At 71.3% G+C, this 47,374-nt stretch carries 38 protein-coding genes and 1 tRNA gene (1 of these 39 running past the window's edge); 13 read left to right on the plus strand and 26 right to left on the minus strand.

Annotated elements, in window-relative coordinates:
• The 4 genes in view from ADK67_RS08670 to ADK67_RS08685 are tightly spaced (at most 32 nt apart) and all read right to left on the minus strand, a layout consistent with a single transcriptional unit that may run on beyond the window.
• On the minus strand, positions 1-284 hold the 5' portion of the coding sequence (locus ADK67_RS08670; RefSeq protein ID WP_053715874.1) for a PPOX class F420-dependent oxidoreductase. The gene continues 112 nt to the left of window position 1, outside the view; the window shows 284 of its 396 coding nt (coding positions 1-284); the start codon lies at positions 282-284; its stop codon lies off the left edge, out of view.
• A gap of 5 nt (positions 285-289) precedes the next feature.
• The gene (gene ispF, locus ADK67_RS08675) at positions 290-763 is read right to left on the minus strand and encodes a 2-C-methyl-D-erythritol 2,4-cyclodiphosphate synthase (RefSeq protein ID WP_231648077.1); all 474 of its coding nucleotides are present in this window, start codon (positions 761-763) and stop codon (positions 290-292) included.
• Complete coding sequence (gene ispD, locus ADK67_RS08680) at positions 760-1,470, minus strand: 2-C-methyl-D-erythritol 4-phosphate cytidylyltransferase (protein ID WP_053715875.1); 711 nt, start codon at positions 1,468-1,470, stop codon at positions 760-762. The genes ispF and ispD overlap by 4 nt, the downstream gene beginning before the upstream one ends.
• Before the next feature lie 32 nt (positions 1,471-1,502).
• A complete protein-coding gene (locus ADK67_RS08685) occupies positions 1,503-1,991 on the minus strand; it encodes a CarD family transcriptional regulator (protein WP_012782996.1) in 489 nt (162 codons plus the stop codon).
• Positions 1,992-2,294: 303 nt separating this feature from the next.
• Between ADK67_RS08685 and ADK67_RS08690 the strand changes: the two genes are divergently transcribed.
• A complete protein-coding gene (locus ADK67_RS08690; RefSeq protein ID WP_157620015.1) occupies positions 2,295-3,068 on the plus strand; it encodes a hypothetical protein in 774 nt (257 codons plus the stop codon).
• Between the two features lie 121 nt (positions 3,069-3,189).
• Positions 3,190-4,554 carry a DNA repair protein RadA gene (gene radA, locus ADK67_RS08695; protein ID WP_082403314.1) on the plus strand — a complete coding sequence of 455 codons (1,365 nt, stop codon included), beginning with the start codon at positions 3,190-3,192 and terminating at the stop codon, positions 4,552-4,554.
• Between the two features lie 43 nt (positions 4,555-4,597).
• Here the strand turns inward: radA and otsB are convergent, their stop codons facing one another.
• The 3 genes from otsB to ADK67_RS08710 form a co-directional block, all read right to left on the minus strand.
• Positions 4,598-7,132: a trehalose-phosphatase gene (otsB, locus tag ADK67_RS08700; protein ID WP_053715878.1), complete on the minus strand. Its 2,535-nt coding sequence runs from the start codon at positions 7,130-7,132 to the stop codon at positions 4,598-4,600.
• Between the two features lie 71 nt (positions 7,133-7,203).
• Positions 7,204-8,640: an alpha,alpha-trehalose-phosphate synthase (UDP-forming) gene (locus ADK67_RS08705; RefSeq protein ID WP_053715879.1), complete on the minus strand. Its 1,437-nt coding sequence runs from the start codon at positions 8,638-8,640 to the stop codon at positions 7,204-7,206.
• 155 nt (positions 8,641-8,795) lie between these two features.
• Positions 8,796-10,133, minus strand: coding sequence for a threonine/serine ThrE exporter family protein (locus ADK67_RS08710; protein WP_053715916.1), 1,338 nt, complete (start codon positions 10,131-10,133; stop codon positions 8,796-8,798).
• A gap of 280 nt (positions 10,134-10,413) precedes the next feature.
• Here ADK67_RS08710 and ADK67_RS08715 point away from each other — a divergent pair.
• Positions 10,414-10,486 (plus strand) — tRNA-Thr (locus tag ADK67_RS08715).
• A 445-nt stretch (positions 10,487-10,931) separates the two neighbouring features.
• On the plus strand, positions 10,932-11,219 hold the full coding sequence (locus tag ADK67_RS08720; protein WP_053715880.1) for a hypothetical protein: 288 nt from the start codon (positions 10,932-10,934) through the stop codon (positions 11,217-11,219).
• Between the two features lie 100 nt (positions 11,220-11,319).
• Here the strand turns inward: ADK67_RS08720 and ADK67_RS08725 are convergent, their stop codons facing one another.
• Positions 11,320-12,912: a vWA domain-containing protein gene (locus ADK67_RS08725; RefSeq protein ID WP_053715881.1), complete on the minus strand. Its 1,593-nt coding sequence runs from the start codon at positions 12,910-12,912 to the stop codon at positions 11,320-11,322.
• A 169-nt stretch (positions 12,913-13,081) separates the two neighbouring features.
• Here ADK67_RS08725 and mgrA point away from each other — a divergent pair, with 169 nt between their 5' ends.
• Positions 13,082-14,110, plus strand: coding sequence for an L-glyceraldehyde 3-phosphate reductase (mgrA, locus tag ADK67_RS08730; RefSeq protein ID WP_053715882.1), 1,029 nt, complete (start codon positions 13,082-13,084; stop codon positions 14,108-14,110).
• Here the strand turns inward: mgrA and ADK67_RS08735 are convergent.
• From ADK67_RS08735 to ADK67_RS08745, 3 genes are all read right to left on the minus strand, one after another.
• A complete protein-coding gene (locus ADK67_RS08735; RefSeq protein ID WP_053715883.1) occupies positions 14,107-15,504 on the minus strand; it encodes a sensor histidine kinase in 1,398 nt (465 codons plus the stop codon). The two genes, mgrA and ADK67_RS08735, sit on opposite strands and share 4 nt — an antisense overlap.
• Positions 15,501-16,199: a response regulator transcription factor gene (locus ADK67_RS08740; protein WP_053715884.1), complete on the minus strand. Its 699-nt coding sequence runs from the start codon at positions 16,197-16,199 to the stop codon at positions 15,501-15,503. The genes ADK67_RS08735 and ADK67_RS08740 overlap by 4 nt, the downstream gene beginning before the upstream one ends.
• A gap of 329 nt (positions 16,200-16,528) precedes the next feature.
• A complete protein-coding gene (locus tag ADK67_RS08745) occupies positions 16,529-17,572 on the minus strand; it encodes an ADP-ribosylglycohydrolase family protein (RefSeq protein WP_053715885.1) in 1,044 nt (347 codons plus the stop codon).
• A gap of 188 nt (positions 17,573-17,760) precedes the next feature.
• On the opposite strand from ADK67_RS08745, the gene ADK67_RS08750 reads away from it, so the two are divergent.
• A complete protein-coding gene (locus ADK67_RS08750; protein WP_053715886.1) occupies positions 17,761-20,553 on the plus strand; it encodes an AfsR/SARP family transcriptional regulator in 2,793 nt (930 codons plus the stop codon).
• A gap of 439 nt (positions 20,554-20,992) precedes the next feature.
• On the opposite strand, the gene ADK67_RS08755 is transcribed toward ADK67_RS08750, so the two are convergent.
• From ADK67_RS08755 to ADK67_RS08785, 7 genes are all read right to left on the minus strand, one after another.
• Entirely contained in the window at positions 20,993-21,757 is a 765-nt protein-coding gene (locus ADK67_RS08755; RefSeq protein ID WP_053715887.1) for an SGNH/GDSL hydrolase family protein, read from the minus strand.
• A 189-nt stretch (positions 21,758-21,946) separates the two neighbouring features.
• Entirely contained in the window at positions 21,947-22,960 is a 1,014-nt protein-coding gene (locus ADK67_RS08760; protein ID WP_157620017.1) for an N-acetylglucosamine kinase, read from the minus strand.
• Positions 22,957-24,225 (minus strand): 6-phospho-beta-glucosidase, encoded by a 1,269-nt coding sequence (locus tag ADK67_RS08765; protein WP_053715889.1) that lies wholly within the window; start codon positions 24,223-24,225, stop codon positions 22,957-22,959. Before ADK67_RS08765 ends, ADK67_RS08760 begins: the two co-directional genes overlap by 4 nt.
• A complete protein-coding gene (locus ADK67_RS08770) occupies positions 24,222-25,079 on the minus strand; it encodes a carbohydrate ABC transporter permease (RefSeq protein ID WP_053715890.1) in 858 nt (285 codons plus the stop codon). The genes ADK67_RS08765 and ADK67_RS08770 overlap by 4 nt, the downstream gene beginning before the upstream one ends.
• On the minus strand, positions 25,076-26,056 hold the full coding sequence (locus tag ADK67_RS08775; RefSeq protein WP_053715891.1) for a carbohydrate ABC transporter permease: 981 nt from the start codon (positions 26,054-26,056) through the stop codon (positions 25,076-25,078). Before ADK67_RS08775 ends, ADK67_RS08770 begins: the two co-directional genes overlap by 4 nt.
• A gap of 2 nt (positions 26,057-26,058) precedes the next feature.
• Entirely contained in the window at positions 26,059-27,387 is a 1,329-nt protein-coding gene (locus ADK67_RS08780) for an ABC transporter substrate-binding protein (protein ID WP_053715892.1), read from the minus strand.
• Positions 27,388-27,397: 10 nt separating this feature from the next.
• Positions 27,398-28,621, minus strand: a complete 1,224-nt coding sequence (locus ADK67_RS08785; protein WP_053715893.1) for an ROK family transcriptional regulator — start codon at positions 28,619-28,621, stop codon at positions 27,398-27,400.
• Between the two features lie 134 nt (positions 28,622-28,755).
• Between ADK67_RS08785 and ADK67_RS08790 the strand changes: the two genes are divergently transcribed.
• Entirely contained in the window at positions 28,756-29,391 is a 636-nt protein-coding gene (locus tag ADK67_RS08790; RefSeq protein WP_053715894.1) for a DUF3159 domain-containing protein, read from the plus strand.
• Between the two features lie 242 nt (positions 29,392-29,633).
• On the opposite strand, the gene ADK67_RS08795 is transcribed toward ADK67_RS08790, so the two are convergent.
• The gene (locus ADK67_RS08795; protein ID WP_053715895.1) at positions 29,634-30,566 is read right to left on the minus strand and encodes an N-acetylglucosamine kinase; all 933 of its coding nucleotides are present in this window, start codon (positions 30,564-30,566) and stop codon (positions 29,634-29,636) included.
• A gap of 89 nt (positions 30,567-30,655) precedes the next feature.
• Positions 30,656-33,859 carry a S8 family peptidase gene (locus ADK67_RS08800; RefSeq protein ID WP_053715896.1) on the minus strand — a complete coding sequence of 1,068 codons (3,204 nt, stop codon included), beginning with the start codon at positions 33,857-33,859 and terminating at the stop codon, positions 30,656-30,658.
• Between the two features lie 114 nt (positions 33,860-33,973).
• Here ADK67_RS08800 and ADK67_RS08805 point away from each other — a divergent pair, with 114 nt between their 5' ends.
• From ADK67_RS08805 to ADK67_RS08820, 4 genes are all read left to right on the plus strand, one after another.
• On the plus strand, positions 33,974-34,828 hold the full coding sequence (locus tag ADK67_RS08805; RefSeq protein WP_053715897.1) for a fumarylacetoacetate hydrolase family protein: 855 nt from the start codon (positions 33,974-33,976) through the stop codon (positions 34,826-34,828).
• The gene (locus tag ADK67_RS08810) at positions 34,828-36,147 is read left to right on the plus strand and encodes an enolase C-terminal domain-like protein (protein WP_442974114.1); all 1,320 of its coding nucleotides are present in this window, start codon (positions 34,828-34,830) and stop codon (positions 36,145-36,147) included. Before ADK67_RS08805 ends, ADK67_RS08810 begins: the two co-directional genes overlap by 1 nt.
• The gene (locus ADK67_RS08815; RefSeq protein ID WP_053715898.1) at positions 36,144-36,890 is read left to right on the plus strand and encodes an SDR family NAD(P)-dependent oxidoreductase; all 747 of its coding nucleotides are present in this window, start codon (positions 36,144-36,146) and stop codon (positions 36,888-36,890) included. The genes ADK67_RS08810 and ADK67_RS08815 overlap by 4 nt, the downstream gene beginning before the upstream one ends.
• A 61-nt stretch (positions 36,891-36,951) precedes the next feature.
• Positions 36,952-37,866, plus strand: coding sequence for an aldo/keto reductase (locus tag ADK67_RS08820; RefSeq protein ID WP_231648078.1), 915 nt, complete (start codon positions 36,952-36,954; stop codon positions 37,864-37,866).
• A gap of 172 nt (positions 37,867-38,038) precedes the next feature.
• Here the strand turns inward: ADK67_RS08820 and ADK67_RS08825 are convergent, their stop codons facing one another.
• Positions 38,039-38,713, minus strand: a complete 675-nt coding sequence (locus tag ADK67_RS08825; protein ID WP_053715900.1) for a FadR/GntR family transcriptional regulator — start codon at positions 38,711-38,713, stop codon at positions 38,039-38,041.
• 192 nt (positions 38,714-38,905) lie between these two features.
• Here ADK67_RS08825 and nagA point away from each other — a divergent pair, with 192 nt between their 5' ends.
• Positions 38,906-40,105, plus strand: a complete 1,200-nt coding sequence (gene nagA, locus ADK67_RS08830) for an N-acetylglucosamine-6-phosphate deacetylase (RefSeq protein WP_053715901.1) — start codon at positions 38,906-38,908, stop codon at positions 40,103-40,105.
• Positions 40,106-40,319: 214 nt separating this feature from the next.
• On the opposite strand, the gene ADK67_RS08835 is transcribed toward nagA, so the two are convergent.
• The 5 genes from ADK67_RS08835 to ADK67_RS08855 are packed head-to-tail and all read right to left on the minus strand — an operon-like array spanning position 40,320 to position 45,937.
• On the minus strand, positions 40,320-41,363 hold the full coding sequence (locus ADK67_RS08835; protein WP_053715902.1) for an SIS domain-containing protein: 1,044 nt from the start codon (positions 41,361-41,363) through the stop codon (positions 40,320-40,322).
• The gene (locus ADK67_RS08840) at positions 41,360-42,814 is read right to left on the minus strand and encodes a glycoside hydrolase family 3 protein (RefSeq protein WP_053715903.1); all 1,455 of its coding nucleotides are present in this window, start codon (positions 42,812-42,814) and stop codon (positions 41,360-41,362) included. Before ADK67_RS08840 ends, ADK67_RS08835 begins: the two co-directional genes overlap by 4 nt.
• A gap of 6 nt (positions 42,815-42,820) precedes the next feature.
• Positions 42,821-43,651 carry a carbohydrate ABC transporter permease gene (locus ADK67_RS08845; protein ID WP_053715918.1) on the minus strand — a complete coding sequence of 277 codons (831 nt, stop codon included), beginning with the start codon at positions 43,649-43,651 and terminating at the stop codon, positions 42,821-42,823.
• A 5-nt stretch (positions 43,652-43,656) separates the two neighbouring features.
• Positions 43,657-44,646, minus strand: coding sequence for a carbohydrate ABC transporter permease (locus tag ADK67_RS08850; RefSeq protein ID WP_082403315.1), 990 nt, complete (start codon positions 44,644-44,646; stop codon positions 43,657-43,659).
• A 7-nt stretch (positions 44,647-44,653) separates the two neighbouring features.
• The gene (locus ADK67_RS08855) at positions 44,654-45,937 is read right to left on the minus strand and encodes a sugar ABC transporter substrate-binding protein (protein ID WP_053715904.1); all 1,284 of its coding nucleotides are present in this window, start codon (positions 45,935-45,937) and stop codon (positions 44,654-44,656) included.
• 241 nt (positions 45,938-46,178) lie between these two features.
• On the opposite strand from ADK67_RS08855, the gene ADK67_RS08860 reads away from it, so the two are divergent.
• Complete coding sequence (locus ADK67_RS08860) at positions 46,179-46,937, plus strand: GntR family transcriptional regulator (RefSeq protein ID WP_053715905.1); 759 nt, start codon at positions 46,179-46,181, stop codon at positions 46,935-46,937.
• The last annotated feature ends 437 nt before the right edge of the window (positions 46,938-47,374 follow it).

The following is a 47,374-nucleotide window of genomic DNA, read 5'->3' on the forward strand; positions in this document are numbered from 1 at the left end:
ATCACCGCGAGGCCCTCGTCCTCCACGACGGTCACGGTGCCGCGGATCTCCGCGTAACGCTCCGGGTCCTCGTCGCTCCACACGCTCACGCTGGCCCGCGGGTCGCGCACCAGGTTGCGGGCCTTGGCGCGCTGGCGCAGCGTCGAGAACAACAGGTCGTCGCCGTCGCGGGTGACCCACACCACCGATGTCTGGGGGCTGCCGTCCGGGTTCAGCGTCGCCATCACGGCGAAGTTCTTCCCGTCGACCAGGGCGCGCGTCGCCGCGCTGAGGGTGACCGCCATGCGGCTCAGGCTAGCGGGACGATCAACGCGGTGGCCACGGCGGCGATGCCCTCGCCGCGTCCGGTCAACCCCAGGCCGTCGGTGGTCGTGCCGCTGACCGACACCGGGCCGCCGACCGCTTCCGACAGCACCCGCTGCGCCTCGTCACGGCGCTTGCCGATCTTCGGCGCGTTGCCGATGACCTGCACGGCGGCGTTGCCGACCCGGTAGCCGGCCTCCTCGACCAGGCGACGTGCCTCGGCGAGGAACTCCACGCCGTGCCGCCCGGACCAGCGCGGATCGCTCGTGCCGAACACCGCGCCCAGGTCGCCGAGCCCGGCGGCGGACAGCAACGCGTCGCACAGCGCGTGCGCGGCCACGTCACCGTCCGAGTGGCCGGCGCAGCCGTCGGCGTCGTCCCAGCGCAAGCCCGCCAGCCAGCACTCCCGGCCGCGTTCCACCTGGTGGACGTCGGTGCCGATGCCCACCCTGGGGATCACGGTGCTCCTCCGGTGCCGACCAGCAGCGCCTCGGCCACGGCCAGGTCGAACTTCGTGGTGATCTTCATGGCGTCGGGGTGCCCGGGCACGGTGACGACCGGCACGCCGAGCCGTTCGACCAGGCCCGCGTCGTCCGTGGCGCCCAGGCCGGCTTCGTGCGCGACCTCGTGCGCGCGCAGCAGCACGGCCGCGTCGAAGCCCTGGGGTGTCTGCACGACGCGCAACGCCGCGCGGTCCGGTGTGGCGACCACCACGCCGTCGGCGTCGACCTGCTTGACCGTGTCCGCGACCGGCAGCACCGGGATGACAGCCGGGTGACCTGCGGCGACGGCGTCCACGACGGCACTGACGACGGCGGGCGGCGTGAACGCGCGGGCCGCGTCGTGAACGAGCACGATCGAAGTGTCGGGGATCTCACGCAAGGCGTACGTTAGGGCCAGGCGCACCGAGTCCGACCTCTCGGCGCCCCCGGCCACGACGTGCACCGCCCCGTCGGCTGGGGCCAACGGGGCGGTGACGGTACTCACAACGTCCACATCGGACGGCGGCGCGGCGATCACCACGTGCCGCACGCGACCGGAGTCGAACAGGCCGCGCACCGCACGCACGAGCAGCGGAACGCCGTCGACCGGTACGAGCGCTTTGGGCATGCCATAGCCCAACCGCTCACCCCGGCCCGCCGCGGGCACGAGCGCGACCACACCCATGTTCGCGGTTTCCGAGATGGTGGGTGGAACGATCAGGACGCGGTAGCCAGGACCTCGTCGAGGAGGACCTCAGCCTTGTCCTCGTCGGTGCCCTCGGCCAGCGCCAGTTCGCTAACCAGTATCTGTCGAGCCTTCGCCAGCATCCGCTTCTCACCAGCGGACAGTCCGCGATCCTTCTCGCGCCGCCAGAGGTCGCGCACCACTTCGGCCACCTTGTTCACGTCACCGGACGCGAGCTTCTCGAGGTTGGCCTTGTACCGCCGGGACCAGTTGGTCGGCTCCTCCGTGTGGGGAGCACGCAAGACCTCGAAGACCTTGTCAAGACCCTCCTGGCCGACGACGTCACGAACGCCCACGATCTCGGCGTTGTCGGCGGGGACGCGAACCGTGAGGTCGCCTTGGGCAACCTTGAGGACGAGGTACTTCTTCTCCTCGCCCTTGATCACACGGGTCTCGATTGCTTCGATGAGAGCGGCACCGTGGTGCGGGTAGACGACGGTCTCTCCGACCTTGAAAACCATGTGTCCTCTGCCCCTTTCGCTAACCCCATCCTAACACGCCGAGCAATCCCCTCATCGGCCTGTTGAGATCAGTTAGCGCTGGTCAGGGCCGCGTGGGGGGTTGACAAATCACCCGGTCGCATGCAACGCCCGAGGTCGATCTTGCTCCACTGTGGACGTGCGGACGTGGGGTGTGAGGCGCTGTGGGGCACCACATGCCGCAGGTCCGAGGGCACCCGGTTAGGCTCCTGGACTGGTGGTCGGACCCGCTACTACCGGGTACGACCCGCCTCGTCAGCACACCGGGAAGGGATCCGAGCAGCCGTGGGTCGCGCACTCCAGAAGTCACCAGCGCCGCGCCGCCTGGCCGTCGTGGCCGCCCTGGCGACCGGCCTCGGCTTGGCCGCCGCAGGTTGCAGCGCAGGTCAGGTCACGCAGACGGACACCCAGGTGGCCGTCGTCAACGGGGCCAACGGGCAGGTGGGAGACATCGCCGTCCGTGACGCGCAGTTCCTGTTCCCGGTCGCGCACGGCTCCTACGAAGAGGGCGACGACGCGCCGATCGTGGTCGTGATCGCCAACAACGGCACCGGTGTGGACAAGCTGCTGGGTGTGACCAGCGAGTTCTCCGCGCCGGCCGAGATCACCGGTGACACGCGGTTGGAGCCGTCGTCGGCGGTTGTCGGCGAAGCGGAGCAGGGCGACACGGGGAGCCACGCGACGACGACGACCAAGTCGGCGGCGTCGTCCTCGCCGTCGGACTCGCACGGGTCCTCGGACTCGCACGCGTCGACCACGACCGCGACGACCACCACGCCATCTGGTTCGGTGACGACGACTACTACGACGGGTACGGCGACGTCGGGTAGCGGCACGTCGGTGTCGGGCCCGCCGACGACGGGGACGAAGTTGCCGTCGTCCGCGGATCCGACGGAGCCCGGTGTGGTGAAGATCGTGTTGAAGGGGTTGAAGAAGCCGCTCCGGCCGGGTGAGACGATCCGGGTCACGTTCCTGTTCGAGCAGGCCGGTGAAGTGACGCTGGAGCTGCCGATCGGCGCCACTCCGGAGCCGAGGCAGGACGCTCCTTCGGAGCACTGAGAGCATCCGGCACCGCAAGCTGCGCAGAGGTCCCCGCCCAGGTTTGGGTGGGGACCTTTGTCGTGGAGGCGTGTCGTCGGGGGTCGGCGGTGTTGTCGGAGGTGGCGGATAGCCTCCGGGTGTGGCGAAGACAGCACGGGTGGCCAGGGCGACGTACCGGTGCGCGGAGTGCGGGCACGAGGTGGCCAAGTGGGTCGGGCGGTGCCCGGAGTGCCAGGCCTGGGGGACGGTGGAGGAGCGGGGGGTGTCGGCGGCTCCGCGGTTCCTCGCGGGGGCGCCCAGCAGTGAGGCGCGGCCCATCGGGCAGGTCGACATCGAGTCCGCCCGGGCGGTGTCGACCGGTGTGCTGGAGCTCGACCGGGTGCTCGGTGGTGGGCTCGTGCCGGGTGCGGTGGTGTTGTTGGCGGGGGAGCCGGGGGTCGGGAAGTCGACGCTGTTGCTCGAGGTGGCGCACCAGTGGGCGTTGTCGGTCGGTCGTTGCCTTTACGTCACCGGTGAGGAGTCGGCGGGGCAGGTGCGGTTGCGGGCGGATCGGACCGGGAACCTCCACGACGAGATCTACCTGGCGGCCGAGAGCGACATCTCGGCGGTTCTCGGGCAGGTGGACGTGGTCAAGCCGAGCATGTTGATCGTGGACTCCGTGCAGACCATGTCCTCGCCGGCGGTGGACGGTGCGCCTGGTGGGGTCAGCCAAGTCCGGGCCGTGACCGGTGGGTTGATCGCGGTCGCCAAGGAACGTGGGCTGCCGGTGGTGCTGGTCGGGCACGTGACGAAGGACGGCTCGGTGGCCGGGCCGCGCGTGTTGGAGCACTTGGTGGACGTGGTGCTGCAGTTCGAGGGGGACAGGCACTCGTCGTTGCGGCTGCTGCGGGGGGTGAAGAACCGGTTCGGGCCGGCGGACGAGGTCGGTTGCTTCGAGTTGCGCGACGACGGCATCGCGGGGGTGCCCGATCCGTCCGGTCTGTTCCTGCACCGTCGGGACCAGGCGGTGTCGGGTACCGCGGTCACGGTGGTGGTGGAGGGCAAGCGGCCCATGTTGGGTGAGGTGCAGGCGCTGGTGACGCCGACCGCGCTGCCCGCGCCGCGGCGTGCGGTGAGCGGGCTCGACTCGGCACGGCTCGCCATGGTCCTCGCGGTGCTGGAGAAGCGCGGTCGGGTCGGGTTGGGGAACAAGGACGTCTTCACCGCCACCGTCGGCGGCATGAGGCTCGTCGAGCCCGCGGTGGATTTGGCGGTGGCGTTGGCGGTCGCGTCGGCGGCCACCGACCTGCCCCTGCCGCACGACCTGGTGGTGGTCGGTGAGGTGGGGCTGTCGGGGGAGTTGCGCCGCGTCAACGGGGTCGGCCGCCGGCTCACCGAGGCTGCCCGGCTCGGCTTCACCAAGGCGCTCGTGCCGCCGGACGCCGGTCCGCTGCCCCAGGGCACGCGGGCGCTCGTGGCGAACGACCTGCACGAGGCGCTGAACCTGCTCAACCTGCGGAAATAGCGAACGGCGCCCCCGAGGTGGGGGCGCCGTCCGGTGAGCACGCCTACTTGCCGGCGGCCAGCAGCTGGGCGCAGCGGATCAGGCCCAGGTGGCTGTACGCCTGCGGGTGGTTGCCCAGGGAACGCTCCGCGATCGGGTCGTACTCCTCGGGCAGCAGACCGGTCGGCCCGGCCGCGTCCACCATCTGCGCGAACAGCTCCTCGGCCTCGGTGCGCCGTCCGGTGAGCAGGTAGGCCTCGATCATCCACGCCGCGCACAGGTGGAAGCCGCCCTCGTCGCCCGGCAGGCCGTCGTCACGCCGGTACCGGTACACCGTGGAACCCGACCGAAGCTCGGCCTCGATCGCGGTCACGGTGGCCTGGAACCGGTCGTCGGTCGGGTCGATCAACCCCGACAGCCCGACGTGCAGCGACGCCGCGTCCAGGTCGTCGCCGTCGTACGCGGTGGTGAAGGACTGCGCTTCCTCGCTCCACCCGTGCTTGAGCACGTCGTTGGAGATGGTGTCGCGCAGCACCGGCCACGACGGGTCGATCTCGCGCCCGTACGCCTCGGCCAGCTTCACCGCCCGGTCCAACGTCACCCAGCACATGACCTTGGAGTACACGTGGTGGCGCGGCGCGTGCCGCTCCTCCCAGATGCCGTGGTCGGGCTCGTGCCAGCGGCGGGCGACCGCCTCGGCCATCGCCTGGACCATCGTCCAGTCCTTGTCGGTCAGCGAGCCGCGCGCGGCGGCCAGCTGCACGACCAGGTCCACCACGGGACCGAACACGTCCAGCTGCACCTGCTGGTTGGCGAGGTTGCCCACGCGCACCGGCCGCGACCCGGCGTACCCGGGCAGCGTGTCGATGACCGCCTCCGCGCCGAGCATGGTGCCCTGCAACGTGTACAGCGGGTGCAGCCGCTCCGGGCCGGGCAGGGTCGACAGCACCCCGTGCACCCACCCCAGGAACGCCTCCGCCTCGCCGAGCGACCCGACCGACACCAGCGCCTGTGCGGTCAGCGCCGCGTCACGCAGCCAGCAGTACCGGTAGTCCCAGTTCCGGATGCCGCCGAGTTCCTCGGGCAGCGAGGTGGTGGCGGCGGCCATGATCGCGCCGGTGTCGTGGTGCACCAGGCCCTTCAAGGTCAACGCCGAGCGCAGCACCAGGTCCGACTCGACCTGCGGCAGCCTCAGCGTCGCCGCCCAGTCCGACCAGAACGCGCCCGCCCGCGCCCGCCGCTCCGGCTCGCCGAGCGTGGCCTCGGACAGGTCGTCCGTGCCGCAGCGCAGTTCGAGCAGGATCGGCGCGCCCTCGCGGGGACGCACGACGGCCGTCGCGGTCTCCTGGATGCCGTCGGACGTGATCTGCCAGTCGACGCCCGGCGAGCGCAGCACCATCGGGTCCGAGGTGCCGACGACCCGCAGGCCGTCGCGCTCGCGCAGCAGCCGCACCGGCACCTGGCCGAACTCCGGCCGCGGCGCGAACGTGATCACCGCGTTGGTCGAGCCGGAGACGCGCCGCACCAGGTCGGTGCGGTGCGAGGCCAGGTCGTGGTCCAGGTAGTCGGTGACGAGGAGCCGGGACCACCGCGTCTCCACGATCATGGTGCCCGGCACGTACCGCTGGCCCAGGGGCAGCGAGCCGTGCTCCGGCTTGATCGAGAAGTGGCCCGCGGCGGGCCCGCCGAGCAGGTCGGCGAACACCGCCGCCGAGTCCGGCTCCGGGTGGCACAGCCAGTTCAGCCGCGCGTCGGGGGTCAGCAGCGCGACCGACCGCTCGTTGGCGAGCATGGTCAGCCGCTCGATCGGCACGGCCTGGTCGCCGTGCAGCCACGCCCGCCGTTCTTCCAGCAGGAACGCCAGCACGGTGGCCACGTCGACGCTGTCGCCGACGTAGTACTCGGCCAGCGACTCGCCCTCGCCGACCTTGATGCCGACGTCGGGCCCGCTCAGCCGGGCAAACGCTTTCTCGTCGGTCACGTCGTCACCGACGAACACGGCCGCGGTCGCCGACGCGCGGTGCCGCAGGACGTCCAGGGCGTGGCCCTTGTCCGTCTGCACCACGGCCAGCTCGATCACGGCCTTGCCCTCGGTGACCTGCACGCCGTCCCAGGTGGCCGGGCCGGTGCGCACGGCGTGGAGAACCCGCTCCCCCACGGCGGGATCGGCACGGCGGACGTGCACCGCGATGCTCGCGGGTTTCACTTCGAGGCCGACGCCTTCGTGGCCGGCGACGACCCCTTCCAGTTCTGTTTCCAGGCGACGGTGCAGTTGCTTCGCGTCAGCGTCCAGCGCGTGCACGAAACCGACGTCGAACTCGGATCCGTGCGAACCCACCAGGTGCACCTCGGACGGCAGGCGCGACAGCGTCGCCAGGTCGCGCAGTGCGCGCCCGGAGATCACCGCGGCCGTCGTCTCGTGCAGACCGGCCAGGGAGCGCAACGCGCCCACCGACTCGGGCAGCGGGCGGGCGTCCTCTGGGTTGGCCACGATCGGAGCCAATGTCCCGTCGTAGTCGCAGGCGACCAGCAGGCGCGGTGTGCGTGCCAACTGCACGATCGCACGACGAAGTTCGGCGGGGAGGGCCTCGGCGGTCAACGCCCCTCCTCAATGCTCGGTGGGACAAGGTCGGTAACTGTGATCTGATTACAGCGGCGGTCTGAACTGATTCAGATCGTGGACTGCGTGCCCAAGGCATCAAGAAACGATCGAGCCCAGCGGTCGACGTCGTGCGTGAGGACTTGGCGGCGCAGCGCGCGCATCCTACGGCGGCCTTCGGCCGGATCCAGCGTGAGGGCGGCTTCCAACGCGTTCTTCACGCCGTCCAGGTCGTGCGGGTTGACGAGGAACGCGCTCGTGAGTTCGGCCGCCGCGCCGGCGAATTCGGAGAGCACCAGCGCGCCGCCGAGGTCGTAGCGCGTGGCGACGTACTCCTTGCAGACCAGGTTCATCCCGTCGCGCACCGGGGTCACCACCATGACGTCGGCGGCGGTCATGAACGCGGTCAGCTCACGCCGGTTGACCGATTGGTGCAGGTAGTGGACCACGGGGTGGCCCACGGTGGAGAACTCGCCGTTGATCCGGCCGACGGCCTGCTCGATCTCGCCGCGCATCTGCTTGTAGTGCTCGACGCGTTCGCGGCTGGGCGTGGCGAGCTGCACCATGGTCACCTCGCCGGGGTTCACGCGGCCGTCGGCGAGGAGTTCGTGCAGGGCGCGCAGGCGCACGTCGATGCCCTTGGTGTAGTCGAGGCGGTCCACACCGAGCAGGATCTTCTTCGGGTTCCCGAGGTCTTCGCGAATTTGTTTCGCGTGTTTTTGGACTTCTTTGTCCCGCGCGAGCGCGTCGAGACCCGCCGAGTCGATAGAGATCGGGAATGCGCCGACCCGAACCGTGCGGTCCCCGACCTGGACGACACCGGGCCTCGTGCGCACGCCGACCGCGCCGCGGCTCGGCTCCAGGCCGACCAGGCGGCGGGCCAGCCAGAGGAAGTTCTGCGCGCCGCCGGGCCGGTGGAAGCCGACCAGGTCCGCGCCGAGCAGCCCGCGGATGATCTCCGTGCGCCACGGCAGCTGCATGAACAGCTCCACCGGCGGGAACGGGATGTGCAGGAAGAAGCCGATGCGCAGGTCCGGGCGCAGCTCGCGCAGCATGGCCGGCACGAGTTGGAGCTGGTAGTCCTGCACCCAGACCGTGGCGCCCTGGGCGGCGACCTTCGCGGTCACGTCCGCGAACCGCTGGTTGACCCGCACGTAGGCGTTCCACCAGCGCCGGTGGAACGCGGGCGGCGCGACGACGTCGTGGTAGAGCGGCCACAGCGTGCCGTTGGAGAAGCCCTCGTAGTAGTCGGCGACCTCGCTGGCGCTCAACGCGACGGGGTGCAGCTGGAGGCCGTCCTCCTCGAACGCGTCCACCTCGGCGTCCGCGATGCCGGGCCAGCCGACCCAGGCGCCGCTGTGCGTGCGCAGGAACGGCTCCAGGGCGGTGACCAGGCCACCGGGGCTGTGCTTCCAGCGTTGCGTGCCATCGGGCAGGCGCTCCAGGTCAACCGGGAGGCGGTTGGCCACGACCAGGAAATCCGCGCCGTTCTCGCCAATGCTGCTCACCGGGTAGCGCCTCCTAAGGGATTCGTCTCGCCCACCGTCGAGGTTAGTGGGAACGCGCAGGTTGGATGCCCTGTCGTCACACCCGTCACACTGTGTTGACTTGACGAAAGCCCGTCAGGTGGGCGATCTCACGTGGAAACGCTGTGTTCAGGCGCTCAACGCCGGGAACGGGCCGCCAGCCGGCCCAGCCCGGTGCGCACGGGGCGACCCAGATATTCACCCAGGACGACGCCGCTCGCCAGCGCGAGGGCCGTGCCCGCCGCCAGCACGAGCGTCGACAAGCCGGCCGCGTCGCCTTCGGCGGTCAGCTGGTAGAGGCCCCGGTACGTGGTCCAGCCGGGCAGCAGCGGCACCATGCCTGCCACCGCCACGAGCAGCGGCGGCGTGCCCAGCCGGCGGGAGAGGATCTTGCCGAGGAAGCCCACCGCGGTGGCCGCGACGACCGCGGACGTGATGGCGTTCGTGCCGGTGAGGACGAGCAGGCCGTAGCTGGCCGTGCCCACCGCGCCCGCGACGGCGGCCATCGGCAGCGCCCGGACCGGCGCGTAGCTGGCCAGGGCGAAGAACGCGGACGTGGCCGCGCCCGCCGCGAACTGCGTCGGCACCTCCGAGATCAGCGGCGGCAGCGGGTCGGCGATGCTCGTCTGCACGCCGAACTGCACGCCCGCGCGCAGGGTGAGCGTGATGCCCGCGATGAGGCCCGCGGTGAGCAGCCCGATCTCCACCGTGCGGCCGGCGGCGGTGACGTGGTAGCCGGTGATGGCGTCCTGCACGGTGCCGACCAGCGACAGCCCGGACAGCAGCACCACGATCCCGGTCGCGATCAACAACGACGGCCGCACGGCCGGCAGCAGGTCCGTCGCGTACATCGCCACCGCCACCGACGTGGCCAGGGCCCCGCCGACCACCTGCTGGAAGAAGAACGGCAGCGCGCGCCGGTTGAGGACCCGCCCCACCCGGTCGATCAACGCCGTGACCACCGCCGCCGTCGCCGCGAGCAACGGCCCACCGCCGACCAGGAACGCCACCGCGGCCGCCATGCCCGCCCACGCCACCGTGGCCACCCAACGGGGGTACGGGTGGTCGGCCCGGCTGATCCGGTCGATCTCGGCGGACGCGTCCGCGGCCGTGACGCCGTCGGAGGTGATCCGCCGGATCAGGTCCTCCACGGCGGCGAGCCTGCTGTAGTCGACGCTGCGACCGCGCACCACGCGCATGGCCGTCACGGGCGCGGCCTCCGTGCCGCGGTGGCACGAGACGGTGATCGACGTGTAGATCACGTCCACCTCGGTGTTCGGCAGGCCGTACGCGGTCGTGACCGCCAGGATCGTGGCCGTCACGTCGGCCACCCCCGCGCCGCCCGCCATCTGAGCCTCGCCGACGCGCAGCGCCAGGTCGAGCACCAGGTGGACGGTCGAGTCGTCCGGAAGGGACGGACCTTCGACCGGTCGTGCCTGCTCGGTGTGCTGGAACCGCCGGCGCCACAGCCGCACCCGCGTCACCTCCTCGCTCGCCTGACCGCCACGCCCGACCGTGTCACATTCGAGGCTGTGTCATGCGCCACCCCTGGACGGGGTACCTGGACCAGGTGAGTCGATCACTGTGCGTTCAATACTGTTGATAGCGCTGGCCAGCGGTTTTGCGGGTCGCCAGGGCCACCCGGACGGTACCCGCGACCTCCGGATGGACCAACGCGGGCCCACCGTGAGCAGACCGTTCGCCGCAGGTAGCACCCCCTGCGGGCGCTTACGATGTTCCCGGCCTCCGGGCCACGCCGGTGTAGCTCAATTGGCAGAGCACTCGCCTTGTAAGCGAAAGGTTGCGGGTTCAAGTCCCGCCACCGGCTCGGCACGACTGCCCGCCTGTCTGGGAAAACCCTGGTCAGGCGGGCAGTTTCATGATCATAGCGGGTCCGGGGGTCGTGCTCGGCCCGCCGGTCTGCGGGTGGGGTCTCGGCGCGGTGGGTGGCCGATGGCCGGCGCTGCGGCGTTCCGCGCGGTTCCGTGAGGGCTGCAATCTGTCCAGAGTACTTCCGTCGCAGCTGCGCTGCCATTTATTCCGATGGCGACCGGTGAAGGGTCGGAGTGGTGTCCCGCCGACAGGACGGTGAAGTGGTGTGGCTGGACGGCGGGCGGTGTGCGATGTATTCCGCAGCGCTTTGAGCTGGGGTTACGGCCGCACAGATGAGGTGGAAGTGATTCGGGTCACTTTGATTTAATTGACAGTGTCGGGTGTGTCGGTACTTTGTCGAATGCAGGTTGATTCAGTGAGATGAACCCATAGGGGGAATTGTGGGGAACAAGGTCAAGTCCAAGTCGTGGGCGGGCATGGGGCTGCTCGTCGCCGCGCTCTTCGCGTCTCCATTCACCGCGCAGGCGAGCGCGACCCCGGCTTCGGGGGAGTTCCAGGCGCTCGCGTGGCGGACCGTCGGCGACCCCTACCCGAACACCGACCAGGGTCGTCGTCACTGCGACATCGACGGCGCCATCCTCATGCAAGAGGGCAACGTCAACGCCGTCCAGTGCCTGGTCGACGGTGAGACGGGCGACCGGATCTGGCTCTGGGCCGACTTCAAGTGATCCGGCTCGCGAAGTGATCCGGCTCGAGGCCTAGCCGGACTGCCGGAGCACGGTCGCGGCCCGTGCCCGGCAGGCACGGGCCGCGACTCGCGTGCGTCCCCTACTCGCGGTCGGTGATGACCTGGTAGGCCACGCCGCCGTGGTCCTCGCCCTCGACGAACTGGACGAGGTTCGTCAGGTACTCGCCCGGCGCCCCGGGGGTGAAGACGAGTTCCGCGGTGAACGCCTCACCGGGCAGGAGCGGCACGCCGAGCAGCGCCGCCCGCCTCGGGTCGAGCTGCAACGCGGTCTCGCCGACCTGCTTCACGCCCTCGGCCTGGCCGCCGCCGGCCCGCCAGCGCTCGAACAGGCGCGGGCCGAGGTCGATCACCACGGTGCCCGCCACCGGCTTCTCACCGGTCAGCACGAGGTCGGTCTTGACCTCCCGCTCGGTCGCGTTGCCCAGGGTGAACCAGGACCTCACCGGCTGGAACACCTTGCCCCGCACGGTCTGGAGGTTCTTCCACGCGATGTTGTTGTTGTTCCGGGTGTTCTGCGCGGTGTTGGAGCCCTCGGCGAAGGTCATCGGGTCCGTCGCCGACACCCAGCGCGCCAACAGGCAGAAGTGGCCCGGGCCCGGGATGCCGGTCCACGGGATCTTCGCCACCGTGCCGCCCGTGGGGACGGTGAGCGACTGCTGGCCGATGTAGACCCAGCTGCCGTTGGTGGCGTTGTTCCACGTCGTGCCTCCGCCGGCGGGCGTGCGGTAGACCTTGAGCGTGCCGGTGCTCGCGGCGGTGGCGTTGTTCAGCCGCACGTGGATGAAGTTCGTCGCGCCGACGACCGGCTGGATGCCCGCGCAGTCCGCCGTGGTCGGGCAGACCTTGATGTCCGGGCTGTTCCACACGGTGCCGTTCGGGTTCGGCTCGGCGCCCGTGTCGGTCACCTGGTCGCGGATGACCACATCGGTCTGCCGGCAGTCCGACAGGAGCTTGCGGATGGCGTCCGCCGTGCCCGCGCCGGTGGCCGTCGTCTGCGTGAACACGCCACCGGTCGTGGAGGCGTAGTTCTGCATGATCGGCGTGATCACGGGGGTGTAGGTGGCCGACGTCGGCACGTACACCGGCGAGATCTTGATGCCCTTGCCGAGCGCGTCGTTCGCCCGCTGCGCGGCGTTGGCGACGTCCGCGGCCGCGTGCACGTTGTCGAACCCGCCGGGGCGGGCGTCGGTCACCAGCACGACGAACTTCATCGCGTTCGACCGCCACACGCCGCCGAAGTCGACGTTCTGGGGCCGACCGGCCGCGGGCAGGTTGTTGACGACCGTGTTCAGCGCCTCGTCGGACGCCTCCGGCTCGCTGCCGCCCGCACTCGCGGCGAGGGTGTTGGTGACGTAGCCCGTCACCGCCGCCGCGTTGCCGGGCGCGAGGGTGTTGTGGACGGTGATGTTGTCCTTGAACGTGACCAGGCCGAGCCGGTAGTCGCCGCCGGACGCCGTGACGACGTCGTTCACGATGGCGTTGATGCCGGTCTTCAGGTTGGTGATGGCCCCACCCATGCTGCCGGTGTCGTCGAGGACGAACGCGACGTCGAGAGGACCGCACGGTGAGGCGGCGGGCGCAGGGGCGGCCACCGCGGGCGAGGTGAACTGGACGGCTGAGGCGGTCAGCGCGGCGACCGCTAACAGCGTGCCGCGTCTGAGTGAGCGACGCATGTGATCTCTTTCCGCTCGCACGTCCGGACGCAGGGTCCGGGAGCTCGGACACCGATGTCCGGGCACACCAGGCGGATGGTCGGACGATCGGCGGAATACGGACCGAAAAGAGCAACTTCGTCCGGTTCCCCGAGCGGCAAACGGCAGCCGGGCGTGCCAAGGTGGGGAGGTGGTCCACCTCCCAGACGCCTCGCGGTACGACCGGATGACCTACCGGCGGTGCGGGCGCAGCGGGCTCAGGTTGCCCGCCGTGTCGCTCGGCCTGTGGCACAACTTCGGCGACGACCGGCCGTACGAGACGGGCCGGGCGATCGTGCGGCGGGCGTTCGACCTCGGCGTGACGCACTTCGACCTGGCGAACAACTACGGCCCGCCCTACGGCTCGGCCGAGGTCAACTTCGGTCGGATGGTGGCCGACGACCTGCGGCCCCACCGGGACGAGCTGGTGATCTCCACCAAGGCCGGCTACGACATGTGGCCCGGGCCGTACGGCGAGTGGGGGTCCCGCAAGTACCTGCTGTCCTCGTTGGACCAGTCGCTGGCCCGCCTCGGCCTCGACCACGTGGACATCTTTTACTCGCACCGGTTCGACCCGGACACGCCGCTGGAGGAGACCGTCGGCGCTCTGGTGAGCGCGGTGCAGCAGGGCAAGGCGCTGTACGTCGGCATCTCGTCCTACTCGGCGACCAAGACCCGTGAGGCGGCCGAACTGCTGCGCACGGCGGGCGTGCCGCTGCTGATCCACCAGCCCTCGTACTCGATGCTCAACCGGTGGATCGAGCGCGACCTGCTGGACGCGCTCGGCGAGCTGGGCGTCGGCTGCATCGCGTTCTCGCCGTTGGCGCAGGGCATGTTGACGGACAAGTACCTGGACGGCGTGCCCGCCGGGTCCCGGGCGAAGCAGGGCAAGTCGTTGAGCGAGGAGTGGCTGAGCGAGGCCAACCTGGCGCACGTGCGCGCGTTGAACGACATCGCGGCGTCGCGCGGCCAGTCGTTGGCGCAGCTCGCGCTCACCTGGGCGCTGCGCGACGACCGGGTCACGTCGGTGCTGATCGGGGCGAGCAGCGTCGGCCAGCTGGAGGCGAACGTGGCGGCGTTGGACGGCCCGCCGCTCACCGACGACGAGGTCGAGCGGATCGACGTGCACGCGGTCGACTCGGGCATCGACCTGTGGGCGGAGTCGTCGAACGCCGGCTAGCGCGGCAGCGTCACGGTGAAGACGGTCGAGCCGGGCCGGCTGGTCAGCTCCACCGTGCCGCCGTGCGCGGCGACCAGGGAGTGCACCACCGCCAGCCCCAGGCCGCTGCCGCCGCGATCGCGGGTGCGCGAGTCGTCCACCCGGTAGAAGCGGTCGAAGATGCGGGACCGGTCGGCGGCCGGGATGCCGGGGCCGGTGTCGCCCACCCGCAGCACGGCCGAGCCGTCCCGCACCGAGACCGACACCGAGACCGACGTGCCCGCGGGCGTGTGCACGGCGGCGTTGGTGAGGAGGTTGTCCACCACCTGCCGCAGCCGCAGCGGGTCGAACGCCAGCCGCACCGGCTCGGCCGGCACGGTCAGCGTCAGCGGGTGCGTCGGCCGGGCCGCGCGGAACGCGTCCGCCGCCTCCCGCGCCAACGCCGCCAGGTCGCCGTCGGCCAACCGCAACGGCGTCTCCTCCTCCGCCGAGTCCAGCCGGGCGAGCAGCAGCAGGTCGTCCAGCAGCACGCTCATCCGCGCCGCCTCCGACCGCAGCTTCTCCAGGTGCGCCTCGCGTTCCTCCGGTGCGTTCGCCGCCGCGTACCGGAACAGGTCCGCGTAACCCCGGATCGACGTCAACGGCGTGCGCAGCTCGTGCGACGCGTCCGCGATGAACCGCCGCAACCGCTGCTCGGCGGCCGTGCGCGCGGCCAGCGACGTGTCGATGTGGTCCAGCATCGTGTTGAACGCCGTGCGCAGCTCCTCGACCTCCGCGCCGCCGTTGCCGCCCTCCGCCCGCACCGGCAGCCGGGCCGAGTCGGTCAGGTCGTGCGACGTGATGTCGTGCGCGGTCCGCGCCATGTCGCTCAACGGCTGCAACCCGCGCCGCAGCACCGCCCGGCCGATCACCACGAACGCGACCAGCGCGAGCAGGAACGTGGCCACCTCCACGATCACCAGCTGCCGCACGGTCGTGGTGATGTCGTTCATCGGCGCCGCGCTGACCAGCACCAAGCCGTCGGACATCCGGCAGCCGCGCAGCCGGTACGCGCCGTCGCCGTGCAGGTAGTCCGTCCGGTACACGGGGTCGCGGCCGTCGACCTGCAAGGCCACCTCGGTCAGCTCGGCGCTGTCGGCCGGGAGGTCGTCGCGGTTCTTCGGCGTGGCGGTGCCGTCACGCACCTCGTAGACGACCGAGTACCAGCCGTACGCCTTGCCCTTGATCGTGCCGTTCTTGGCGAAGTCCTTCTTCAGCGAGATCTGGGTCGTCTCCATCTGCGCGTCGAGGCGGTGTTCCAGGTACTCCTGCATGCTCTGCGCCATCACCGTGCCGACGACCGCGAACACCGCCAGCGCCAACGCGCCCAAGCCCAACGCCAGGCGCGTGCCCAGGCGCAGGCGACGGCGTGTCACTCCGCGGCTCGCCGCAGCACGTAGCCCACGCCCCGGACGGTGTGGATCAAGGGCTCGCCGCCGTCGTCCAGCTTGCGCCGCAGGTGCGAGACGACCAGCTCGACCACGTTGGACCGGCCGCCGAAGTCGTACTCCCACACGTGGTCGAGGATCTGCGCCTTGGTCAGCACGGCCGGCGACCGGCGCATCAGGTAGCGCAGCAGCTCGTACTCGGTGGGCGTGAGCGTGATCAGCTTCCCGGCCCGGCGCACCTCGCGGGTGTCCTCGTCCAGGGCCAGGTCGGACACCTTCAGCACGGACCGCTTCCACGTGGGCCCGGTCGACCGCCGCAGCACGGCCCGCAGCCGTGCCATCAGCTCCTCCACCGAGAACGGCTTGACCAGGTAGTCGTCACCGCCGCGGGTGAGGCCCGCGACCCGGTCCGCGGTGCCGTCCCGGGCGGTCAGGAACACCACCGGCACCATCGCGCCGGACGAGCGGAGGCGGTCCAGCACGGTGAAGCCGTCCAGGTCGGGCAGCATCAGGTCGAGCACGACGATGTCGGGGTGGAAGTCGGCGGCGGTCCGCAACGCGGCCTCACCGCTGCCCGCGGTCACCGCCTGCCACCCCTCGTACCGCGCCACCGTCGCCACGAGGTCCGCGATGTGCGGCTCGTCGTCCACCACGAGCAGTCGAACCGAAGCGCCCTTGTCCACCCGCCCATCGTGCGGCACCTCCCGGTGGTGGGCGAGGGCATCGGTCGGCTGAGGACCCGATCAACAGCGAGTCGACAGGTTCGTGACAGCTCGCGCACAGGGTCGTTGGCGTCGTGATCGGTGCGTGGGGTGGTTCACAAGGTTAAGGAGGTGGGCCGGCTGTGATGGCTCACACGCTCTCTGCTACGGTTCTGCCACGGGTTTTCCCGCTCCACGGCCAGGTCAGCCGGGTTCCGCGCTCGGGGCGTGTCCCTGCGCAGACCGCGTGGAGAGCCGGCCTCGGTCGCACGCATTCGGGAACGTGCGTGCCGAGGCCGGCTTCACTCGTCTCAGGCCCCGTATCGGGTGAAGTCGAAGTCCTGGTCGGTGACGGAGTGGCCCAGGTCGGAACCCAGTCGGGTGAGCAGGTCCACCAGTTCCAGTCCCGCCAGCCAGTCGCGTGGCAACGCTGAGGTGCCGTGCAGCGCGCCGAGGATGTTGCCCGTGAGCGCCGCCGTGGCGTCGCTGCCGCCGGAGTGGTTGGCCGCCGCGCGCAGGGCGTCCACGAACTGCGCCCGCCTCGGGTAGACGAGCACCGTGTGGACGGCGATCGCCATCGCCTCCGGGCCCGTCCAGCCGCTGCCCAGGCGATCGACCCGGACCGACTCGAACCCGAGCGCCTTGTGCTCGTCGGCGAAGATCACGGCCCGGTTGAGCGTGTTCGCCGTGTACGGGTCGTCCCGCAGCACCCGGCCGATGACCTGGTCCACGGCCTCCCGGATCGGCCGCCCGCGCACCGCGAGCAGGTGGATGAGCAGCGCGAACGCCCCACCGGACACCCAGCCGCCGGTGCCGCCGTGGGTCAGCGCGGCGAACCGGCAGCCCAAGTCGTAGGCGATCTCGGCACTGGGCGCGAACCCGGCGGGCGCGGTGCGGGTGACGCCGTTGCAGCCGGACGAGTCGTTGTGCGGGGCCTCGGGCGTCGGCGGTGCGTCGGCGGCGAGCGCGCGCAGGCACGTCAGGCCCGGCGAACGGCTCGAGTACAGCCGCTCGTCGCCGACGAGGCCGACGGCGCCGGGCTCGGGCGCGGCGACCTGCTGGGTGATCAACCAGCGGCGGTAGCTCTGCCAGACGACCTCGACCGGGTCCCACTCGCCCGTGGTCTGGCCGCGCACCCACGCGCGCAGGTAGCCGTCGGCGGTGAACAGGGTGAGCTGCGTGTCGTCGGTGACCAGCGCGGGACGTGGCGGCGCCAGCACACCCTCCGGGCCGTGGTCTCGTTGGATGTCCGTCCACCCGAGGTACTGGATGGGTGCGCCGAGGGCGTCGCCCAGCGCGCCGCCCAACAGGCACGCCGCGCCACGGTCGACCACGTTCATCGGCTCGCGCGGCACTTGCCCTCCTGCACTCGCCCAGAACTCGGCCGGGACGTCCGGGGCCAAAACCCTAGCCGTCGGGCGCCCGTCCGGTCATGGGAGCACGACTAGTTGAGCAAGCAACATTTACCCACAGGTATCTAACGGCACCTCCGACGCACCTGATCCAGTGACCAAGCCGTAGTTGCACGAGGCGGGGGAGGGGCATGGCTGACCGGAGCAAGAGCGGGCTGGAGTTCGGCGTCCTCGGACCGTTGCAGGTGCTCGCGGACGGCCGACAGCTCGTCATCGGCCGCAAGGGGATGCGCGGCCTGCTCGCGATGCTGGTGCTGGACGCCAACCGGGTCGTCCCGATCGACGAGATCGTGGACAGCCTGTGGGCCGACGAGCCGCCCGCCACGGCCAGGACGATCGTGCACGGCTACGTGTCGCGGCTGCGCCGGATGCTGGAACAGGCCGACCCGGCCGGCTCCGCGCGGATCCTCACCACGCCGCCCGGCTACCAGCTCTCGGTCGACCCGTGGCGGCTCGACTTCCACCGGGCCCGGCAGCTCGTGTCGAGCGCGCGCGGCAAGCCCGCGCCGATCCGGGCGCAGCTGCTGCGCGAATCGCTCGGCCTGTGGCGCGGCCAGGTGCTGTCGGACGTGCCGGGCGACCCGGTCACGTCCGACCTGGAGGAGCTTCGGCTTGCCGCAGTGGAAGAGCGCATCGAGGCCGAGCTGGAACTGGGCCGCCACCTCGAACTCGTCGGCGAGCTGCGGCAGCTGGTCAACGAGCACCCGTTCCGGGAACGACTGGTCGGCCACATGATGCGCGCCCTGTACCGGTCGGGTCAGCGCGCCGACGCGTTGGAGGCCTACCAGCGCTTCCACCGCCGCGTCGTGGACGAGCTCGGCATCGACCCCGGCCCCGGTCTGCGCGTGCTGCACGAACAGGTGCTCCGCGACGACCCGGCGCTCAGCTCGCCCGGCCTGGCCGAGCCCGCCGTCGTGCCACCGCGCCCCGGCGTCGTCGTGCCGGCCCAGTTGCCCGCCGCGGCCAGCGGATTCATCGGTCGCGACGAGGAACTGGCCTGGTTGGACCGCCTGTGCGACTCGCGCGACCTGGCCGCCACGACCATCGCCGTGGTCAACGGCGCGGCCGGCATCGGCAAGAGCGAGCTCGCCGTCACGTGGGGCCACCGCCGGGCCGAGCAGTTCCCGGACGGCCTCCTCTTCGCGTCCCTGAACGGCTTCGCCCCGGACCGCGAGCCGGTCGAGCCCGCCGAAGTCCTGGCCCGGTTCCTGCTGGCGCTCGGCGTGCCGTCCGACGGCGTGCCGAGGGACCTGGACGACCGCGTCGGCCTGTACCGCTCGGTGCTGGCCAAGCGGCGCGTGCTGGTCGTCCTGGACGACGCGTGGGACCCCGAGCACGTCCGCCTGCTCCTGCCTCCCGGCGCCGGGTCGGTCGTCCTCGTGACCAGCCGCCGGCGCCTGGAGTCCCTGGTCGTCAGCAACGGCGCGCGCATGCTCACGCTGGACACGTTGTCCGACGACGAGTCCATCCGCCTGGTCGACGAGGTCGTGGGCAAGCCGCTGTCCGACCAGGAACCGGCGGCCATCCGCATGCTGGTCGAACTCTGCGGCAACCTGCCCCTGGCCCTGCGGATCGCCGCCGCCAAGCTCGTCTTCAGTCCGGAGTGGACGGTCGAGGCCCTGGTGGCGCAGCTCTCCGACGACGCGGCCCGGCTGCGCACCCTGGACCTGGCCGACACCGGCGTAGGCGTGGAACGGGCCCTCGCGGTGTCGTACCGCAACCTGCCGCCGGAACTGGCGGACACGTTCCGCGCCGCAGGCCTCGTGCCCGGCCGCTGGGTGAGCCCGCACTCCATCGCCGCCGTCTGCGACATCGACCTGGGCACCGCCGCCGCCCGCCTGGCCGACCTCGCCGACGCGCACCTCCTCGTGGAGCAGTGGCGCGGCGGCTTCGTCCTGCACGACCTGGTCCGCCTCTACGCCCGCGGCGTCGTCGAGCACCGGGAACGCGGCCTGCGCCGCCTCATGGACCACTACCTGTCCGCCTGCGACCACGCGAGACGCCTGATCAGACCGGTCTCCGACGGCCTCGACTTCACCGGCGACTCCACCGCGCCGCGCCCGGCCACCTCGGAGCAGGCGCTGTCCTGGTTCGACAAGGAGTGGTCCAACCTCATCGCCCTCGTGCACGCCGGTTCGGAAACCGGTCTCCACGTGCAGGTCTGGCAACTCGTCCGCCTGGTCCACACCTACTGCGTGACCAGGCTCGTCAGCCGGGAGTGGCGCGGCATCGCCGAATTCGGCCTCGCCTCCGCCAGGGTGATCGGCGACCGCCGCGGCGAAATGCTCGTGCTGCACGCCATGCACGACATCAACAACCGCGCCGGAGCCCTGCGCGGCACCCTCGACCAAGCCCGACTGGCCCACCGAATAGCCGTGGACCTGGCCGAACCCCGCTACCTGGTGATGACCCTCGACCAACTGGCCTTGGCGCTCGTCGCCGAAGGCCGGGTGGAAGAAGCCCTGGGCCACTACCGCGAAGCCGTCGACCTGGCCCGCCGGGACGGCGACGCCCTCGGCGAAGCCACCGTGCTCAACAACCTGGCCCAAGTGGAGCAACGACTCGGCCAACGTGAAACGGCGGCCCAACACCAATTCCTGGCAATGGAGATCTACCACCGCAACGGCGACGAACGGGCCTACGCGGTCGCGATGAACAACCTGGCCGAGCTCTACGCCGAACTGGGCCTGTTACCGGAGGCCGAAGAACACGCCCGCCGCGGCGTGGAACTGGCCCGTGGCGGCTCCATGCAGTTCGAGGAGGCGTTCGGCCGCCAAGTGCTCGGATCGGTCCTGGCCAGACGCGGAGAACGCGTTGCGGCACAAGCGGAGCTGGCGGAATCGCTTCGGTTGTTCGTACGCCTCGGCTCCCCTCGAGCCATGTTGGTCCGAACGGCTCTTGAAGCCTTGACCTCTGAGGTTTAGCCGCTGTTTAGCACGACATGACGAAGTCGTGGGAACTTGGAGGCGCGCTGATCACCGAGTCGCGGTCAGCGCCGGGTGGCTCTTGGTAGGGGGAACCAGGGGGGAAAGCCACCCAACCCCGGCTGGCCGGCGTTCGGGGGAGAGCGCCGGCCAGCTGGCTCTAGTATTGAATTGCGCCGCCTCCGGCATCGCGGTCGAGGTCGCAATTAGCACACAACCAACAACACCACAACGGACCCGCCACACCACCGCAGAGGCCCGATTTGACATGGGTTCGGGTGCTTTAGGCTGGTCGAAGCCGGCAGGCCTGGCGGGACGCTTTACCCCGCCGGGCCTGCCGGCTTCATGTCAAATCGAGCCGGACTTACCCACTAATCGCCACCGGCCTCAACCGCACCGACCTCACCAACCGGCCGCACGGGCCTCAACCGCACCGGCCTCAATCGCACACCGGCAGCAACTCCGGCCGCTTCGGCGCCAACCCGTCACCCATCGACTCACCCCGCAACTGCCGACCGATCCACGGCACGACGTGCTCCCGCGCCCACTTCAGGTCGTGCCGCCGCTGCGTCATCCAGTCCTCGTCGACCAACGGCGGCCAGGGCGTGTTCCACGCCTCGTCCGTCTCGAACCCCAGCACCTCGGCCGCCCGCAACGCCACCCGGCGATGCCCCTCGGGCGACAGGTGCAACCGGTCGCCGCTCCACGCGCGCCGGTCGTGCAGGACGTTCATCGACCACAGGTCGACCACCTTGCAGTGGTAGCGCTCCGCCACCGACCACAGGTGGCTGTTGTAGATGGCGATCTTCCCGCGCAACGACCGCAGGAACGGCGTGTGCTTCGGGTCGAAGCCGGTGAAGATGACCACCTCCGCGCCGGCCGCCCGCAGGTCGGCCACCGCGATCTCGTACACCTCGGCCAACGCGTCCGCGTCGCTCCCGGGCACCAGGATGTCGTTGCCGCCACCACACAGCGTCACCAGCTTCGGCTTCAACGCCACCGCCAGCGGAACCTGCTCGTCCACGATCTCCTGGAGCATCTTGCCCCGGATCGCGAGGTTGGCGTACCGGAAGCCCTGCCGCTTGGCCGAGATCATCGCGGCCAGCCGGTCGGCCCACCCCACGTACGTCCCGTTCGGCGCCGGGTCGTCCATTCCCTCGGTGAAGCTGTCCCCCACCGCGACGAAACTGTCCAGTCCCTCCATGCGTCCCTCCACTCCGCGCGGCACCCCCAATGACCGCGCAGAACAGAATGCAACGCCACGCCCGTCCTACGCCACCGTCGGTTGGCAACGCCGTTACCAAGGTGTCACCCGGCGTGCAGGAATGTCGGCAATGGGGCGATTCACGAGGTTCACCTCATCGGAGTGCGTCGAACATCACTGATTCCAAGATCACCAAATGCCCGCCTCCACCCCCGACTCGATCCCCGCCTCCGACTCGTACGCCGCACGCAACCGCCGCTCCGCCCCCGGAGCCGAACCCACCGCGTCCAACCCCAGCAACGCCGCCCCCACCACCGGCGGCACGTCCATCACCCGCACCCGGGCCGCCGGCGCGACCACGCCCAACCGCGCCGCCACCGCGTCGACCACCACGCCGCCCGTCCCGGTCAGCACGCCACCGCCGAGCACCACGTCCACCGGCTCCGCCAGCAACGCCAACCGCGACAACGACACCCGCGCCAGCAGCACGACCTCCTCCACCAGCCGGTCCACCACCGACCGCGCCACCGCGTCACCACCCGCCGCCACCTCGAACAACAACGGGCACAGGGCGTGCGGGTCGAACTCCACCTCCGCGAAGTGCAGCCGCCGCACCGCCTCGGCGACCGTCGCCGTCCCGTAGTGCGCGATCACCGCGTCCAGCAACGCCGTCGGCTCGCCCCGACCGTCCTCGGCCCGCACCGCGAGCCACAGCGCCTCCGACCCGAGGTGTCCGCCGCCGCCCCAGTCACCCGAGATCCGCCCCAACGCCGGGAACCGGTGCGTCCGCCCGTCCGGCGCGACGGCCACGCAGTTGATGCCCGCCCCGCACACCACGGCCACCCCGATCCCGTCGGCCGTACCGGCTCTGAGCAGCGCGAACGTGTCGTTCCCGACGACGGACGTCGCCGACCACCCCTGCGCCTCGACGGCCGCGCGCAGGTCGTCCTCCTCTTGGGGCAGGTCCGCCCCGGCCAGGTAGGCGGCCGTGTGGGAGGCGACCAGCCCACCGTCCGCGAGCCCCGCCCGCCGTGCCGCCTCCCGCACCAGCCCGTCGAACACCTCCAGGCTGCGCGCCAGCCCCACGTTCTGCGGGGACGCACCGGGTCCGCGCACCCTGGCGAGCACCCGTCCCTCCACGTCGACCAGCGCCACGGCCGTCTTGCTGTTCCCGCCGTCGATGGCGAGCACCCGGTCGGTCACACCGACCCCTTCGCCCACGGCAGGAAGTCCGCGTTGCGCGCCACCAGCTCGTCGGCCAACCGTTCGGCCAACGCGTACTGCCCGACCAACGGGTGCGCGAGCAACGCGTCCGCCACCCGGTCACGCCCACCGCGCACCGCCGCGTCCAACGCCAGGTGCTCGTAGCTCGTCACGTGCGCGATCAACCCGGCTGCCGACGGCGGCACGGGCGGCACGGGCAGCGGCGTGGCACCGCTGCCGTCCACCACCGCGGGCACCTCGATCACCGCGTCCGCGGGCAGGAACGGCAGCGTGCCGCCGTTGCGGACGTTCACCACGTGCTGCTCCGCACCCATCCCGCCCGTCAAGGCGTGCACCAGCTGCACGGCCGCCTCCGAGTAGTACGCGCCCCCGCGCTGCGCGAGCTGCGCCGGCTTCGTCACCACCGCCACGTCCCCGTACAGGTCCAGCAGCTCCTTCTCCACCCCCGCGACCACCTCGGCCCGCGGCGGCTCGGTGTGCTGCTTCCGCACCACCTCGTCGTGGTCGTAGAAGTACTTCAGGTAGTACGACGGCACCATCCCCAACCGCCGCATGAACGACCCCGGCAGCCCGATGTGCTCGCCCAACGCGTCGGCGTGCCGTGCCAGCAGCTCCGGCAGCCGGTCGACGCCGTCGACGAACACGCCCGTCTCCCAGCTCAGGTGGTTGAGCCCGACGTGCTCCAGCCGCACCGACCCCGGCTCCACCCCGAGCAACGCCGCCGTCCACCGCTGGAACGTGATCGCCACGTTGCACAGCCCGACCGCCCGGTGCCCTTCGGCGAGCAACGCCCGCGTCACGATCCCCACCGGGTTGGTGAAGTTCACGATCCAGGCGTCGCCCGCCACCTCCCGCACGCGCCGGGCGATGTCCAGCACCACCGGCACGGTCCGCAACGCCTTGGCCAACCCGCCGGCCCCCGTCGTCTCCTGCCCGACGCAGTCGCACACGAGCGGGAACGTCTCGTCCGACGCCCGTGCCGCCTGCCCGCCCACCCTGAGCTGCAACAACACCGCCGACGCACCGTCGACGCCACGTTCCAGGTCGTCGGTCGTCGTCACGCGCGCCGGGTGCCCCGCGTGCGCCAGCAACCGCCGCGAGAACGCCCCGACCACCTCCAGCCGCGCCAAGTCCGGGTCCACGAGCGCGATCTCGTCCACCGCGAGGCCGACCCGTCGCCCCGCGATCCCGTCGACCAGTTCCGGCGTGTAGGTCGACCCGCCACCGACAACGGTGAGCTTCACCCTTTGACCCCCGTGAATGTGATGCCCTTGACGAACGAGCGCTGTGCGAACACGAACAGCACCACCGCCGGGACCATGATCAGCAACGTGACGGCCATCGCCAGGTTCCACTGCACGTGGTGCATGCCCTTGAACGTCGACAGCGCCAGCGACAGCGTCCACTGGTCCGGCTTCTCGCTCGTGTAGAGCAGCGGTCCGAAGTAGTCGTTCCAGGTGTAGAGGAAGCAGAACAGCGCGGTCGCCGCGATGCCCGGCCGCGCCATCGGCACGACGATCCTCACCAGCGCCTGGAACTCCGAGCACCCGTCCACCCGTGCCGCGTCCACATAGGACTGTGGGATGGTCAGGATGAACTGGCGCAGCAGGAAGATGCTGAACGCGTCGAACAGGAAGTAGGGCGCGATCAACGGCCACAGCGTGCCCGTCAACCCGAGGCCGGACCACGTGTCGTACAGCGGCACCGCCACGACCTGCGGTGGCAGCATCATCGCCCCGACCACCAGCAGGAACACCACGTTCCGCCCGCGCCACCGCAACTTCGCCAGCGCGTACGCCGCCGGGATGGAGGACACCAGCATCCCGACCGTGGCCAACCCCGAGTACAACATGCTGTTGCCCAAGTACTTCAGCAGCGGCGCCTGCTCGAACACCTCCAGGAAGTTGCCCCAATGCCACTCGCGGGGCCACAAGTCCTTCGTGAACGCCTGGCTGTCCGACATGACCGCCGTCAGGAAGACGAAGACGATCGGCAACGTGAACATCAACCCGAGCGCCAGCCCGAGGCTGTGCACCGCCACCCAGTCCAGCGCCTTCCGCCACGCGAACGGCCTCCGCACGCCGACCGCCGCCGTCATGACTCCTCCTGGTGCGACGCCTTGCGCATCCGCTGCACCAGCAACGCCGTCGCCGCGAACGAGATCACGAACAACACCGTCGCCATCGCCGCCGCGTAACCCATGTCGAAATACCTGAACCCCTGCGTGTACAGCCACACCGGGAACGTCAACGTGGAGTTCTCCGGGAACCCGAGCACCTTCGTGGAACCGGTCACGTCCGCCGACCCGCTCGCCGCCGACCCGGCCACCACGGCCTGCGTGAACAGCTGCAACGCCAGGATGATCGAGTTCACCACCCCGAACACCAGCACGGGGGAGATCGTCGGCAGCGTGATGTGCCACCACCGCCGCACCGGACCCGCGCCGTCCAGCTCGGCGGCCTCGTACTGCTCCGGCGGCACGTCCAAGACCGCGGCCAGGATGATGATCATCAGATCGCCGGACACCCACAGCATCACGGCCGCGATCCCCGGTTTGGCCCACACCGGATCGGCGAACCACAACGGCCCCTCGATCCCGAACCAGCCCAAGAACGCGTCCAGCGGCCCTTCGTTCGGCCGCATGACCAGGAAGAACACCAACGTCGCGGCCACGGGCGGCGCCAACGACGGCAGGTAGCACAAGGTGCGCACCAGCCCGACGCCCGTTCTCAGCCGTGCGATCACCGACGCCACGCCCAACGCGAACACCACGCGTGCGACGGTCAGCACCACCACGAACCACAACGTGTTGTGCACGGCGGTGCGGAACAGCGGGTCGGAGAACATGTACGCGTAGTTCTCCCAGCCGACCCACTCCGGCGGGTTGATCAGGTCGTACCTGGTGAACGAGAACCCGATCGTGGCGACCAGCGGGTAGCCGAAGAACACGGCGAACCCGAGGATCGCGGGCGCCATGAACGCCAGCACGGTCAGGCGGTGACGGGCGCGGGCGCGGGACCGCCCCTTGGCCTGGGCGGTCCGCGCCACGTCCACGCGCTCCAGCGTGGCCGTCATGCCTACTTGCCGCTCTTCGCGATCCGGTCGTCGATCTGCCGGTCGACCTCCGCCAACCCCGCCATCAGGTCGGGCACCTTGCCCGCCTGCCACGACGTGGCGAAGTCGCCGATCGCCTTGATGTGCGCGTCGCCGATGGGCGTCACCGGGTTGCCCTGGAGCTTGCCCGAGGTCGCCAGGTCGATGAACGTCTTGAAGTTCTCGTCCACCTCCAGGCGCGGGTCGGCCAGCGCGGCCTTCGTGCTCGGGATGTTCTTGATCCCGTTGGCCAGGTCGACGACCGTGTCGGTGTCGAACGACAGGTGCTTGATCAGCTCCCACGCCGCGCCGGGGTTCTTCGCGCCCTTCGGGATGCCCATGATCGTGCCGGTGGTGAAGCCGATGCCGTACAGGTCGGGCTTGACCGTCGGGAACGGCGCGGTGCCGAACCGCACGTCCGGCGCCTGGTCCTCCAGGAACGCGGTGCGGTACTCGCCGTCGATCATCATGGCGATCTTCTTCTGGTGGAACGCGTGGTCGGTCGAGTACTCTTGGCCGAGGCCCGCCCGGAACCGCTCCAGGTTGTCGTAGCCGTAGAAGTCGACGAGTTCCTTCTGGAACCTCAACATCTCGGCCCACTCCGGGGTGGCGAGACCCGACTTGCCGTCCGGCGTCTCCCACTTCGCGCCGAAGTTCGGCGCCCAGATCGGCGGGCGGTTCGCGTAGAACAGCATGGTCGGCAGGAAGCCCGCGACCTCGATCGAGCCGTCCGCCGCCTTCTTCGTCGTCCGCTTGGCGAAGTCGAGCAGCTCCGCCGTCGTCCTGGGCGGCTCGGTGATGCCCGCCGCGGCGAGCATGTCCTTGTTGTAGTACAGCCCGTACACGTCGCTGAGCAGCGGCATCGCGCAGCGGTTGCCCTTGTACTCGGTGTAGGAGCGGACCGCGTCGGGGATCTGGCCGAGGTCGACGCCGTCCCGTTCGACGTAGGGCTTGAGCTCCTGGAACGAGCCGCTGGTGCAGAACTGGCCGATGTTGTCGGTGGTGAACGACAGGGCCACGTCCGGCGGGTTGCCGCCGCGGATGCCCGCGGTGATCTTGTCGTCGTCCTGGCTGCCCTCGTGCCTGATCTCGGCGTTCGGGAACTTCTCCTTGAAGCTCTCCAGGGCCTTGGTGACCTCGGCCTGCTCGCGGCCGGAGTAGTTGCTCCAGACCGTGAGGGAGAACTTGTCCTCCTTGCCCGGCGCCGCCGCCGGCCCCGACTGGTCGGCCTGCTTGCCGGAGCCCGCCGCGCAAGCGGTCAGGGACACCGCCGCGGCCACGCACAGCAACGCTGCGCGGTGGAGCTTGCGCATGTGCTCTCCTTCATGTCGACGTGCTCGATGCGGTCGCGTCCTGCTGGTTCGGACCGCGGAAGGGTTCGGTCGTGGCGGCGGGCAGACCGAACACCTGTTCCCTGACGACGGACAGCGCGGAGTGCAGTGCGCCGGAACGCACCGGTTTCCCGGTCACCAGGGCGAGTCGGACGGGGGTGCGGGGCACCACCAGGCGGCGCAGCTCGGCCGCGACGAGCTCGGCGAGCGTCGTGCCGCCCGCCTGCGCGATCTCGCCGGACAGCAGCACCAGTTCGGGGTCGAGCACGGCGATCACGTTCGCCACGCCGGTCGCGACGCGGCGGGCCAGGTCGACCAGGAACTCCCGGCCGGCCGGTCCTTCGCCCAACGCCTTCTCCACGGCCTCCTGGCCGGTGCGCGCGGACACGCCGTGCGCGCGGGCGAGGCGGGCGATGCCGGGGCTGTCGAGGAGGTCGCCGTAACGGCTGCCGGTGCGTTCGGTGCCCGTGTCGGCGTGCGCGTGGTCCGGGACCCGCATGGCGTCGATCTCGCCCGCGCCACCGGTCGCGCCGCGCAGCAGCACGCCGTTGACCACGACGGCCGCGCCCACCGCGTCGGCGGGCCAGAGCAGGACGAAGTTCCTGACCCCGACGGCCCGGCCGGCGATCATCTCCTCCAGCGCGACGAGGTTGACGTCGTTCTCGACCGTGACGGAGGTGTCGAGGAGGGCTTCGAGCTCCTCCGGGATGTTCTTGTTCTCCCAGCCGGGCATGTGCGGGGCGTAGTTGAGGCGGCCGGTCGCCGGGTCCACCGCGCCGGGGCTGCCGACGACGACGTGGTGCAGGGCGTCGGTGGTGAGGCCGGCGAGGGCGGCGGCCTTCGTGACCGCGCTGTGGAACGCCTCCAGCACGTCGGTCTTCGGCATGGGCGCGCGGTGTTCGGCGAGCGTCGTGCCGGAGATGTCGGCGATGGCGACGTCGACCGCGTCGGGGGTGAGGTCGACGGCGGCGACGTGGGCGAGCGCGCCGTTGACCGTCCAGAGCTGCGCCCGGGGGCCGCGTCCGCCGCCACGCAACCCGCTGCGCAGGACCGTGCCCTCGTCTTCGAGGCGGGTGAGGAGCTGCGCGGTGGCCGGTTTGGACAGGCCGATGATCCCTTCCAGCTCCGCCCTGGTCAGCGGGCCGTTGCGGAGCAGCGCCTCGATGGCCGCGCGGTCGTTGATCTCGCGCAGCAGCCTCGGGCTCCCGGCTCGCATCGGGTCTCCTGTCCGTCCTGTCTGGTAACTTTCCAGACGATTTCGTGGGAACGGTAGTGACGGGCCTCACGGCGGTCAATGCGCCGAGACGGGTCTGTTACCTGGGTTAGGTTGGCCTAAGGCACCCTGGAGGCATGACCGACACGCGTCAGGAGTCGCTGGCCGCACTGCTGGGCGGGCGGGGCGGTGCGTTGGACGCCTCGCTGCCGCCGTTGGCGTTCGTCGTGGGGTGGCTGCTGGGCGGGAACTCGATCGCCGTCGGGGCCTTGGCGGCGGTGGCGTGTGGCGTGGTCGTCGGCGTGATCCGGGTGGTCCGGGGCAGCCGCCCTCGCGCGCTCCTGGTCTCGGTGGCCTTGGTGGTGCTGGCCGCTTACGTCGCACTGCAGACGGGCCGCGCCGAGGACTTCTTCCTCGTGCAGATCTTCCTCAACGCGGCGTCGGCCCTGGTCTGGTCGGCGTCGATCGTCCTGAGGTGGCCTCTCCTCGGCGTGGTGGTCGGTCTGATCACGGGCCAGAAGTTCCGCTGGCGCCGCGACCCGGACCTCCTCCGCGCCTACCGCTACGCCTCTTGGCCGTGGGTGGGCCAGTACATCCTCCGCGTCCTCGTCTTCGGCGCCCTCTGGCTGGCCGGCGAGGTGGTCCTGCTGGGCATCATGCGTGCCGCCCTGACCTGGCCGCTCCAGGTGGCGTGCATCGCCGTGAGCTGGTGGATCCTCCGCCGCACCCTCCCCTCGGACCACCCGGGCCTCCGCCACCCCCGCACCCCTTGACCCCCGCGCGTGTCGAACCCTCGCGTCCCGCGTGTCGAACCTCCAAGTCGCGCGTGTCCTACGTTCGCGTCGCCCGTGTCCTACGTTCAGAACAGGCGAGTTCAACGCTCAGAACACGACGCGGTTGTTCTGAGCGTTGAACACGGGGTACCGGAACGTAGGACACGCGCGTTCTGAACGTAGGACACGCGCGCGCTGAAAGTTCGACACGCGGGACGTGAAGGTTCGACACGCGCGGGGGATTAGGTGGGGCGGGGGGCGGAGCCGCCCAGGATTTTCACGGCGGCCAGCCAGGCGGCGCCGGCGGCGCCCTCGGTGGCGACCGTGACGGTGGCCGAGGTGCGGGTGGTCAGTTCGCGCTTGAGGCGGGAGCCCAAGGGGTGTGCGTGGACCAGGCTGCCCATCAGGACGATCGGGGAGCGGTCGTCGGACGGGCGCGCGGCCTCGGCCAGGTCGGCCAGGGTGCGCACGGCGGCGGTGATGATCCGGTCGGCCGAACGGGCCTCGGCGTGCGCCGTCACGAGGGGTGCGTAGGTCGCCAGGGCGATCGGCGCGGCGGCGTTGGCCACGGTGATCAACCGCCGCCACTGCTCACGTCGGGGCAGCTCGGGGATGTCGGCACGCGCCAGCACGGCGGTGGTCAGGTCGTCCGGGTCGTCCCGCTCCAACGCCGCCAGCGTCGCCCGCACCGCCTCACGCCCCAGCCAGAACGCCGACCCCTCGTCACCCAGCAGCCAGCCGTACCCACCGGCCGTCGACACCAGCTCGTGGTGCTCGATCCGGGCCGCGATCGACCCCGTCCCGGCCACCAGCACGGTCCCGTCGGGCGACGCCGAACCGGTCGCGAACGCCGCCTCGGAGTCGGTGATCACCCGCATCGGGCACCGCAGCCCGGCGCCCGCCCACGCCGCCTCGAACAACGCCGCCACCGCCGGATCGCTGAGCAGCTTGCTCGAACCGGCCATGCCCAGCACGCCCGACTCGACCTTCGCCGGGTCCAACCCGTCCAACGCCGCCGTCAACGCCTGCCGGACGTGCGCGGCGGCCGTCTCCGGCGGGTGGGAGTTGGGGTTCGCGCCGCCGGCCACCCCGGCGCCCAGGCGCACGCCGTCCAGGTCGAGCACCAACGCCCGGGTGCTCGTGCCGCCCGCGTCCAGACCCACTACGAAACCCATTCGCCCGAGTATGCCCAGCACGAACGAGGTCCGGCACACCCAACCGGGTTGTGCCGGACCTGGCTCTCCGTGACAGCAGCACCAGCCCGTCAGCGCACCGCGAGCACCTGCGCACGGTCGCCGGACGCGTTGTGGTGGTGCAGGAACAGCAGACCGGCCACCGCCGACCCACCGCGCCGCACGCGCAGCACCGCGCCCGGCTCCGCCACGAACGACACCCCGCCCTCGACCCCGAGCCCCGGCCGCAGCGGGTCGAACGCCATCGGCGTGTCGATCCGGTCGACGAACCCGTCCGCGTTGCCCGGCGCCGGGTACGTCCCGGCCATCGCGACGGTGTAGGTCAACGGCGCGCTGCCGGCCGCCGGGTCGATCCCCAACGCCGCCAACGCCACCGGCAGCACCACCACGTCGCTGTCCATCACGTTGGTGTCCACGTCGCCGTACTGGCCGTTGAGCGGCTGCTCGTCCACGACCTCGCCGTCCGCCTCCCGCACGGTCCGCGCCAGCCACACGTCCGCCGTCACGACCTCGCCCACGCTCGGCTTCACCGCGCGCACGGTGTAGTCGCGCGCCCCGTCGCCGTCGGTGTCGATCCGGATCTCCGGGCTGGCGGCGATGCCGAGCGTCACCCAGTTGTGCCAGGTCACGACCCCGAACGCGAGCATCCCGTCACCCGATGCGGCACCGACGTACCGCAGGTCGCCGCCCTTGGCCGACCCGTTGACCGCGCAGTCGGCCTGCACCTCGTCCGCGCAGTCGGGCAGCTCCGGGCTGGAGCCCTGCAGCTCGACCACGCTCACGAACGACCGGTAGGCCTCGTCGCCCTCGCCCTGGTCCAGCCCGCGCCCGGTCAACTCGACCGTGCCGTCACCGCGGTCGACCGCCTCCACGTCCGCGACCGGTTTCGGCGCCGCGTAGACCGGCACCCGGAGCGTGCGGTCGCCGGACCGCACGAGCAGCCGCCCGGACGCCTCCGCCAGGAACTGCCGCGCCACGTCCGCCTGCACCTTCTCCACGGTCGGGTCGGCCACCTTCCGCAGCTCCTCGGGCGTGACGGTCAGCGTCACCTCGACCGACGCGGTCCCACCGGGCGGCACGACGAGCACCGGCGGCCACACCCCGAACTCCGCGCCCGGCACGGTGGTCGCGGCCTGGTACGACACGCGGGCCGTGCGCGGTGACGCCGACTTGTTCACCACCTCCACCGTCTTGCTCACCGAAGTGGCGGACGCCGCCTCGACCGTCCCGAACGTCACGCCCACCGTGCCGGGGTCGTCCGCGACCATGGCCAGCAGGTCGACGCCGACCGCGTCCAGCGCGTCCACCCGCCCCGCGCCGACCCGCATCGGCGCCTCGGGCGTGCCGGTGGTGTGGTCGTCGCCGTCAGTCACGTCGCCGGTCGCGGTGTTCACGATCGCGGCCTTGACCTCTTCGACCGTCCACTCCGGACGTGCCTCCCGCACCAGCGCGGCGATGCCGGCCACGTGCGGCGCGGCCATCGACGTGCCGCCCATGCTCACCGCGTCGGCGCCCGTGCCGACCGACGCGGACACGATCGTGTCACCGGGCGCGGCGACGTCCGGCTTGGCCGCCGTGGCGCCGCGCGACCCGCGCGAGGACGACGGCGTGATGGTGTCGGCCAGGGTCGGCGTCATCGTCGGCACGGCGTTGCGCAGCGAGCCGAGCATCCGCACCTGGAGCGTGCCGTCGGCCAACGCGGGCCGCACGGCGTCGGTCGCGGCACGGGTGAACTGGAACGCCGGGATGCCCGCGTTGCCCGCGATGGCCGCCTTGAAGTGGGCGCTGGTGGCGGTGAGCAGCACGCCTTCCGCGCCGGCCGCCTGGGCGTTGTCGGTCCGCGCGGCCGAGCCGCACTCGCGGGTCGCGTCGTCCTCGTCCCACTCCAGCCACACGAACCTGCCGTGCAGGTCGTCGGCGATCGGCGCGCACCCGTCGAGGTTCTCCGGGTCGGTCACCGGCACGACGGGCCGCGTCACGTCCAGCGCGGCGTACCCGGGGTAGCTCTTGCTGTACTGCCCGGCGTGCCGCGCGCCCGCCACTTCGACGCCGTCGAGCAGCGCGTACGCGTCCCGCGTGTTCGCCACCGCCAGCGCCTCGGGCGCGTTCGCGGGCGAGCCTCCGACGTCGTAGAAGTCGCCGCCGTTGCCCGCCGCCGCGACGACCACCACGCCGTGCTCGACGACCTTGCGCACGAACAGGTTGTCCGGGTCGTCCTGGCCGCCGAAGTCGCTGCCCAGCGACAGGTTCACCACGTCGAGGTGGTCGCCGAAGTCGCCGTCGCCGTTCGGGTCGAGCGACCAGTCGAGGGCCTGGCCCACCAGGTCGGTCGACCCCGTGCAGCCGAACACCTTCAACGCGTACAGGGACGCTTTCGGCGCGGTGCCGGGCCCGATCTTCATGCCGGCCACGGCTTCGGGCGTCAACGTCGAGTAGTCGCCGGTGAACGGCGTGCCGTCGGCGTTCTCGCCGTACCCGGCGGCGGTGCCCGCGACGTGCGTGCCGTGGCTCTGGCAGTCCAGGGGGTTCGGGTCGGGCGCCGGCACCGCCTGCTCGGGCGTCGTGGAGTCGTAGGCGTCGCCCGCGAAGTCGTGGCCGCCGACGACCTTCGCGGTCGGCGTCCACGGCGCGGTGCGGTCTACGGCTTCGTAGGCGGCGGTGGTGCCGGGGCCGCCGAAGTCGGCGTGCGTGTAGTCGATGCCGGTGTCGATGACGCCGATGCGCAGGCCCTCGCCGTAGCGGCCGGTGTCCCGCCAGACCCGCGCGGCCCGCGTCAGCTCAACCGCGCCCGCGTTCCGCACCGACTTCGGCACGGTCAGCCGCACGGACTTGACCTCGGGCAACGCGGTCAGCCCGCGCAGGCTCGCGGCGTCGGCGGTGACCACGACACCCGGCACCGCGTTGCGCGTCTTGGCGACCTCGCGGGTGGCGGCGTCCTGGCCGCGCAACGCCGTCAGCACCCGGTCGGCCTGCACGTCGGCGCGCTGCCGGGCCGCCCGTGCCGCCGCCGCGGGGTCGTGCCCGCCGCGTGCCTTCTCGTCACCGTACGCGCGGGTGGCCGGGGTCGTGGTCAGCTCGACGAACGCGGTGACCGGCCCGGTGGCGCGGGCCAGCGCCGCGCCGACCCGCTCGGACGACCCGTCACCGGCGTGGTCGGCGCGGTTCGGCGGCAGGGGTCTGGCCGCCTGGTCGGCTCCCGAGGCGCTGCCGACGAGGAGCGTGCCGAGCAGTGCGGCGGTGGCGGCGGACGCCCACACCGGGCGGTGGAGTTTCATCGCAACCCTTCGTAACCGGGATTCATCGGACGAATAACCGGACAACCTCTAGACGGAGTCGAGGAACAGCGCTATACATCCGATCTGTCGACCGGCTTCTGAGGAGGACCTGCCGTGCAGTTGCTGCGCTTGGGACCGACGGGCTCCGAACGGCCCGCCGTCCGTGCCGACGACGGCGTCACGTACGACCTGACACCGGTGACCGACGACGTGACCGGCGCGTTCCTCGCCGCCGACGGCATCGCCCGCACCCGGGCCGCGCTCGCCGCCGGCGAACTCCACCCGATCGTGGACGACGGTGCGCGGATCGGGCCGCCGGTGGCGGGGGTCGGCAAGCTCGTCTGCATCGGCCTCAACTACCGCGACCACGCGGACGAGACCGGGCTGCCGATCCCGGCCGAGCCGGTGATGTTCCTCAAGACGCCGGACACGATCGTCGGCCCGAACGACGAGGTGCTGGTGCCGCGCCGGTCCGTGAAGACGGACTGGGAGGTCGAGCTGGCCGTGGTCATCGGCCGCACGGCCCGGTACCTGGAGTCCGCCGAGGAGGCCATGACCTGCGTCGCCGGGTACGCGCTGTCCCACGACGTCAGCGAGCGCGAGTTCCAGCTCGAACGCGGCGGGCAGTGGGACAAGGGCAAGAACTGCGAGACGTTCAACCCGCTCGGCCCCTTCCTCGTGCCCGCGGACGAGGTCGGCGACCCGCAGGCGCTCGGCATGCGGCTGTGGGTCAACGGCGTGCCGCGGCAGGACTCGTCCACCAAGAACATGATCTTCCCGGTGGCCGAGCTGGTCCGCTACCTGAGCTGGTTCCTCGTCCTCCGACCAGGTGACGTCATCAACACCGGCACGCCGGCCGGGGTGGCGCTGGGCCAGCCGGAGCCGAAGCCGTACCTGCGTGCGGGCGACGTGGTGGAGCTGGAGATCGACGGGCTGGGCAAGCAGCGGCAGACCCTCGGGCAGGCGTGATGGCCGCGGGCGTGGACCGGATCGTCGCGCTCGACGTGCTGGACATCCGGTTCCCGACCTCGCGCGAGCTGGACGGGTCGGACGCGATGAACCCCGACCCGGACTACTCCGCCGCCTACGTCGTGCTGCGCACGTCGGGCGGCCCGGAGGGCTACGGGCTGGCGTTCACCATCGGGCGTGGCAACGACGTGCAGGCCGCCGCGATCAGCTCGCTGGCGCACCACGTGGTCGGCCGGCCCGTCCCGCAGACCGCCGCCGACCTGGCCGGGCTGTACTTCGAGCTGGTCGGCGACTCGCAGCTGCGGTGGCTCGGCCCGGAGAAGGGCGTCGCGCACATGGCGCTCGGCGCGGTGGTCAACGCCGCGTGGGACCTGGCGGCACGGCGCGCGGGCCTGCCGCTGTGGCGGTTCCTGTCGGGCATGACGCCGGAGGAGATCGTCGGCCTGGTCGACTTCCGCTACCTGTCCGACGCGCTCACGCCCGACGAGGCGCTGGACATCCTGCGGCGCGCCGAGTCGGGACGCGCCGAACGGGCGGCGGCGCTCGTCCGGGACGGCTACCCGGCCTACACGACGTCGCCGGGCTGGCTGGGCTACGCCGACGACAAGCTCGCGGGCCTGGCGCGGGAGGCGTTGGCCGACGGCTTCGACATGATCAAGCTGAAGGTCGGCGGCAGCCTGGACGACGACGTGCGGCGGCTGAAGCTGGCCCGCGAGGTCGTCGGCCCGGACGTGCGCATCGCGGTGGACGCCAACCAGCGGTGGGACGTCGGCACGGCCATCGCGTGGATGCGCGAGCTGGCGCCGTTCGACCCGTACTGGATCGAGGAGCCCACCTCCCCGGACGACGTGCTCGCGCACGCGGCCATCGCCAGGGCGTTGAGCCCGATCAAGGTCGCCACCGGCGAGCACGTGCAGAACCGGGTGGTGTTCAAGCAGCTGCTCCAGGCGGGCGCGGCGGACGTGGTGCAGCTCGACGCGTGCCGGGTGGGCGGCGTCAACGAGAACGTGGCGATCCTGCTGCTGGCCGCGAAGTTCGGCGTGCCGGTGTGCCCGCACGCGGGCGGCGTGGGACTGTGCGAGCTGGTCAGGCACCTGGCGATGGTCGACTTCGTGGCCGTCTCCGGCACGACCGACGGCCGCGTCATCGAGTGGGTCGACCACCTGCACGAGCACTTCACCGACCCGGCGGTGGTGCGCGGCGGCCGGTACGTCGCGCCCGCCGAGCCCGGCTTCTCGGCCCGGCTGCGGGAGCGGACCCTGACCGACTACCGGTACCCCGACGGTCCGGTGTGGACCGAGTTGGAGGAGGAGCGGTGAGCGAGTTCCAAGGGCTGGTCGCGGTGGTGACCGGCGGGGCGTCGGGCATCGGCCTGGCCACCGCGCGGCTGCTGGCCGAACGGGGCGCGACCGCGGTGGCGCTGGACCTGAACCCCCAGGTCGACCCGCCGTTGCACGGGATCAGGATGGACGTCGCCGACGACGCGTCGGTGCGTGCCGCGATCGACGAGGTGGTCGAGCGGTTCGGCCGGCTCGACGTGGTGGTGAACAACGCGGGCGTCGGCGCGCAGGGCGACGTGACGGCGAACCCGGACGACGAGTGGCTCCGGGTGCTGAACGTGAACGTGGTCGGCATGGCCCGGGTGGCTCGCGCCGCGGTGCCGCACCTGCGGAAGTCGCCGTCCGCGGCGATCGTGAACACCGGCTCGATCGCGGCCTGGGCAGGTCTGCCGCAGCGCGCGCTGTACTCGGCGAGCAAGGGCGCGGTGCACGCGTTGACGCTGGCCATGGCCGCGGACTACGTGCGCGAGGGCATCCGGGTGAACGCGGTGGCGCCCGGCACGGCCGACACGCCGTGGGTGGGCCGCCTGCTCGACTCGGCGCCGGACCCGGAGGCCGAGCGGGCCGCGTTGGAGGCGAGGCAGCCGCACGGCCGGCTGGTCTCGGCGGACGAGGTCGCGGGCGCCATCGCCTACCTGGCCGGTCCGCTCTCCGGCTCCACCGCCGGCACCGTCCTCGCGGTCGACGGCGGGATGCACGGGCTGCGGCTGCGTCCTCGGTAGCATTCGGCGTTGGGAAGACCTGGTCGCACGGAGAGGCGCAGCAGTGATTCCGTTGTCCCGGTTGGGTTTCGGGGGCGGTCCGATCGGCAACCTGTTCACCGAGGTGTCCGATGTGGACGCTTTCGGCGCGCTGGAAGCCGCTTGGGACGCCGGGGTCCGCTACTTCGACACCGCGCCGCACTACGGGCTGGGGTTGTCGGAGCGGCGGATCGGTTCTTTCCTGGCGGGCAGGCCGCGTGACTCGTTCGTCGTCTCCACGAAGGTGGGACGGGTGTTGGAGCCGGCGTTCGGCGACGGCGATGACCGGGCGAACGGGTTCGCGGTGCCCGCCACGGCGTGGCGGCGGTGGGACTTCAGCGCGGACGGCGTGCGGCGGTCGTTGGAGTCCTCTTTGGACCGTCTCGGGCTGGACCGGGTGGACGTGGTCTACGTGCACGATCCCGACTCGCACTGGGAGCAGGCCGTGTCGGAGGCCGTGCCCGCGTTGCTGGCGCTGCGGTCGGAAGGCGTGATCGGGGCGGTCGGCGTGGGGATGAACCAGTGGGAGCTGCCCGCGCGGTTCGTCCGGGAGACCGACGTGGACGTGGTGCTGCCGGCCGGGCGGTACACCGTGCTGGAGCAGACGGCCGCTCCGCTGCTGGACCTGTGCGCGTCGCGCGGGGTGGCGGTGGTGGCGGCCGGGGTGTTCAACTCCGGGCTGCTGGCCCGGCCCGAGGTCGGCTCGACGTACGACTACCGGGCCGCGCCGGAGGCGCTGGTGTTGCGTGCGCGGCGGATCGCCGCCGTCTGCGCGCGGCACGACGTGACGTTGCCGCAGGCCGCGGTGTCGTTCCCGTTCCGGCACCCGGCGGTGGTGTCGGTGCTGCTGGGCGTGCGTTCGGCGGCGGAGATGCGCGCCAACGCCACCGCCTTCGCCGCACCGGTGCCGGACGCGTTGTGGGACGACCTGCGCACCGAGGGCCTACTCCCCACCTAACCCTTCGAGAGTCCTACCTCCACCCCTCGAGAGTCCTACCTCCACCCCGCGCGTGTCCTACCTCCACCCCGCGCGTGTCGTACCTTCACGTCGCGCGTGTCCTACGTTCAGAACGCGCGTGTCCTACGTTCAGAACACCTGAATTCAACGCTCAGAACACGGCCGCCCGGCGTCACGCCAGGTGGGACAGCCACTGCTCCACGCCCGCCACGTGCACCGTCGACCACGAACGGGCCAGTTCGGGCTGGTGGGCGGCCAGGGCGTCGACGATGGCGCGGTGCTCGGCGACGGTCCGGTCGACCGCGCCGCCCTGCGTGATGCCGCGCCAGATGCGGACCCGGACGGTCGGGCCGGCGAGGGTGTCCAGCAGTTGGGCCAGGTAGGCGTTGCCCGAGCCCTGCGCGATGGCGCGGTGGAACTCCAGGTCGTGCTCGACCAGCTCCTCCACGGACTGCGCGGACTCGGCGGCGTCGCACAACGTCCGCAGCGCCGCGATCTCGTCCGGCCCGACGCGCTGCGCCGCCATCGCCGCGGCGGCCGGTTCGAGGATGCGGCGCACCTGCAGGACCTCCAGCACGGAGTCCTCGCCGCGGTGCAGGTCGAGCACGAACGACAACGCGCCGAGCAGGTCGTCGGCACGCAGGCTCGACACGTACGTGCCGTCACCCTGCCGCACGTCCAGCACCCTGACCAGCGACAACGCCTTGACCGCCTCGCGCAGCGAGTTCCGCGACAGCCCGAGGCGGTCGGCGAGGTCCGCCTCCCGCGGCAGCCGGTCGCCCGGCTTCAGCTCGCCCGAGACGATCATCTCCTTGACGCGCAGGATGGCGTCGTCGGTAACTGCCACGGCGGCCCTCGACTCGTCAGCTAGACCTCGGATGTCTGGCGCCAAGTATGGGCCACACCGAAGCGCCGCGCGGCCAACCCGCCGTGCAGCGAGACATTCACCCATCTTAACTCTATTCGGTTATCTTATAACCATGCGTGACGGCGTCCGCCACTTCCGGCCATAATGGTCTGGACCATTTGAGGAGGGACCTTGGACACGGTTGTCGCAGCTCCGCGAGCACTGCTCGGTCGGGCCATCACCGGTCCCGTCAGCCTGAGGTTCAGGGCAGGCCGGATCGTCGAGGTCGTCGCGGGTTCACCACCCGACGGCGCCGAGGTGCTGACCGACGGCCTGCTCACCCCGGGCCTGGTGGACGTGCAGGTCAACGGGGCGGTCGGGGTCGACTTCGCCGAGGTGGACCCCGAAGGCATGGCCGCGGTGGCGAGAGCGCTCCCACGAACGGGGGTGACCCGTTTCCTGCCGACGCTGATCACCGCGCCGGTGCCGGTCGCGATACGCCAGGCGCACGCCGTGCTGGCGGCGTCGGCCACCCTGGCGCGGCACGCGGGCGCCAAGCCGCTCGGCGTGCACCTGGAAGGGCCGTTCCTGTCGCCGAAACGCGCGGGCGTGCACGACCCGGCGCTGATGGTGCCGCCGGGCCCGGCCGAGATCGACATGCTGCTGCACGACGAGGTGCTGCGCCGCGCGTTGCGCATGGTGACGCTCGCCCCCGAGCAGCCGGGCGGTCTGGACGCCGTGCGCAGGCTGGCGGAGGCGGGCGTGCTGGTCGCGGTCGGGCACAGCGACGCGACGGGCGAGCAGACCAGGGCCGCCGCCGAGGCAGGCGCCCGCATGGTGACGCACCTGTTCAACGCCCAGCGCCCGCTCGGCCACCGCGAACCGGGCGTGCCCGGCGTGGCGCTCGTGGACGACCGGTTCACGTTGGGCCTGATCGCGGACCTGGCGCACGTAGGCCCGGACGTCTGCCGGCTGGTCTTCAACGCCGCCGGGCACCGGGTCGCGCTGGTCACGGACGCCGTGGCCGCCGCGGGCATGCCACCCGGCCGCTACCAGCTGGGCGGCGCGGACGTGCTGCTGACCGAGGACGGCGTGCCGCGTTCGCCGGAGGGCACGATCGCGGGCAGCGCGCTGACCCTGGACCTGGCCGTGCGCAACATCGTGTCGGTGGGCGTGGACCCGGCGGCCGCCCTGGCGTCGGCCACCATCGTCCCGGCCGACGCGATCGGCGAGCCGACGTTGGGCCGGCTGGAGCCCGGCGCCGTGGCCGACCTGGTGTGGTGGGACGACGACCTCCGGCCGCGCAAGGTGTGGGTGGACGGCGAGGTCGTGTTCGACCGTGCGACGGCGTACGGGAACGCGACGGTCGGCGTGGCCGCGGCGGGGCAGTAGCCGCACGAGCGGAGAGGCCCGGGGGACGCGCTCCCTCGGGCCTCTCTCGTGTTCTGAGCGTTGAATTCAGGTGTTCTGAACGTAGGACACGCGCGACGCGAACGTAGGACACGCGCGTTCTGAACGTAGGACTCACGCGACGCGAACGTAGGACTCTCGCGACCTGAGCGTTCGACACGCGCGTTCTGGACGTAGGACACGCGCGAGGTGAGGGTCAGCGGGTGCGGGTGACCTTGTTCAGGCCGCGTGGGTTGTCCGGGTCGCCGCCGCGGGCCAGGGCCAGGCCGTGGGCGAGGCGTTGGATCGGGAGGATCTCCAGGATCGGGGCGACTTCCTCCGCGGTCTCGGCCACCGGGATGCGGAGGGCGGCGGAGACCTTGTCGGAGGCGGAGCCGACGGCCAGCACGTCCGCCCCACGCCCGTGCACGGCGTCCAGCACGTCGTGGAGAGCGTCACCGCCCTTGCCCAAACTGGTCACCGCCAGCACGGCCGTCTCCGCGTCCACCGCCGCCACCGGCCCGTGCAGCAGGTCCGCCCCGCTGTACGCCCGCGCCGCCAGGTACGACGTCTCAGCCAGCTTCAACGCCGACTCCAGCGCCGTCGGCAGCGAGTAGCCGCGCCCGGTGGTCAGCACCCGGTCCACGAACCGGTACCGCTGCACCGCCTCGGCCACCGCGTCCGCCGACGCGTCCAACGTCGACCGCGCCAGGTCGCCGAGACCGGAGACGGCCGAACCGTCACCGCCCCGGATCCCGTCCACCAGCAGGTACAGCGCCAGCAAGGTCGCCGAGTACGTCTTCGTCGCCGCCACGGCCTGCTCCACGCCCGCCCCGACGTCGACCGACAGCTCGGCCGCCCCGTTCAACGGCGACGAAGCGGTGTTCGTGACCGCCACGGTCAACGCGCCGCGCGCCCGCGCCGACTCGGTCACCTCCAGCAGGTCCGGCGACCCGCCCGACTGGGACACCGCGACCAGCAGCACGTCGCGCAGGTCCGGCTGGGCCCCGTACAGCGTGGTCGTGGACGGCGACACCAGCCCGGCGGGCAGTTCCAGCAGCACCTCGGTCAGGTACTTCGCGTACAGCGCCGCGTGGTCGCTGGACCCGCGGGCCGCCAGCAGCACGAACCGCGGCCGGCGTTCGGCGATCACGGACGCGACCGACGCGATGGCGTCCCGCCGGGCGAACAGGTCGGCGAAGATCCCCGGTTGCTGGTCGATCTCGGCCGCCATGTGCCTGCCGGGCTGGTGGTCGGTCATCGGTGCTCCCCCTGTCGTTCGGATGGCGGCGTCGTCCGGGTGGCGGCGGCGACGCGCTCGGCCGCGGCCCGCAGGCTCACCCGTGACCCGCCGTGGGTGTCCACGCGGGCGACGGCGCCCAGGTCAGGCCCCGGCACGCCCGTCTCGACGTGCACAAGGTCTAGACCAATAGTAACCAGCGACGACACCAGCTCGCGAGCCCACGCGTGGCGGTGTGCCTCACGCGTCACCACCACGACCGGACGCCCGGCGGCCAGCGACGCGATCTCGTCCGCGGACGTCGCCGCCACCACCGAGGTACCCGGAACGAGCTCCGCCAAATACGGCCCGAGCCCCCACGGCACGTCGCCGACCGCGATCGACGGCTCCACCGCCAGGTCGACGACCACCGGCGGCCCGGACAGCGCCAACGTGCCGCGCACCTCCAGCGCCCGCCGTGCCGCGACCAGCCCCAACGACGGGTCGTGCGCCTCCACGGAGGTCGCCGGTGCGCCCAGCGCGGCCGTCCGCCGTGCCGCCTCCTCCAACCGCTCCACCGGCAGCGCGCCCGACTCCACGGCCGCCACGATGCTGTCCACCAGCCATCGCAGCCCGTCGTCGTCCAACGGCTCGCCGCCCAGGCACAACGCGTCCACCCCGGCCGCCAGCGACCGCACGGACCCCTCCGCGAGGTCGCCGCCGACGGCCTTCATGTCCAGCCCGTCGGTGATGACCGCCCCGGTGAACCCCAACTCCTCCCGCAGCACCCGCACCGCCAGCGGGTTCAGCGTCGCGGGCGCCGAACCCCACTCCGGCACGACGAGGTGCCCGGTCATGATCGACCGCACCCCCGCCCGCACCGCCGCGCGGAACGGCACGAACTCGACCGCCGCCAGCTCCTCGTGGGTCCGTGGCAGCACCGGCAGCGCCGCGTGCGAGTCCACAGTGGACGCACCGTGGCCGGGGAAGTGCTTGGCGCACGCCGCCACCCCGACCGACTGCAGACCCGCCACGAACGCCGCCACGTGCGCGCCCGCCGCCTCCGGGTCCGACCCGAACGACCGCACCCCGATCACGGGGTCCTCCAGCGTCAGCACGAGGTCCGCCGACGGCGCCAGGTTCAGGCTCACCCCGCACGCCGCCAGCCGCGCCCCGATCGACGCCGCCACCGCCCGCGTCAGCCCCACGTCGTCCGCCGCGCCCAACGCGTGGTTGCCCGGCACCTCCGACCCGCGGCCCGCGTCGAGGCGGGTCACGTCGCCGCCCTCCTCGTCGATCCCGATCACGACGTCCGCCCGCGCGCCCCTCAGCTGCGCGTTCAGGGTCGTGACCTGGGCATCGTCCACCACATTGCGCCCGAACAGCACGACACCGCCGAGCCCGTCGGCCACCCTCTTCAGCAGCCAGTCCGGCGCGGCGGTCCCGTGGAACCCCGGCAGCAGCACACCCGACGCGAGCCGGTGCAACGACATGCGGTCCTACCCCTTCACCGCACCGGCCGTGACACCGGTGACCATCTTGCGCTGCACGATCAGGAAGAACACCAGCACCGGCAGGGTGAACAGCGCGGACGCGGCCATCGCCCCACCCCAGTCCGTGCCGAACGCGGTCTGGAACCCCGACAGCCACACCGGCAGGGTCTCCTTGGCCTGGTCCTTGACCAGCGACAACGCGAACAGGAACTCGTTCCACGCGGTCACGAACGCGAACACCGACGTGGCCACCAGGCCCGGCCCGAGCAGCGGCAGCGTGACCCGCCGGAACGCGCCCCACCGGCCGCAGCCGTCCACCATCGCCGCCTCTTCCAGCTCCAGCGGGATGCCGTTGACGAACCCGCGCAGCGTCCACGCGCAGAACGGCAGCGTCACCGCGAAGTAGATCAGCGCCAACGCGGGCAGCCGGTCGAGCAGGTCCAGGTCGCGCATCATCAGGAACATCGGGATCAGCAGCGCCTCGAACGGCGCCATCTGCGCCACCAGCAGCATCATCACGAAGCCCTTGCGGCCCTTGAACCGCATCCGCGACAACGCCACCGCCGCCAGCAGACCGATCACGATCGCCGCCAGCACCGCGCTCAGCGTCACCAGCAGGCTGTTGCCGAGTGCGCTGAGGAAACCGGGCTTGGCCCACGCGGTGGCGAAGTTCGAACCCGTCACCGAGAACGGCACCAGGTCGTAACCGCTGGTCAGCAGGTCCTTGCGCGGCTTCAACGCGGTCGAGACCATCCAGTACGTCGGGAACGCGAAGAACAACGCCACGACCAGCGCGACGACGTTCCCCGTGACCTTCTTGGCGCCGGACACCTTCATCGCCATCACAGCTCGCCCTCCTGGGACCGGACCAGCCTGCGCAGGTACTGGAACGTGAGCAGCCCCAGCAGCGCGACCATCACCACGGACACCGCCGCGGCCACGCCGAAGTGGCTCTTCGAGATGCCTTCGAGGTACTGGTAGACGGCCAACGTGGTGCTGCCGCCGTCCGGGCCGCCCTTGCGCATCGCCCAGATCTGGGCGAACACCTTGAAGTCCCACAGCAGCGACAGGAACGTCACCATCAGCAGCAACGGCCGCAGCTCCGGCCACGTCACGGCGCGGAACGTCTGCCACGCCGACGCGCCGTCGATGCCCGCCGCCTCGTACCGGTCCTTCGGGATCCCGATGGCGCCCGCGTACAGCGAGAACGCCAGGAACGGGATCGCCTGCCACACGATCAGCAGCCCGATCACGGCCAGCGTCGACGTGCCGGTGGAGAACCACGAGTACCCGGCGAACGAGTCGAACCCGAGCTTGACCAGGGTCTTGTTGAGGATGCCGTACTGCTGGTCGAAGATCCACTGGTAGACCGTGGTGGCCGCGAGCAGCGGCATCGCCCACGCCAGCAGCATCGCCACCTGCAGCACGATCCGCACGACCGGGCTGATCTGCCGCATCAGCAGCGCGATCAGCAGGGCCGCGAGGACCGACACGACGACCACGAGCCCGGTGAACACCACGGTGCGCACCGCGATGCCCCAGAACGCCGGGTCGCCCAGGATCTCGGCGTAGTTGTCCAGACCGGTCCACACGACCTCGCCGCGGGTCAGCTCGCGCAGGTTCAGCTTGCGGAAGCTGGTCACCAGGACGGAGAGGACGGGCCAACCGATCAGCCAGAGGATGGCCACCACGGCGGGGGCCAGCAGCAGGTAGGGCAGCGCCCGGTCCAAGGCGCTGCCCCGACGGCGCGGCGCGCCGTCCGGTGCGGCACGCCGCGGTGCCGACGAGGAGTTCGTCGGCACCGCGGCGTCGGTCGTGTGCACGGCCGTCATGCGATCGTCATCCGCCCAGGGTCTTCGACAGGGCGGTGTTGGCGTCGGCCGTGGCCTGGTCCAGCGGCTTCGCGCCGGTCAGGTAGGCCGTCAGCATGTCCTTCAGCGGGTTCTGGCCCGCCTCGACCGCGGCCCACGACGGCGTGGTCGGGGTGACCTTGCCGTTCGGGGCGGACTCGGCCAGCGCCTTGCCGATCGGGGTGGTGGCCAGCTTCGACGTGTCGGTCGAGGTGCCGGGCACCGCGCCGCCCTCGGCCAGCATGCCCTGGTACTTCGCCGAGCTGAGCAGCTTCAGGTACTCCTTGGCCAGGTCGGCGTTCTTGCTGCCGGCCGGGATGGCGAGGTTCGAGCCGCCGAGGAACACCGGGGCCGTCTTGCCCGAGGTCTTCGACGGGATCGCGAACGCCGAGGTCTTCGACGCCAGGTCGGCGTTGGCCTTGACCGCGCCCGCGAGCTCCCACGGCAGGCCGATCATCATGCCGACCTTGCCCGTGGCGAACACCTCCATCTGCTGCGGGGTGGCCTCGTCCGCGTCCTTCGGCGCCTTGGTGCCGGAGGTGTCGACCAGCTTCTTGTAGAACTCCAGCCCGGCCTTCGCCTGCGGGGTGTCGAGCGCGCCCGCCCAGGCGGAGCCCTGCGACTTGGCCACGTCGCCGCCCTCGTCCCAGATGAACGACAGCAGCACGTACCACGACTGGCCGGGCAGGTAGAGGGGCTGGAAGTCCGGGTCGGCGGCGTTGGCCGCCTTCAGCTTCTCGATCGCGGCGACCCACTCGTCACGCGACTTCGGCGCGGCGGTGATGCCCGCGGCCTCGAACAGGTCGGTCCGGTAGATGACCGTCCGGTTGGCGGCGTAGAACGGCAGGCCGTACTTCTTGCCGTCCCAGGTCAGCGAGTCCTCGAGGCCGCCGAGCCACTGGTCGCCGTTGAGGCCGGCCATGTCCGCGCTGAGGTCGGTCAGCGTCTCCTCGGCCGCGAACTTCGCCGTCTGGGTGTTGCCCAGCTCGATGACGTCCGGCGGGTTGTTGCTGGTCAGCGCGGTGGTCAGCTTCTCCTGGATGCCGTTCCACTTCTGGATCTCGTACTTGACGGTCACGCCGGGGTGGGAGTCCTGGAACTCCTTGTGCAGCGCGTCGGTCAGGGTGGTCGACGCCGAGCCGTCCATCAACCACACCGTCAGCGTCTTGGGTTCTCCGGAGTTCCCGCTGCCGCCGTCGGAGCTCGTGCCACATCCGGCCACGGCCACCGCGAGTGCGGCGGCACCTACGGCCAGTCCTCTCCAGCCCTTCACGTTGTGCGCCCTTTCCCCATGCCCCGATCCCACGACCGGAACGCCAAAGTGGTGTAGACCAATGCGGCCTAGAGTGTGCCTCGCCACAGGGCATGTCAAGGCCGTTGCTGGACCGTTGCAAAGTCATCGGATCATTTTCTTGGCGCTTGTCGGGGGTTCGGGCGCACGATCCGACGAGGACAAGGCATCCTGTGTCTGGGAGCGCTGGCAAGGTCGGCTGGCAAGGGGCGAGGAGGAAGGCATGCTCGAGACGAGCCCTGCGACTGGCGTGGACGCCAGGACTCGCGCGCAGCGCGAGCCGAAGTACTGGGGACTCAAGCGGCATCTGCTCGACCTCCTGCGCGCGTTGCCGCCCGGATCGCCGATCCCGACGGAACGCTCGCTGGCGGCGGAGTTCGACGTGTCGCGCACGACGGTGCGGCAAGCGCTTGCCGAACTGACCGTGGAGGGTCGGTTGCTGCGCGTGCAGGGCAAGGGCACGTTCGCCGCGGAACCGAAGGTGGCGCAACGGCTTCAACTGTCGTCGTACACAGAGGACATGAAGGCCCAGGGCCGGCAGCCGTCGTCGCGGCTGATCGAGGCGTCGGAGATGGCCGCGGAGGCCGAACTGGCCAGGCTGCTCGGCGTGCGGGCGGGCGCGAAGGTGCTCCGGCTGCACCGGCTGCGACTGGCCGACGGCGAGCCGATGGCGATCGAGACCACGCACTTGGCGCTCGGCCGGTTCCGCGGTCTGCGCCGCTACCTCGCGCCGGGCGCGTCGCTGTACCAGGTGCTGCGGGAGCGGTTCGGGGTCGAGATGGGGCACGCGGAGGAGACGATCGAGACGGCGCTGGCGTCGCCGGAGGAGGCGGAGCTGCTGGGCGCCGACATCGGCCTGCCGATGCTGCTGCTGTCGCGGCACTCGTTCGACACGGAGGGCAACCCGGTGGAGTGGGTGCGCTCGGTGTACCGGGGTGACCGCTACAAGTTCGTGGCCACGCTCAACCGGCCGGCCGACTGACAGCACAAGCTTTAAAAGCTGTCCTCGCCGGACGGGCAGATCAGCAGGATGAGTCCAACTGCCTGGTTCTGTGGCGGGTCCGTTGTTGGTGCGGGTTTCGTGTCATCCCACCGACCTCCCTCCGGGCTACCACACGTATCAAGGGGGCAGCCAACAGTGGAAGCCGTGGGCAGAGGTGAACGGCCCCCTTGACACGCGCGGTAGGGCAAAGCCAGGTCGGCGGGATGACACGAAGCCCTCCCTTTGTGGGGAGGAAGAGCAGTCGGCGGCCGCACCGCGCGTGTCGGGCCCGGCACCGCGCCCGACCGGCGACCCCCGAACCACTCCACTGGCGGGTTTTTCCTCAGAGCGAGGGTTCCGTGTCATCCCGCCGACCTGGCGCAGCCCTACCGCGCGTGTCAAGGGGGGCGTAGTTCACCTCTGCCTGACCAGTGCTT

Origin of the sequence: Saccharothrix sp. NRRL B-16348 (assembly GCF_001280085.1) — a bacterium.
Classification (GTDB): Bacteria; Actinomycetota; Actinomycetes; order Mycobacteriales; family Pseudonocardiaceae; genus Actinosynnema.

What these genes read in the sequence shown, in the direction of transcription:
- ispD (WP_053715875.1), bottom strand. Translation starts at nt 1,470, where the DNA reads ATGGGTGTGGTCGCGCTCGTGCCCGCGGCGGGCCGGGGTGAGCGGTTG.
- ADK67_RS08685 (WP_012782996.1), bottom strand. Translation starts at nt 1,991, where the DNA reads ATGGTTTTCAAGGTCGGAGAGACCGTCGTCTACCCGCACCACGGTGCC.
- ADK67_RS08725 (WP_053715881.1), bottom strand. Translation starts at nt 12,912, where the DNA reads ATGCGTCGCTCACTCAGACGCGGCACGCTGTTAGCGGTCGCCGCGCTG.
- ADK67_RS08750 (WP_053715886.1), top strand. Translation starts at nt 17,761, where the DNA reads ATGGCTGACCGGAGCAAGAGCGGGCTGGAGTTCGGCGTCCTCGGACCG.
- ADK67_RS08755 (WP_053715887.1), bottom strand. Translation starts at nt 21,757, where the DNA reads ATGGAGGGACTGGACAGTTTCGTCGCGGTGGGGGACAGCTTCACCGAG.
- ADK67_RS08770 (WP_053715890.1), bottom strand. Translation starts at nt 25,079, where the DNA reads ATGACGGCGGCGGTCGGCGTGCGGAGGCCGTTCGCGTGGCGGAAGGCG.
- ADK67_RS08775 (WP_053715891.1), bottom strand. Translation starts at nt 26,056, where the DNA reads ATGACGGCCACGCTGGAGCGCGTGGACGTGGCGCGGACCGCCCAGGCC.
- ADK67_RS08780 (WP_053715892.1), bottom strand. Translation starts at nt 27,387, where the DNA reads ATGCGCAAGCTCCACCGCGCAGCGTTGCTGTGCGTGGCCGCGGCGGTG.
- ADK67_RS08785 (WP_053715893.1), bottom strand. Translation starts at nt 28,621, where the DNA reads ATGCGAGCCGGGAGCCCGAGGCTGCTGCGCGAGATCAACGACCGCGCG.
- ADK67_RS08790 (WP_053715894.1), top strand. Translation starts at nt 28,756, where the DNA reads ATGACCGACACGCGTCAGGAGTCGCTGGCCGCACTGCTGGGCGGGCGG.
- ADK67_RS08795 (WP_053715895.1), bottom strand. Translation starts at nt 30,566, where the DNA reads ATGGGTTTCGTAGTGGGTCTGGACGCGGGCGGCACGAGCACCCGGGCG.
- ADK67_RS08800 (WP_053715896.1), bottom strand. Translation starts at nt 33,859, where the DNA reads ATGAAACTCCACCGCCCGGTGTGGGCGTCCGCCGCCACCGCCGCACTG.
- ADK67_RS08810 (WP_442974114.1), top strand. Translation starts at nt 34,828, where the DNA reads ATGGCCGCGGGCGTGGACCGGATCGTCGCGCTCGACGTGCTGGACATC.
- ADK67_RS08835 (WP_053715902.1), bottom strand. Translation starts at nt 41,363, where the DNA reads ATGACCGACCACCAGCCCGGCAGGCACATGGCGGCCGAGATCGACCAG.
- ADK67_RS08840 (WP_053715903.1), bottom strand. Translation starts at nt 42,814, where the DNA reads ATGTCGTTGCACCGGCTCGCGTCGGGTGTGCTGCTGCCGGGGTTCCAC.
- ADK67_RS08845 (WP_053715918.1), bottom strand. Translation starts at nt 43,651, where the DNA reads ATGAAGGTGTCCGGCGCCAAGAAGGTCACGGGGAACGTCGTCGCGCTG.
- ADK67_RS08850 (WP_082403315.1), bottom strand. Translation starts at nt 44,646, where the DNA reads ATGACGGCCGTGCACACGACCGACGCCGCGGTGCCGACGAACTCCTCG.
- ADK67_RS08860 (WP_053715905.1), top strand. Translation starts at nt 46,179, where the DNA reads ATGCTCGAGACGAGCCCTGCGACTGGCGTGGACGCCAGGACTCGCGCG.